Source organism: Mycobacterium intermedium (genome assembly GCF_002086275.1).
GTDB classification, from domain to species: Bacteria; Actinomycetota; Actinomycetes; order Mycobacteriales; family Mycobacteriaceae; genus Mycobacterium; species Mycobacterium intermedium.
Genome location: NZ_MVHT01000026.1, coordinates 1 through 57,671, shown reverse-complemented (window position 1 = coordinate 57,671; position 57,671 = coordinate 1). Strand labels below are relative to the sequence as shown.

The window sequence follows — 57,671 nt, the reverse complement described above, 5'->3', positions numbered from 1 at the left end:
TTTGGTCTTGGGTGCCACGGCGCTGATCTGCTCGACGATCCAGCGGTCCCCCGGCCCGATCGCCTCATCGGCAGGGATGCACAGCCCGATGATGTCGACCTCGGTGTAGGTGTCGCGGACCAAGTCGTTGAGGCGCTTACCGAGCAGTGTGCGAGGACGATGCAGCCCAGGCGTGTCGACGAGAATGATCTGAAAATCCTTGCGGTGCACGATGCCTCGAATGGTGTGCCGGGTGGTCTGCGGCCGCATCGAGGTGATCGCGACCTTCGCGCCCACCAGCGCGTTGGTCAGGGTGGACTTGCCGGTGTTCGGTCGGCCCACCAAACAGACGAACCCGGAACGAAATTCGGTCATGCCGCGTGCCCCGAAGCGCGCCCCGACGAGCGTGCGTGTTTGTACAGCGACACGCCGTGTGGAGTGTCAGTTTGCGCACTCTCGCGCCAGTGGGCGCCGCCGGTCTCAGTCATCGTCCTCACCCTCACCTTCGGTCTCCACCCGGCTGAGCAGCACGGTGCCCACGCGTACCCGGCCCCGATGATCGCGGCCACCCTCGGCGTACAACCGCAAGCCGTGGGAAACCACTTCCGACCCGGGCAGCGGAACCCGGCCCAGTTCCAGTGCGAGCAGGCCACCCACCGTGTCGACGTCGAGATCCTCGTCGAATTCCACGCCGTACAACTCCCCCACGTCTTCGATCGGCAGTCGTGCGGATACCCGGAAGCGGTTGTCCCCCAAGTCTTCTATCGGCGCGGTCTCCGCCTGGTCATATTCGTCGGCGATCTCGCCGACGATTTCCTCCAGCACGTCTTCAATGCTGACCAGCCCGGCGATGGCACCGTATTCGTCGACCAGCAACGCCATGTGGTTGCGATCGCGCTGCATTTCGCGCAGCAGCGCATCGAGCGGCTTGGAGTCCGGCACGAATACGGCGGGACGCATCACCTTCGTCACAGGGGTGTCGCGCCCACCGTCCGACGCACCCATGGTCTGCTGCACAAGGTCTTTCAGGTAGACCACTCCGATGATGTCGTCGACGTTTTCGCCGATCACCGGGATGCGGGAGTGTCCGCTGCGTACCGCCAGAGTCATCGCTTGATCGGCCGTTTTGTCACCCTCGATCCACACCATCTCGGTACGCGGCACCATCACCTCGCGCGCGGGGGTGTCGCCGAGTTCGAAGACGGACTCGATCATGCGGCGCTCGTCCGCGGCGACGACGCCGCGCTGCTGCGCCAGGTCGACCACCTCGCGCAGCTCGATCTCGGAGGCGAACGGCCCGTTGCGGAAGCCGCGGCCGGGCGTGAGCGCGTTTCCCAACACCACCAATAGTCGGCTGATCGGCGTCAACAACCAGGAAATCACCTGCAGCGGAAGGGCTGTCGCGAGAGCGATGGAATAGGCGTGCTGCCGGCCGAGGGTGCGTGGACCGACACCGATCACCACGAAGCTGATCACCACCATGACGGCCGACGCCACGACCAAGCCCAGGTTCGCACTCAAGTGGTGACGACAGAAGACCACCAGCAGCGCGGTCGCGGTGATCTCACAAGTGATGCGCAGCAGCACCACGAGGTTGATGTGGCGCGGCCGGTCCTCCATGACCTTGAGCAGCGCCCTGGCACCGGGCCGCTCGTCGCGCACCATCTCCTGCACCCGAGCCAACGAAACCGTACTGATGGCAGCGTCCAGCGCGGCGAAAATTCCGCCCAAACCGATCAATAGGATCGCGCCGAGCAGCTGCGAAAGGCCGGTCACGGTTGGTCGAAATACCTTGACTTGTCCAGGAGCCGACGGTCTCGCTCGTTCTGCCGGTCCTGATGGTAGGCCTCGACCTGGTCGGCAACCCATTCCTCCAGCAGCCGATCCTGCAGGGCGAACATCTCCTTTTCCTCCTGCGGGTCGCCGTGGTCATACCCGAGCAAATGCAGCACGCCGTGAACGGTGAGCAGCGCCAGCTCGTGACCGAGACTGTGTCCCGCGGCCGCGGCCTGCTTGGCCGCGAATTCCGGGCAGAGCACGATGTCGCCGAGCATGGCGGGCCCCGGCTCGGGTGCGTCGGGACGGCCACCCGGCTCCAGCTCGTCCATCGGGAAGCTCATGACGTCGGTGGGACCGGGCAGATCCATCCAGCGCATGTGCAGGTCGGCCATCGCGGCGGTGTCCAGCAGCACCATCGACAGCTCGGCGCCCGGGTTGACATCCATCTTGTTGATGACGAATCGCGCGACGCTGACCAGCTCGGCTTCGGAGACGTCGATGCCCGACTCGTTGGATACTTCGATGCTCATTGAACGATCACCGCACCATCATCGACGACTGCGGGCAGCCGATGCGCGCCGCGCCGCCCGGTTCACGCCAGATCCGTTTTCCTCGTACCGCGCGTAGGCGTCGACGATCTCGCCGACAAGGCGGTGGCGCACCACATCGGCGCTGGTCAGCTGGGCGATATGGATGTCGTCGATGTCGTCGAGGATGTCGACCGCCGCCCGCAGACCCGATTGGGCGCCACCGGGCAGGTCGATCTGGGTGACATCGCCGGTGACGACGACCTTGGACCCGAAGCCCAGCCGGGTCAGGAACATCTTCATCTGCTCGGCCGTGGTGTTCTGCGCCTCGTCCAAGACGATGAACGCGTCGTTCAGCGTGTTGTGAGTGAGCAGGAAATCCTCGGTGACATACAGCGAGTCCGCAGCCGCCACCTGAATGCACACGGCCTCTTCGGTGCCCGCGGATTCGATCCGATCGACGAAGCGCCTCGGGCGCCCGCCTGCGGTCGCGTCGTAGGCCGCAACCTTGCCGACGTGCCGGAACGGGACAATTCCTTCGGGCAGACGGATGTCTAGGGTGCCGGCGTCCGAACGACGGTGTTCGTGGGCGACACCACCGAGCGATTGCACCAAGAACATCACGTCGGCGCGCAACCGGTCGGATGTCGTCGTGAACTCAATGCGCGTTGCATCCCCGCGGGAAAGCGCACCGCCGTGCGAATCGAGCAGGCCCTGCAGCACGGCCAGCCGCACGTCAGGCGAATTGAAGAGATAGTCCTCCGGGACGAACTCCGTAGCGGACCCGCCCGCCGCCGACCCGAGCTCGTAGGGGTCGACAGACACCGGCCGTGGGTCGAAGCTCACCGGTGCACTCAACAGCGGCAGTTCGTAACGGTGTCCGTGCGCGGCTTGGAGGTTGCCGATCATCTCCTTCGTCTGCAACACCCGCAACCGGCGCGTCCCGCCCTGACCGTCGGCTCGGTCGGATAGCGGGTAGACCGACCAAAGATGGTCACCGGACGCAAGGGTCGACGAACCGTCTTGGGTGAAGACCCGATAGATCTCCTTGTAGCCCTGCGGGTAGACGCCCAACACCGCCGTGGGGCGCCCGTCGGAACCGATCACCGAATCGCCGACGCGCAGGTCGCCGATGGGGCGGAAACCATTGGGGGTCAACACCTTCGCATGCAGCGGCTGGGCTCTGCCCCGCATGTAGGCCAGGGGCGCGACCTCAATGACCCCGGCGGCCATCAGTTTTGGTATCACCTCGGGATCCATCATGTCGTAAAGCGCGTCATACAACGGCCGCAGGTACGGGTCGATCTTCTCGCTCAACGTGCCCGGCAGAAAGCCAAGGCGCTCACCGGCTTCCACGGCCGGGCGGGTCAAGATGATGCGGGTGACCTTCTTCGTCTGCAACGCGTGCACCGCTTTGGCCATGGCGAGATAGGTCTTTCCGGTGCCCGCTGGGCCGATCCCGAACACGATGGTGTTGGCGTCGATCGCGTCGACGTAGTGCTTCTGGTTGAGCGTCTTCGGCCGGATCGTCTTCCCCCGCCGCGACAGGATGTCGAGGGTTAGCACCTCGGCCGGTGACGCGTTGCCGGCGCCGACCAGCATGGCGACGCTGTGGCGCACCGCCTCCGGGGTCAACTGTTGGCCGCTGCTGACGATCGCGACCAGTTCGGATACCGCCCGTTCGGCCAGTGCCGCATCGGCCGGCTCACCCGACATGGTGACGGTGTTGCCGCGCACGTGCAGTTTGGCATTCAAGAGACTTTCCAGGGCCCGCAGATTCTCATCGGCCGAACCCAGGAAACCCACGACGAGGTCGGGCGGAACATCGATGCTGCTGCGAACCTGAGTAGGGGACGATCCCTCAACAGCGCGGGTTTCGCGTGGCGTCACGTGGCTTCTAATGCCTGCTTTCTGGCTCTTTCGGATTGGGCCGGGTTGGAAGCCTCAGTCTACCGCCGGTCACCGGCGGCTTCCCAACATTTCGATGCCGGTGACCAGGATGTGCGGCCCGCGCTCGAAGTCGGCCCGGGCCGTGGATCGCTGGCTGGTCTCGGCCAAAGCGGCGATATGCGGTGTTGGGCGTCGGCCGGCCGGCCGATTCGGGCCGTGACCGCGACCTGCTGCCGCTCCCGATCGGATCCGGCGAGCGGGCCGCCGCGTCGGGGGCCCACCGTGGTCGGCGGTGCCGCGCAGTTGGCTCACCGGTGACGGCGTCCCCGAGTTACGGGCGCGCCTACGGATCCAGGCCGGAACCGGTGTCCCACCGCGGCGTGAGGACTCCTAGCGCTCCCAACGCAACCGCAGCCGCGGTCGACGTGCGTAACACGGTGGGCCCCAGCCGAACCGCCACGGCACCGGCCGCGGTCAAGCCGGTGAGCTCGTCCGGCGCGATGCCGCCCTCGGGACCAACCAGCAGCGTCAGCGAGTTCGGTTGCCTCTCAGCGATATCCGCGATGCGTGCCGTCGCCGATTCATGCAAGGTCAGCACCGTCCCGCCCGCGGCCACCGTCTCCCGGACCCGCTCGATCAGCGCCGCGGTGGAAAGCACGCCATCGACCGGCGGAATGTGCGCGCGGCGCGACTGCCGGGCTGCCGAACGGGCGACAGCTCGCCATCGACGCAACCCCTTGTCCACCCGGGCGCCCGCCCAGTTGGCCACGCAGCGTGCTGATTGCCAAGCCACGAAGGCGTCCGCGCCGGCCTCGGTGGCCAATTCGATTGCCAGCTCGGAGCGTTCGGATTTGGGCAACGCCTGCACCACCGTCACCGGCGGCTGTGCCGGCGGGACACTCCAGCGCTGCCCCACACGTGCCCGCAGCCCGTCACGGTCCGCCTGTTCGACCACACAGTGGGCCAGACCGCCGACGCCGTCGCCCAGGACCAGCTCTTCGCCCACGCGGATCCGGCGAACCGTGGCGGCGTGAAAACCTTCGTCGCCGTCGACAGAGGCCAGGGCGCCGGTGTCGGGCAATGCGTCGACGTAGAACAGCGTCGCCACCATGGGGAGCTCCGGTCCGGGAACGGCTGCGTCAGCGTCCGGTGAAGGTCTCGCGCAGCCGGCTGAACAGCCCACCGCCGCCGGCGTGCGTCGAGCGCACCTCGGCCACATCGCGACTGCGCTTGTTCTTGAGCTCGCGCAGCAACTCGGTGTCGCGGTGGTCCAGCCGGGTCGGGACGACCACCTCGACGTGGACGTGCAGGTCGCCGCGGACGGTGGAGCGCAGTTGCGGCATCCCGTGCCCGCGCAGGGTGATCGTCGCACCGGGTTGAGTGCCGGGCGGGATGACGATCTCGCTGGGGCCGTCGATGATCGCGTCCAGGGTGATCGTCGTACCGAGGGCCGCGTCGACCATCGGGACCGAGACGGTGCAGTGCAGGTCGTCGCCTTGACGCACGAAGATGTCGTGGGCTTGCTCGTGAACCTCGACGTACAGGTCGCCGGCCGGCCCGCCGCCGGGGCCGACCTCACCCTGCGCGGCGAGCCGCACTCGCATCCCCTCGCCGACGCCGGCGGGAATCTTGACGCTGATGTCCCGGCGGGCTCGGACGCGCCCGTCACCCATGCACTGGTGGCACGGGTCGGGAATGACGACGCCGACACCGCGGCAGGTGGGACACGGCCGGGTGGTCACCATCTGGCCCAGCAGCGAACGCTGAACGGTCTGCACCTCCCCGCGACCCGCGCAGGTGTCGCACGGTACCGGCGCGGAATCGCCGTGGGTGCCTTTGCCCTGGCATTGGGTGCACAGCACCGCGGTGTCGACGGTGACCTGCTTGGTGACGCCGGTTGCGCACTCCTCGAGATCCAGCCGCATGCGCAGCAACGAGTCTGAACCGGGACGGACCCGCCCGATCGGACCGCGCGATGTCGCCCCCGCGCTGAAGCCTCCGCCGAAGAACGCTTCGAAGACGTCGCCCAAACCACCGAACCCGCCGAAGCCACCCGCCGACGCCCCGCCCGATGCGAGCGGATCCCCGCCCATATCGACAATGCGCCGCTTCTCCGGGTCGCTCAGCACCTCGTAGGCGGCGCTGATGTCCTTGAACCTGGCCTGTGCGGCCTCGTCGGGATTGACATCGGGGTGCAACTCACGCGCCAGTTTTCGATAGGCGCGTTTGATTTCCGCATCGCTGGCGCCCTTGCTTACACCGAGCAGCCCGTAGTAATCGCGTGCCACGATTTACCTTTCCTGTACGGAGACCGTGCCGCCGCTAGGCGGCTGCCCCCAAGACCTCTAGCGGGTGCCCGCTCATCGGGCACCCAGCACTTCGCCGATATACATGGCAACCGCGGCCACACTAGCCATAGTTCCCGGGTAGTCCATCCGGGTGGGCCCCAGCACACCCATGCCTCCGTAGACGGTGTCGTTCGTGCCGTAGGCGGTCGTGACCACTGAGGTGCCGGCCATCTGCTCGGCCTCGGTTTCATGCCCGATGCGCACCGTGATCTTGCCGGCTTCCTGTTGGGCCGCCAACAAACGCAGCACCACGACCTGTTCCTCGAGGGCTTCGAGGACTGAGCGCAGCGATCCACCGAAGTCCGCGGCATTGCGGGTCAGATTGGCGGTGCCGCCCAGCAGCAAGCGCTCCTCGGTGTGCTCCACCAGTGATTCCAGCAACACGGTGGCCGAGCGGCCGACCGCGTCGCCCAGACCATCGCCGGCTCGCAGTTGGGCCGCGAGATCTGCCACGGCGACCGAGGCCGCCGAGAGCTTCTTACCCACCAGCGCCTGGCCCAGCATTTCGCGCAGTTGGGAGAGCTGGTGGTCGTCGATGACGTCACCAAGTTCGACGATGCGTTGATCAACCCGGCCGGAGTCGGTGATGACCACCATCAACAGCCGAGCCGGGGTCAGCGCGATCACTTCCAGATGGCGCACGGTTGACGTGGACAGCGTCGGATACTGCACCACGGCAACCTGACGGGTCAGTTGCGCCAACAGTCGCACGGCACGGCGCAACACGTCATCGAGGTCGACACCGGATTCCAGGAATTGTTGGATCGCCCGCCGTTCGGCCGTGGACAAGGGCTTGACGTCGTCGAGGCGATCGACAAACTCCCGGTAGCCCTTTTCCGTCGGCACCCGCCCAGAACTGGTGTGCGGCTGGGTGATGTACCCCTCGGCCTCCAACACGGCCATGTCGTTTCGGACGGTTGCTGAGGAAACCCCGAGGTTATGCCGCTCTACCAGTGATTTTGAGCCGATCGGCTCCTTGGTGGAGACGAAGTCGGCAACGATGGCACGCAGCACCTGGAAACGTCGTTCGTCGGCGCTTCCCATCGGCTATCCCCTCCTCCACTCTGGACTGATTCATTTTACGGTCTAAACAGGCCGTCAACGTCCACGAACGCCGCGCTCGGCGCCCGCCACAGAATTGACTCACGGGTCAGTGAGCCATTCGCGGCGTAATCGGTCTAGCCTTTTTCTCCAACGGTCCTGTCGAGTCTGGACGAATGGGCGAAAGCGACGGCGGATGATTTTCAAGGGCGTGCGCGAGGGCAAGCCATACCCCGAGCACGGGTTGTCCTACCGGGATTGGGCGCAAATTCCGCCTCAACAAATCCGGCTCGACGAATTGGTCACGACGACGACGGTCCTCGCCCTGGATCGCCTCCTTTCGGAGGATTCGACCTTCTACGGCGACCTCTTCCCACACGCCGTGAAATGGCGGGGGATCACCTATCTCGAAGACGGTCTGCACCGGGCGGTGCGCGCCGCGCTGCGTAACCGCACCGTACTGCATGCGCGGGTGTTCGACATGGACGCGGCGTCAGGCGAGCCCCGATAGTCGCTGCCGGTCACATTTGGGTGCCGCCACGTGTCGAGTTGGTAGGAGCGTCAACTCAACGGACACCTAGGAGGGCACCATGTCCCGACTCGCTGGAGTATCGGACCGCGACGCCGGATTGGGCGCCAAGATCGCCTTTTTCTTCACCCGGCGCAAGCTGGCGAAAATGGCCGGACTGCAGACCTTGGGCCGCGCCGAGATGCTCGAACCGCTGCGCATGTACGCCCACATCCCCAAGGTGCTCAATGCATACGGTCGGCTGGAACAGGCGGAGGCGAGCCTGACCATTCTCAGCCAACGGCATCGGGTGCTGGCCGAGCTGAAATCGGCGACCACGGTCAACTGTGAATACTGCATCGATCTCGGTTCCCAGATCGCCCGCGGGATGGGCCTGACCGACGAGGAGTTGCTGGCCATGGCCGACTTCGAGAACGCCCCGTGCTTCTCCGAAGTCGACAAGCTGGTCCTGCGGTATGCCACCGCGGTCAGCCGCACCCCGGTCGAGGTCAGCGACGAGTTGTTCGACGCCTTGCGTGCCCATTTCGATACGGCTCAGCTGGTTGCACTGACGCACATCATCACGCTGGGCAATCTCCGGGCCCGGTTCAACATTGCTCTGGGCATCGGGGCTGCGGGCTTCTCGCAGGGTCGGGTGTGCGCGCTGCCGTCGGGCGGGCCGGCGAAGGCACCATGACCTTCGGCCAGGATCTCACCGCACGCTTCGAGGCGGCTCGGCCGCAACTGGGAGCGGTGGCCTACCGGATGCTGGGCTCGATCGATGACGCCGAGGACGCCGTTCAGGAAGCGTGGTTGCGGCTCAGTAACAGCGCGACCGACGAGATCGCCAATCTCGACGCTTGGCTGACCACCGTGGTGGCGCGAATCTGCTTGAACACGCTGCGCGCCCGCCGCGCCGGGGGCGCCGAGGAGCCGGTCGAACAACTCCCCGATCCGATCATCGATGCGACCAAAGACTCCGACCCGGAACACCGCGCGATGCTGGCGGATGCGGTCGGCATGGCCTTGTTCGTGGTGCTGGACACGTTGCCGCCCGCGGAGCGGCTGGCATTCGTGTTGCACGACGCGTTTTCCGTCCCGTTCGCCCAGATCGCACCGATCGTGGACCGGTCGCCGGATGCAACCCGCAAGCTGGCCAGCCGCGCCCGGCGACGCATCGAGGAAGCCCACCCGGTGCCCGATGGCGAACTGGCCGCCCAGCGCGCGGTCGTCGACGCGTTCTTCGCGGCCGGGCGCAGCGGAGACTTCGACCGACTGGTGTCCGTGTTGCACCCGGACGCGGTGCTGCGCGGCGACTTCGGCCCCGGCGCCGGATACCGCACCGAAGGCGCAGCCTCGGTGGCAAAGCTGGCCCAGAGTTACGCGGGACCAGAGCGCAAGGTGAGCGCCGCAACCGTCAACGGCGCCGCCGGCGCGGTCATCTTCGTGTCCGGCCGACCATCCGCGGTCATGGGGTTCGTGGTACGGGACGGCAGGATCACCTCGATCGACGTACTGGCCGATCCGATGCGCATCGCCAAGCTGGACCTGAGCGCGCTGGGCCCTGCAGGCGATTGACGTTGTGCTCTCGCGCTACTGGCGCGCGGCCTGCAGCAACTCCATCGCCGAGTCACGCGACAGCACCCAGCCGCCTTGGTTGACGAAGGTGACGTTCTTGATGACGGGCGGCGACAGCTTGGGGCCCGATACCGCGACATCGGCCGTGGCCGCCCCACCCGCGGCGGGTTGGATGTTGGTGATTCCGAACGACAACGGCAGCGACCCGTTCTTCTCGGCCTTCTTCAGCGCGTGATCGGCAAGGCGCGCCTCGGTGCCGCCGAGGCCTCCCTCCACCAAATTGCCCTTGTTGGCGAACGAAACTGCCGGGTCGGCAAGGCTGTTCAGAATGCCCGTCAGCTGCGCGGCGGACGGTAGGCCGACGGCCGGAGCCGGGGTGGGAATGGGCGCCGGGTCGAGCGGCAACGGCGCACCTACGGATTGCGGCGGCGCCTGATACGTGGCGGGCGACGCGGATGCGACGGCGGTTGCGCCGGCGCCGGCTACACCGATTGCGGCTACTGCGGCCCCGGCCACGGCCACAGCCACGACTAGCGATTTCATCAGTTGGTTCCCCTTCGATTGGCACGTAACGCGACACAGCAGCGGTGAGTGGTCGCGTCCCCCGTGTTGCAGATGTGCATCTTGTGACAGATGTGTCGTAGTTCGGTGGGGTTACGTTACGCCGACGGTATGTGTACCGCCTAAGCCGGACCTGTCGGAAAACTGTGCGCCGGCCATGAACGCACCCATGAACGCACCCACAGCCGCCGCGGCTTGAGTTCGCCAGACCTAGGCTAACCAAGCTGAACGATGAACCGCGTATACCGACGAAGGACGTGCGAGTGCCCCGCCTCACTCACCCCGACCAGACCCCCGACCAGACCCGGTATGCGTTCCGTCCCGGCGTCACCTGCTTGACCACGCGCGCGGGCGCCGTTTTGCTGAACCCGCCGCGCAGCGACAAGCTGACCGGTCTCACCGCCGGCCAGCTGCGGGCGCTGAAGGCTCTCAATGTGGGGCCGGGAACGATTGCGGATCTCACGGGACCAGGCGAAGCAAATCCGGTGGCCGCTCTGGTCGACCGCCTCGCCGGCGGCGGCTGGTTGAACGTCACGGTGCGCGACGGCGGAAAGGACTTCTATTCGATTTTGCCGATCAAGCCGGCCCCGCCCCGCCCGGCAGCTCCGACCTCCGCGGTGCTGTCCAAATTCGCTGTACTGCATCGGGATTCGGGTGGATTCGTGCTGGAAAATCCACTTTCCTGGTGCGACGTGCGGGTGCACGACCCACGTCTGCTGGTCCTGCTCGACGGATCCGGACCGGTGCCATCGGACCTGCCGGCGCCGGTCGCGGCGCAGTTCGTCGCGGACCTGACCTGGTGCGGCATGCTCGTCCCCGCCGGTGACGAGGACACTCGGTTCGAGGCGCTGAGTTGGAGCGCGCCGGATCTGTGGTTTCACCGGCGCAGCACACTCGGTGAGCGCAATGTCACCTGGGAGCATTTCGGTCCGACGAAGTGGGCGAAAGGCCGCTTCCCGCAACCTCCCGCCCGACGAGCGGACTACCCGGGCGCACCGATCGCGTTACCCGTTCCGGACCTGGATGCCAAACGGACGGAAGACCCGACACTGACCGCCGTGCTCGAAGACCGCGTCTCCATCCGAACATTCGACGACGCCCACCCGATCACCGTCGCACAGTTGGCCGAATTGCTTTATCGCACTGCGCGAACCCGGGACACGCAGCGGATCGGCGAGGGTGAAGAACTGGTCTCCCGGCCCTACCCGTCCGGCGGCGGGCTGTACGAACTCGAGGTCTACCCGGTGGTGCGCAACGTCACCGGACTCGACGCGGGCATGTATCACTACGACTCGTTCGACCACACGCTGCGACCGGTTGCCGCCGTGGACTCGAAACCCGTTGCCCAACTGCTGAAGCCAACGTCGGCGACCCTGACCGGAGGTGCCGAGCCGCAGGTGCTGCTGATCATGGCGGCGCGGTTCGGTCGCATGATGTGGACATACGAGCAGATCGCCTACTCCGCGATCCTGAAGAATGTCGGTGTCCTCATGCAGACCATCTACCTGGCCGCGACCGCGATGGGATTGGGTGCGTGCGCACAGGGTTTCAGTGACACCGCCGCATTCATCGCCGCCACGGGTGTCGACGAACGTCAGGAGTGCAGCGTCGGCAGCATCATCGTCGGATCCGTCGAGGCGAAATAGCGTCAACCCTCGGCGAGAACCTCTTCGTCGGTGAGCGCGGCCACCTCGAGGTAGTGGCGCGCGATCACCGACAGCCGGTCCGGGGTTCCGCGGAGTGCCTCGCGGCCGTTGAGTCGCTCGGCGAACCCGGCGACTGTGCGGCCGGCGAACAGATCGGCGACCACCGCGTGATCGGTGTCGAGCCAATCCCTTACCCGGGCGATGAATGTGGTGGCCAACACCGAGTCTCCGCCGAGCGCAAAAAAATCCCGATGCACGCCCACCGAATCCACACCCAGCACTTCGGCGGCGATGTGCGCGAGCGCTTCTTCCAGGTCATTGCGCGGCGCCTCGTCCTGCACGTCCGAATCTTCGGTGCCCCGCTGTTCGAGCAGGGCGGCCACGGCCCGGCGGTCGAGCTTGCCGTTCGAGGTCAGCGGGAACCGTTCGAAGCGCACGATGCGGGTGGGAACCATGTAGCCCGGCAGGAGTTTCGCCACCGCCTCGGTGATGCCCGCGATGTCATCGGCCTCACCCGCTATGGCGGCTACCAGCTTCGGCGCGCTGTCACCTACCACGAGCGCTACCGCATGACGCACCCCCGGAACGCTGCGCAGGGCGGTCTCCACCTCGCCGAGTTCGACCCGGTAGCCACGGATCTGCACCTGATGATCGGCGCGGCCCAGGAATTCGATGGTCCCGTCGGGCCAGTACCTGGCCATGTCGCCGGTCTTGTACCAGCGGATTCCCTGATGCTCGACGAACCGCTCGGCGGTGCGTTGCGGATCATTGCGGTAGCCCGCGGCGACGTTCGCGCCGCCGACCCAAAACTCGCCCGGGACCCAGTCGGGGCAGTCGCGCCCCGAGGGTGAGACGACCCGGCACCGAACATTGCGCAACGGAACACCGAACGGCACCGTTGCCCAATGCGCCGGCGGCTCGCCGACGACCTCACAGATGGTGTTGTGGATCGCGGTCTCGGTGGCACCGCCGAGACCGGAGAACCGGCAGCCCGGAACCTGTCTGGCCAGCCTGCGCGCTAAGTCGGCGCCCACCCAGTCACCGCCGAGCGTGACGGCCCGCAGCGAATCCCCGAGCCGATCGCCGCCAAGCTCCAGAATCATGTCAAGCATGCTCGGCACGCAGTTGAGGATCGAAACTCGATGGGCGCGCAGCAGTTCCACCCACGACGTGCTGGCCGCCTTCTCCGCGGCGTCCACCGCGACCAGTGATCCACCCACGGAGAACATCCCGAAGATGTCGTAGACCGAGGCATCGAACTCCAGTTCCGACAGGGCGAGGACTCGATCGGAACTGTTGACGTCGAACCAGTCGTTCACCGCGTCGATGGTGTTCATGGCGGCGCTGTGCGGGACGTCGACACCCTTGGGCACGCCGGTCGAACCGGATGTGAAGATCACATAGGCGATGTCGCTGGTGTCCGGAAAGACCGCCGCCTGCAACGGCTTCGGATGGCTTTGGGCGGCGTTGACGGCGAGGGAGGCAACCGGGACCCCAATGTCGGCGCCGTCCACCGTGAGGGCCGCGACGATGCCGGCCGATTCAAGGATTTTGGCCCGCCGGGCATCTGGTTGGTCGAAGCCGATCGGCACATACGTTGCCCCGGCGGCCAGCACGCCCAACGCCGCCGCGATCTGGTCGCGGCCCTTGGGCAATTGGATCGCCACGGCGTCGCCCGGACGGACGCCACGGTCGCGCAGCGCGCCCGCGATGGCGAGCGAGCGGTCGGCCAGTGCGCGGTAAGTCCATGCGCCCGCCTCGTCGCCCAGTCCCCACACGACCGCTACCGCATCCGGATTCGACACCGCGTGCTCGAAGAACTCTTGATGCAGGCAGCGTCCGCTGACCGGGCCGTCGGTCGCGTTGATCGCCGCCCGCACCTCCGCCTGAGCACTCGGTAGGCGTACCGCCGCCTCGGCATCCCAGCCCGCGTCGCCTTCGGAGAGGCGCGCGACGTTCTCGGTGAAGGCGTCGAACATGACATCGATCAAGCCCGGCGGGAATGCGGATTCCCGCACATCCCAGTTGAGCAGCAGGCCACCGCGAAGTTCGGTCACCTGCGCGTCCAGCAACACCTGCGGACCCTGCGAGATGATCCACACCGGGTCGCCGAATGTCTGGATGACGTTGTCGGCAAACAGTTCGCCGAGATCCAGTGCGCTGGTGAACACCACCGGCGCGAGCACCGGTTCACCGCGGTACCGGCCCAGATCCCGCAACACCTCGAGGCCGGAATAGGCCGCGTGTGCGCCGCTTTCGTACATGCTGCGCTGGACGGCTCGAGCCCGGTCGGTGACCGACACGTTTTCGCTGACGTCCACCTCGAGCATGATCGACGACGTGAAATCTCCGACCACCCGATCGATGTCGGGATGTACCGGCTGCCGGTGAAACAGCGGCACGTTCAGCAGAAACCGGTCCTGCGCCGACCACGCGCCGACCGTGTCGGCAAAAACCGCCGCCAACGCCATTGCCGGCGTCACCCCGCGCGCGTGGGCCGCCGCCACAAGTCTTTCTTTGGCCTCGGGCGCCAGCCAGTAGTCATAGCGCACGGTCCGATGCGCCGCGCCGCTTTTCCCCACCGAGACGGTGGGCAGCTCGGGCGCACCCGGTAGTTCGGGCAACCGCTGCCGCCACCAGTTCTGGTCTCGGTCGTGCTCACCGCCGTTGTCACGTCGCTCGGTGCGATAGCGCCGATAGGTGTAGCCCGGCACGGGCAACGTCGTGCCCTGATACAGCTCGGCCAGATCCGATACCAGCACCCGGTAGCTCATCGCGTCGCCCGCCAGCATGTCGACGTCCAGGTGCAGCCGGCTGCGCTCGTCGTCAAGAAGTGTCAGCGTGACGTCGATGACCTGCCCCTGCTCGATGTCCAAGCGTTGGTGGGTCTTTCGCTCCCGTAACTCGGTCAGTGCGGATTCGGCGTGGGCGGGGCTCTGCCCGCGGAGGTCGACGACGCCGAATACCGGCCGCCCCGGGGCGGGCATCGTCTGCTGGGTGCCATCGGGTAGGAACCGGGTGCGAAGCATCGGATGCATCGTCACCAGGTCGGCCACTGCACGCTGAAGTCGAACCGGATCGATGGCGCCACAGTCGAATTCGACGTAGATGTGTGCCGCAACGCCACCGAGCTGCTGTTCGTCCGACCGTCCGATCCAATAGGCGTGCTGCATGGTGGCCAGCGGGAACGGGGCTTCTTCGGCTACCGCGTCGGTCTCACCGGTCGCTTCGGTTGCCTCGGTTGCCTGGGTTGCCTGGGTTGCCTCGACTCTTGCGCCGGCGCTGAGTAAGCCGTGCCAGGATTCCACCGTGGGGTTGGCCGCAAGTTCGGCAAACGTGATGGCCGCGCCGCGTTTCCTCCAGCCGCCGGCCAGCGCCATCATGCGGATGGAATTCAGGCCCAGTTGGATAAGGTCATCGTGGTCAGCGACATCCACTTCCGCACAACCTATTTCGGCGGCGACGGTAGCCCTGATCTGGTCCTTGCTGATCTGGCCGTCGCCCGCACCCTGCAGCGGCTCCATTACGTTCCCCTCTATGCCTCACCGGCCAGGGCAGCCGCGAGCACAGCCGTGCCGCGCTGCCACAATTGCGTCAGGCGCTCAATGTCGGATCGCTCGAACAACGCGTCGCTCCACAGCCAGTTGGTCGTCAGTCGCGGTCCCTGCGGCGTACCGCGTATCGCCGCGGCGATGTACAGGGCGAACCGCAGCGGCAGGTCCGGTTCGGGGTCCACGGGCAGCGCGTCCAGCTGGTCGCCGGCCACCAACGACCACGGCTGATCCGTTGTGCCGGTGAGGTCCAGGCGACCCAGATAGCTGAACGTGATCTGCGGCTCGGCGGCGTCCTGCAACTCGGGAATACCGTCCACGTAGCGGAGCAGTCCGTAGTCCAGACCATCGTTCGGGATGGCGCTCAAATGGCTTGCCACGGAATCGAACAGGCCGCGGACGGCATCGGGATCGCTCTCGCTGCGCGCTACGTCGACGGCCGGGCTGCCGACGCCCAGCCGAACCGGAAATGCGGTGGTGAACCATCCGACGGTGTTGGTGGTGTCGGCATCCAACAGGGCGTCGGCGCGCCCGTGACCCTCCAGGGCGACGAGGGTGCCCGATGACGGATCCTGGTCATGGAAACGCCGCCAACTGGCAACGGTCATGGTCAGCACGGAAAGCAGAAATTCGTCCATGCCTTCATTTCTGGTGAAGGTGGCCAGCACGCGCTCGGTGACGTCAACGGGTGCGAGCACCTGAGTGACCTGCAGCGTGGACCAGGTGTCTCGGGTCGGGTCAACGAGCCGGCTACCCAGCGCCGGATCGGGACCGCGAACCTGGTCGGTCCAATACTGCCGCTGAGCCTGCACTTCGCGCTCGCCGGCTCGACCCCACATCAGCTCTGACCACCGCCGGTAGGAAGTGAACTCCGGCAGCGTCTTTGGTGTCGTGCCGGATTGCATCGCGCGCCACGCCTCCGTGATATCGCCCAGCATGATGTGCCAGGAGACCACGTCCACCGTCAAGTGGTGGGCGGCGATCAGCAGCATCTCCCCCGTCGCGGGCCCGGAGATCCACACCGCGTGCACCATCGCACCCGCGTGCGGGTCGATGTGGTCGTTGCCGGTGCGCGCGGCGGCGGTGATGGCGGCGTGCACATCCGAGTCGGCCGGCACCTCCATCCGGGTGATCAGGTCAGCCGCGCGGACGGCGCCTGGTTCGCGGGTCACCAGACGCGGGCCGTCGGCGGTGTCGACCAGGATCGAGCGCAGCATGTCGTGCCCGTCGAGCAGCAACTGCAGCATCACTTCGATTGTCGGGCGGTCGATCTCAGCGGGTAGCCGCAGCAGGATCATGTGGGTGAAGCGACGATAGTTTCCGTACTCGTACAGCCAGGACACGATGGGCAGCGGCAGGGCTTCGCCGTATTCGCTGTCATCGGCATCCACCCCGTCCCCCGCGGCACCCCCGTCTATCGCCGCCGCGAGCTGGCGAATTGTGGGGGCGGTCAGCACCATCCGTGGGCTTACCGCGATGCCGAGCCGTCGGGCCTTGTGTACCAACGAGATCGCCACGATGCTGTCGATGCCGAGTGAGAAGAAGTCGTCGTCGATGTGCGGTACGACTCCGTTGAACTGGTCGGCGAAGATCTCGCACAGCGCTCGCTCGGTGTCGGTCGACGCCGACTCCGGTCCGTGGGCGCCGGCCGAGAGCGCCTGCTCGGCCAGCCTGTCCAGGGCGTGGCCGTCGAGCTTGCCGTTGGAATTCACCGGCAGGCGAGGCAGTGTCACGATGCGGGCCGGGATCATGTACAGGGGCAGGCGCTCGGCCAGTCCGGCCCGCAGGTTGAGCTCGTCACCCGCACTGTCTTGCCACACAACGAAACCCACCAACGTGGCAGCCCCATCCCGGCGCAGCACCGAGACCGCGGCATCGTGCACCCCCGGTTGGCCGCGGAGAGCGGCTTCGATCTCACCGATCTCGACGCGGTAGCCGCGAATCTTGACCTGGTTGTCGTCGCGTCCCAGGTAGGCGAACCCTCCGTGCGGCAAGCGGCGCACCAAGTCCCCGGTCCGGTACATGCGCTGGCCCGGGCGCAGCGGATCGGCCACGAAGCGACTCGCGGTCAGTCCCGGCCTGCCGACGTAGCCTCGGGCCAGCTGCCGGCCCGACAGGTACAGCTCTCCCACCGCACCGTGCGGCACCGTTCGTAGTTGTGAGTCCAGGACGTAGCCGAAGGTTCCCGCGTTCGGCGTGCCGATCGTCGGTGTCGGATACTCCTGGACGGGAGCGACCACCGCCTCGACGGTCGCCTCGGTGGGCCCGTAGCAGTTGTAGACGGCGGTCGGCGTCAGCGCGCGCAACTGCTCCCACAACGCCGTGTTGATCGATTCGCCGCCCAAGGCCAGCACGGACAGCGAATGATCGAGCAGGCCAGCGGCTTTGAGTTGTACGAGCATCGACGGGGTGGTGTCGATCATGTCGATCCGGTGGGCAGCCATCCCACTGACCAACCGATCCGCGTCGCGCATCTCCTCGGCATCGAACAGGTGCAGCCGATGGCCGTCGAGCAGGCCGACCATCGGTTGCCAGGAGGCGTCGAAGCTGAGCGACCAGGCGTGCGCGATGCGCAGTCGGCGGCCGAGGCGGGCCGTGGCCGGCTGATAGACGCGCCGGCGATGGTCGGCAAAGTAGCTCAGCAGGGCGGCGTTGGTGTTCACCACCCCCTTGGGTTCGCCGGTGGAACCCGAGGTGAAGATGATGTACGCGGCGTGTTCGGGATGACGGCGAACCGACGGGGCGGCTGCGGGGCGGGCGGAGATGCGCTCGGCGACAGCGGGATCGTCGAGCACCAAAGTGCGCGTTGCCGCGGCCCCGACCAGTTCGTTGTGGTCGGCATCGGTGAGCGCCAGCGCTGGGTTGGCTTGACGCACAATGGATCCGATGCGCACTGGCGGTAATGTGATGTCGACGGGCAGGTAGGCGGCACCGGCGGCGAGCACGGCCAGAATCGCGACGATCGAGCGGGTCGAGCGCGGCAGCCCCAAGGCCACAACGGTTTCCGGGCCGATACCGTGATCGGCGAGCTCGCCGGCCAACCGGCACGCTTGGGCGTGCAGGTCGGCGTAGGTGAAGCTTTCACCGCTTTCGCCGACGCCGCCGGCGCTGAGCGCAAGGGCCTCCGGGGTGGCCCGGGCTTGTCGTTCGAAAAGCTCCCACACCGTGGCTTGCTGCGGTTCGGGCGCCGATACGGTTGCCAGGACGGCGATTTCGGCGCGCTCGGCCGGTGTGAGGACATCGAGTGCGTCCGGTGTCCGGTCGCCGATATCGGGTAACTGCCGCAGCACGGCGAGCAGCCGCTCGCCGATGTCGGCCGGACTCAGATGCGGCAGCGCCTCGCGAATCGCCTCGACGAGCACCAGCAGCGCGTCTCCCGACAGGTGGGAGACCACGGTCAACGGGTAGTGCGTCAGGCTTTCCATCTCGATCGGGGTGAACCGCACGCCGTCGGGTTCGGTCACCGGACGGATCACGTCGGAAATCGGCGCATTCTCGAAGACGAACATCGAGTCGAACAACGCGCCCCGGCCGTGTTCGCGTTGAATCTCGGACAGACTGAGATAGCCGATGTCGCGCATGGCCGATGACTCCCGTTGCAGCCGTGCACATTGCTCGACCACCGAAGTGGCGCCGTCGAGTCGGTGCACTACCGGCACGGCGTTGATGAACAACCCGACCATGCTTTCCACGCCGGGCAGGTTTTCCGGACGCCCGGAGACGATGGTGCCGAACACCACATCGCGGCGGTCGGTGAGCCGGCTGAGTACCACGGCCCACGCGAACAGCACCGCGGTGTTGAGCGTGAGGCCGTTGCGGCTAGCCCATTGCCGCAGCCGGGTCGTATCTGCCTCGGGCAGCAGCAGTTCGGTCTTGTCAGGGGTGCCGTCCCCGGCGGCGACGGTGGCATCGGCGACCATGAGCGGCCCGGATACGCCACCGAGATACCGGTCCCACTTGGCAAGCGCGGCCGCCCGGTCCTGCTGGGCGAGCCAGACGATGTAGTCGCGGTAGAGGCGCGGGGGCGCAAGTCCGTCGGCGGATCCCCCGGCCCGGTAGATGGCGAGCAGCTCGGTGAAGAACACCGCGAGCGCCCAGCCGTCCACCAAGATGTGGTGTGCGGTGAAGATCATCCGGCGCCTACTCGCACCGGGCACGGTCAACAGCACAACGCGCATTGCGGGACCGCGACTCAAGTCAAACGGGCGACGTCGTTCCGACCGGGCTATGGACTCGAATTCCGTTGGCTGCGCAGGTCGTTCTGACCAGGGCAGCTCGGCATGGCTGGGCACGATCTGCACCGGCTTGGGCACGTCACGATCCCAGAAGGCCGCGCGCAAGTTGGGGTGTCGGGCCAGCATCGCCTGAGCGCTGCGGCGCAGCCGCTCGACGTCGACCGGTCCGTCGATGTCGATGATGAACTGCATGCTGTACAGGTCGATGCCGTCCTCGGCCATCCGGTACAGCGCAAACAGCCCCTCCTGCAGGGGACTTAGCGCTAGGACGTCCTCGATCTGTGGTGCGGTGGAAGTCACGACCTGGGTCACGACTCCTTGAGCCACGACGCGGTGAGTTTGGCCAACGCGTCCGGGTCCAAGCCCGACGTGCTCATCGGCTGGTAGTCCGGTTCGGGTGCCGGCCCCGTCGGGGTCGTTGGTGCGTCGGAGGTTTCATCGGCTGCCGCGTCGACAGCCGCGGCCAGTTCGGCGATGGTCATGTGCTCGAACACCATTGGCGGCGTCAACGCCAGCCCCCGCGCGTTGGCCTGGGCGGACCACTTGATGGAGATGATGCTGTCGCCGCCGAGTGCGAAGAAGTTGTCCTCGGGGTCGACGTCGGTGATTTCGAGGAGCTCCTCCAGCAGCGTGATGAGGATCCGCTGGGTCTCTGTGGAACCCTCGGTGGCCGGTTGCGGTCGTTCCGATGCGGCCACGCGCGGGGTGGGTGGGGCCAACAACCGTTCCATGTCGGTCGCGGGCAGCAACTCCAGCCGGGAGACCGGGAGGTCCGGTGTCTTCGGGAAGGCATCGAGCGCGTTGTGCAGAGCGTCGGCGACGAGCGCGACCGTCTCTGGCTCGTAGAGATCGGCGTTGGCGACCACGCGCACCTCGAGTACGCCATCGGGTGTCACCTTCATGCTCAGGTCCAAGTCGAGCAGGGAGATGTCGAAGTCCAGCGCAAGTGGAACGAGGACCGTTTCCCCCGTAGTCGTGAGGTCACGTGGCACCAGCGCCCAGTCCTCGCCGTGGAAGTGGAGCATGTTTTGGAACAACGTGTTCCGTGACAGCGTCCGCGGCGGGTTGAGCGCTTCCACGACGCGTTCGTAGGGGACTTCCTGGTGGGCGAAGCCGTCGAGCACCAGGCTACGGCTGCGTTCGACGACGGTGCGCAGTGTTGGATCACCGGATAAGTCGTTGCGCAGCAACACCATGTTCGCGAACAGACCGATCAGTTGCGTCGCGCCCGGTTCGACGCGGCAAGCGACCGGACAACCCAGGGCGATGTCGGTGCCGCCGCCGAGCTTGTGCAGCCACACGGCGAGAACCGCTTGGTAGAGCATGAATTCGGTGACGCCGTTCTGCTCGGCGAACTGGGTGAGGGTGGCCCGACGCGCCGCGGGAACCGTGAACGTCGCTACCCTGCCGGTCTTCTTCGCCAGCACTGGGGGCCGCGCGTGGTCATGGGCCACCGCGATCTCGTCGGGGAGTCCGGTCAAAGTGTCGCGCCAGTAGGCCAACTCGGCCTGCCCCCAGTCGCTGTCGAACGCATTGTGTTGCCACACCGCGTAATCCGCGAACTGGAACGGGAGCGGGGCCCACTGTGGCGCGCTGCCGTCGATACGCGCGCGGTAGGCGACGACGAGGTCGTCCAGCAGGATGCCCAACGAGGCGTGGTCGGACATGATGTGGTGCACGATGATGAACAGCACGTGGGTGTGCGGGGCGATTCTCAACAGGGTCGCCCGGATCAGCGGTCCCGTTTCGGGAGTGAGCACGTAGCTCCGCAGCTCCGCTATCTTCCGATCGACGTCGTCCGCGGACACGTCGATGATCGGCAGCTCCAACTTCAACGTCGGGTGCACGATTTGGTATGGAACACCTTCGTGCTCGGCGTAATTCGTGCGCAGCGACTCGTGCCGGGCGGTCACGTCGTTGAGCGCCGCGCCGAGCGCATCGGCGTCCAGCGGACCCTCGATACGGCGCGCAAAGGCAATGTTGAATTCCGCCCGCGGGCCTTCCAACCGATACTGAAACCAGGCGGCGAGCTGGGAATAGGACAGCGGAATCCGTTCCGGCCGAATGGCGCCGGCGATCCCAGGTCGGTTCGAGGACGTCACCAGTGCCGAGTCGGCAAAGCTGTCAAAGTCTTCCAGCTCATCCGGCGCGTCCAGCTCGTCGAGTTCGATGTCGAACTCGACGCGGAATTGCTCGACCAGTCGAGCCGCCAGACCGGCCGGTGTCGGGGTGTCGAACACGGCGCGAACGGTCAACTCCACCCCGAACTCGGCCCGGATCTGTGCCACCAGGCGGGCAGCCAGCAGGGAATGACCACCCAGGCCAAAGAAGGAGCTATCGGCGCCCACTCGCTCGAGGTCGAACAGCCGGGCGAAAATCGCGCACACCCGGCGTTCGGTGACGGTGGCCGGTTCGCGGTAACGACGGACCGCGATAGGGGTGGGGGCGGGCAGGGCCCGTTTGTCGAGTTTGCCGCTGACCGTCAGCGGGATCTCGGGGATCACCGCAAAAGCGCTGGGCACCATGTACTCCGGCAGCACCGCGGCCGCGTGGGCACGAACCTCGTCCAGGTCCAGCTCGGCGCCGCTGTCGCCGGTCACCGGCACCAGGTAGGCGGCGAGCATCGGGCCCACCTCGGTGTCCTCCGCGACTACCAGGCAGTGCCGCACCGCCGGGTGTCTGGCCACCACCGCCTCCACCTCGCCGAGTTCGATGCGGAAGCCGCGGACCTTGACCTGCTCGTCGGCACGGCCGACGAACTCCAGCTCGCCAGCAATGTTGCGGCGGACCAGATCCCCAGTTCGATACATCCGCTCGCCCGGGCGGAACGGGTCGGCGATGAACCGCTGGGCGGTCAAGCCCGGACGACCGAGGTAGCCCCGCGCCAACTGATTGCCGCCGAGGTACAACTCCCCGATCACTTCGGCGGGCACCGGCTGCAGCTCTTCGTCGAGGACGTATGCGTAGACGTTGCGGTTCGGCACACCAATGGGCACCACCCGTGCACCGTGTGATCCCTCCACCGGCATGTGCGTCGAACAGACCACGGCCTCGGTCGGGCCGTAGTGATTACGCAACTCGGCGTCGAAGTAATTGGCGAACCTGTCCGCCACGTCACCCGGCAGCGCCTCGCCACCCACCGGCACGTAACGCAGCGCACGCCATTCGCTGACCTGCGGCAGCATCAGCACGGTGCTCAGCATGGAGGGAACCATGTGCAGCACGGTCACCTGATGCCGGCTGATCAGATCGGCGATGTAGCCGATGTCGCCCAAGGCTGTGCCGTCCGGCGGATTCGGCACAATAATCCGCGCCCCGAGCGCCAGCGTGACGAAGATGTCCAACAGTGACGCGTCGAAGCTCACCGAAGATGACTGCAGCAACCGATCTTCGGCGGTCATGCTCCACTCGGCGATGAACCCATCCACGTGCTCGGCGATCGCGTGATGCGGCACCGCGACGCCCTTGGGCTGTCCCGTGGAGCCGGAGGTGTAGATGACGTAGGCCAGGTGATCGGGAAGCAACGGACGCAACCGGTCCGCGTCGGTGACCGCGGTATCCGACAGCTGCGCGGCGGCTTGCTCGGCGGCGTCGAGTTCGGCCCGGCCGATGACCGTCTTCGGACGGGCGTCCGCGACGAGGTACTCGATGCGGTCGTCGGGGTATGCCGGGTCGATCGGCAGGTACGCCGCACCGGCTTTCAGCACGCCCAGCACGGCGACGATGAACTCAATCGACGTGGCCAAGCGCAGACCGATGACGTCGTCGGCAGCCACGCCCTGCCCGATCAACCAGCGCGCCAACCGATTCGCCCGTCCATGCAATTCGGTGTAGGTCAGCTGCGCGTCATCGGACACCACGGCCAGCGCGTCGGGGTTGACCGTCGCGGCCTTCTCGAGCAGCGCGACCATCGTGGTCGCGGGCGTGGGTACCAGTTCCCCGTGTGACTGCGCCAACACGGCTTCCCGGTCGCCGGGGCCGAGCATGTCCAGACTGGTGAGGCGGTGCTGCGGTTCGGCTAGCGCGTGGTCCAACAGCTGTATGTAGTGGACCAGCATCTGCTCGACGAGCGCGCTGCTGAGCACGTCGGTCTGGTACTCGAATTCGACGACGGCGCCGTCCGGTTCGAGCACGATCGCCAGCGCCAGCGGAAGGTGGGCGACGACGGCACCCAATTCCAGCTGGCGCACTTCGACGCCCGCCAGCGTCAGACCGGTCGTGCTCTTGCGCATGCTGAAACCGAGCCGGACCAGTTCCTCCATGCCGTCGTGCCCCATGGTGCGATCCGGATTCGCCTCCCGCACAACACGATCGATGCCAACCGACTGATGGGCGAAACCGGCCAGGCAGGTTTCGCGCACCGCATCGACGAACGATGCGAAGGTGTCCTGCGGCCCCGCAACCATCCGCAGCAACAGGGTGTTGCCGAAGTACCCGATCGCCCCTTCGGCCGCTGCCCGCCGGTCGGTGACGGGCACCGAGATCACAAAGTCCGGGGCTCCGGTGTAGCGGCGCACCAGCACAGCGAAGGCGGCGAGCAACACCATGAACGGTGAGGCGGAGCGCTCGCGGGCGAACTCCTCGACGCGGGCATGCAGCTCGGCGGGCAGCGGCCGCGTCCGACGGGTCGCCCAGCGGGACGGTTGCGCGTTCGCCAAACCGGGAAGCTGCAGCGGTTCGGGCGCCGGCCGCAGGGTGTCGGCCCAGTAGCCGACGTCGGCGATCGAGGGCTCGGTCGCGTTCCCGGAAACCTCGATCGCGATGAACTGCGGCGCCTCGGCGAGTGGTCGACCGCTATAGGCAGCGCTGAGGTCATTGAAGAAAACGGCCCAGGAGTCGTCATCCCAACTGATGTGATGCACGACCAGCAGCAGCACGAATTCGTCTGTGCCAGTGCGTATCAGCGTCACCCGCAGCGGCAACTCTTGGGTCAGGTCGAACGGCTTGCCGAACTCCGCTCGGGCCATTGCCTCGACCTGCCGCTGCCGCTCCTGCTCGGGGCGCGCGGTGACGTCTTCGACGCGCCAGCTGACCTCGCCGTCGTCGGAAAAGACCTGATACGGCTCACCTTCGGTGTCGACGCCGTAGGTGGTACGCAAGATGGCATGGCGCGCAACGACGTTATTGAACGCGGCACGTAGCCGATCCGGGTCGACGGCACCGGTCAGTTGGTATGCGACACAGATATTGAGTGTGACGTCGGTGCCATCCATGGTCTGCAGGAACCACATCCGACGCTGTCCCGCAGACAGACCGTACCGCTCCCCCGCATAGATCGGCCGACGTTCGACCGATGGTGCCGCCGCCAAGCCGCTTTCGGCGATACGCCGACGCAGCAACTCCCGTCGGCGTTGCTGGACGGTCTTGGCGTCGTCCGACATTGCTCAGCTCACTCCTGAAGTCGAGGTCGTGGGTGCGCCGGGGCCGCACGGTACGACGCGCATCACACCAGCCTCTCAGCCCTTGCCGCCAGCGGCGACGCTGTCCTCCCCTGGCGTGCATCTCTATGACTACCGGCTTATGTTAGCCTTCGCTAAGTTGCGTGGCTCTTGCGGCCGTTGCGAGACTGCATCGACATTTCGGATGCCGCTGGTGGGCGACCTGACGACCTGCGGCCACCAACCCAGTGCGGGAGGCCGGGCTTGGACGTGCTGGACCTAGGGCACCGCCAGGCGACGTTGCACCACGACACCTTCGGCGGGACGTTCTCGCTGCGCCGGATGGACCTGAGCCGCGACCTCGACCAGTTGCACTCCTGGATGAACGACCCCGAGGTGGCGCGGTTCTGGAAGAAGGCGTGGCCGCGCGCTCAAGTGGCGTCCTACCTGCGGCTACAGAACGACTTGGCGCACTCCGTTCCCCACCTGGGCGAGCTGGACGGCGTCGCGATGAGCTACTGGGAGCTCTACCGCGCCGACCTCGACCCGCTGGCCGAGTTCTACGCCGCCCGCGGGCACGACGCCGGCATCCACGTGTTGCTCGGCCCGGCCGAATACCGCGGGCGTGGGTTGGCCTCGAGCCTGCTGCGGATCGTGTCCGACTGGCAATTAGAAGCCGATCCACTTGCCGAGCGGGTGGTCGCCGAGCCCGACGTGAGTAACGCGCGGTCAATACGGGCGTTCGAGCGCGCTGGGTTCCGGCGGACGACCGAACTCGACCTGCCGGACAAACGGGCGGTCCTCATGGTCCGCGATCGGGCGGGGCGCTAGTTCTCGATGGCCCAAACGGTGAGGTCAACGAGTCGGCGGCCATCCCACCGCCAAGCCGGATTATGTTAGCCTTCGCTAAGTTGAGGGGGACCCGGCGGGCCGGAGAGCGGAGCGGGCCTGGAAAGTGAGCGAAAGGTAGTACCGCATGCCGCGCACATTGGGGTGGATCAGGCAGTTCCACCAACCGGTCTCGCCCGACAACGTTCCCTTGCTTGTCTTCCCGCATGCCGGATCCGGCGCCAGCGCCTACCGTGACTTCTCCAAGATCCTGAGTTCGCAGTTCAAGGTCCTCATCTTCCAATACCCGGGCCGCCAGGACCGGGCCGCCGAAGCCGCGCTGGGGTCGCTGCCCGAGATCGCGGCGGGGGCGTTCGGCGAATTCGCGGCATCGGATCACAATCGCGGCGTCCCGATCGTCACCTTCGGTCACAGCATGGGAGCGCTGGTCGCGTTCGAGTTCGTCCGGATCGCCGAGGCCACCGGCGTAGCGGTCCGCCACCTCCACGCCTCCGCCGCCGTCGCCCCCAGCAACGTGGCGAACAAGCCGGCGCATCCCAAGAACGACGAAGAGATCCTCAACCACCTCGCCGCGCTCGAGGGCACGGACGGCGACGTGATGGCGAACCGCGACCTCATGCGACTCGCGCTGCCGGTCATCAAGGCGGACTACAACGCCTTTGACGCCTACAGCTGCGCCGAGGACATCAAGATCGCGGCCCCCATTCACGCCATGGGCGGCGATCAGGATCCCTACATCACATTGGGCGACCTGTACGGGTGGGGCAAACACACCGACACCGTCAAGGTCACCATGTTCGATGGCGGGCACTTCTACCTCAAGACGCACGCCGACGCCGTCGCCGAATTGCTGGCGGCCGACGCTCACTACGGGCAAACGGCGTGAGCCACAACGACACTGCCGACCCGGTCGTCATTTCCGGAATGGCGGTCGAAGCACCCGGAGGCATCACGACTCCCGCCGCGCTCTGGTCGGCGCTGACCGAGTCAAGGGAGCTGCTGCGTCCCTTTCCCCGCGACCGCGGCTGGCCCGTCGACGACCTGCTGTCGCCGCGCGACGGTTGGGTCCGGGTCTGCGATTCGGGCGGGTTCCTCGACAACGCAGGCGATTTCGATCCGGGGCTGTTCGGCCTCACCCCGCTGGAAGCAACCGCGATGCATCCCCAGCAACGGGTGGCGATGCGCACGGCGTGGAAGGCGCTGGAAAACGCCGGAATCAACCCCTCCGGCGTAGCAGATGAAGAGGCCGGGGTGTTTGTCGGCATGTCGATGACCGAGTACGCCGTACCCACCTGCCTACCTGACGAGTACACCGGATTCCGGACGGTCGGCATTGGACAACTCGGCGGCGCCGGCCGAATCTCACACAGTTTGGGATTGACCGGTCCCTCAATATCTCTCGACACGGCCTGCGCGTCCTCACTGACCGCGTTGCAGCTGGCCACCACGTCGGTGCGGGAGGGTGAATGCGAGTGGGCGCTCGCCGGCGGTGTGTGCGTGTTGGGGGCGCCGACCGCCTTCTACGAGTTCGCCCGACTCAACGCCCTGTCCAATGACGGGCATTGCCGGGTCTACGCCGACGACGCCAGCGGCACGGTGTGGGGCGAAGGCGCGGGCATGGTGGTGGTCGAGCACGAGTCACGCGCCCGCCGACTGGGACACCGGATCTACGGACGGATCCTGGCCATCCGCAACAACCACAACGGCAAGGGCAAGCCGATCCTCGTCCCGCGGGTGGGCGCGCAGCAGCAGCTGATGACCAAGACAATCGACGCGGCGGGCATCGATCCGGTCGATATCGGAATGATCGAGGGGCACGGCACCGGGACCCTGGCGGGTGATCCGGTGGAACTGATCGCGTTGTTCAAGAGCTACGGCGCCGCGGGATGCGAAGCGCTGGTCGGCTCGATCAAGTCGAACGCCGGACACGCGCAGGCGGCCTCGGGAATGCTGGGACTGGTCAAGCTGCTGCTCGCCGGTCAGCACGGCCACATTCCGCCAACCCTGTTCTCGGACAACCCAACCAAGACGGTGGACTGGGACTCGGTAGGCCTGCGCCTGGCCACCAAGGTGCACCCGTGGGAGCCCAAAGACGGTGTCCGTTACGGGGCGGTGTCCTCCTTCGGGGCTGGGGGCGCCAATGCACACGCCATCATCGCCATGCCCGACGGTGGGCGGGAGTGAGTCCGTAGCAGATGACAAATGGGATTCCGCTTACCTACCGGCTGCCCAATGGCGCCATTCCCGTGCTGCTGTCGGCGGATAACCCGCGGCTGCTGAGCCGCGAGGCCGGCGCGCTGCTGGCGTACGCGACGGATCACCCGGAGGCGACGCCGCAAGCAATCGCCGACATGCTTTTTCGCACCCGGCTCGCCCGAGGACACCGCGCCCTGGCCATCGTGACCGACCGTGCCGAGCTACTCACCGCCTTGCGGGCCGTTGCCGATGCCCGCGAACATCTTTCGGTAATCCGCGCCGACGCCACCACCCGGCGGCTTGCATCTGTGTTTCCCGGGCAGGGTGGCCAACGGCCCGGGATGGGCAAGCTGTTCTACGAAGCGAGCCCGGCATTCCGGGACGAGGCGGATCGGTGCGCCGCGGCATTCGCGGCCGAGTTTGATGAGTCCCCGTTGAATTACCTTCTCGACGACGACTTCCCGGCACAGGACGACGCCGCCACGGTCCAGCCCGCGTTGTTCACCCAAATGGCTGCCCTGGCGGCGATGTGGCGGTCGTTCGGAATCGAGCCGCGCGCGGTGATCGGGCACAGCCAGGGTGAGATCGCGGCGGCCTATGTGGCCGGCCTGGTTTCGCTGCCCGATGCGGTCAGCATTGTCGGAATTCGCGCTCGCGCCGCCGACGAGTTCGCCGCCGACGACTACGCCATGGCGGTGATCGCCGCCGACCGTGACACCTGCGAGGACCTGCTGGCCCGCAGTTCGGGATGGGCACAGCTGTCGGTGATCAATTCACCTAACATGATCGGGATTTCGGGCGATCGCGAGTCCGTGCAAGGCATCGTGGATGCGCTCGCCGAGCGAGGCAGCTTCGCCAGGGTCATCCGGGTGCAGTATCCCGCGCACACCGGCTTGATCAACGAGTTCGGTGACAAGGTACGCGCGTCGGCTCAGCGCAAGCTGCAGAACACACGATTCCTCGACACCGAAATCGAATGTCTGGGTGCCACCCTCGGCGGCCCCGTCACCGCGGAGATCCCGACCGACCAGTACTGGTTCTGGAACCTGCGCAACACCGTTCGATTCGACAAGGCGATTTCCGCTGCGGCGCAACGGGGTATCGACACATTTTTGGAACTGGCCGAGCATCCCACCCTGCAACTGGCGATTCAGGAGAATCTTGCCGCCTCGGCCGACGGGGCCGATACGCGCGGGGGCCTGGTGGTCGGTACGTCCCAGCGAACCGCGACGAATCTCGACGAGTTCACCCGCAATCTTGCGCACCTCGCCGTGCATGACTTGAACTACCGGTGGGAGTGTCTGGGCACCGAATACGGCGGCGGCAACGGCCCGATACCGTTGCCGTTGGTCGATTTTCCCAACACCCAGATGAATGAGTCGTACCTGTGGATGCCATACGATCTCAACTGGCGTTCTCCGGCGGCCGGCGCGGCGGTACATGGTGGCCGGAAAGACGAACCCGCCGACGGGTCGAAGCGTGAGGTCAGCCCGCGCCTGTTTGTCGAGGAGTGGGTCCGGCTGTCGCGGCGCTCGCTCGTCCCGCCGCGCGCCATCGGCATCGTTGACTACACGGGAAGATGCGCCACGCTGGCCGACAATATCTGCGCTGCGGCCGCGGAGGTCGGGGCCTCGGCACGGGTTCTCGACGGCGAAAGCGGCGGCGCTGGAGCCGATCTCAACACACTGGTCATCTTGGTGCCGCCGCCGTCGCACCTGGAGGTCGACGCCGCCGCGAACGAAGTCGCGGCATTCTTTGGAAACCGTGCGTGGTGGCCCGCGCTTCCCGAGTCGGTTACCGACTGCTGGTTGGTGACCGTTGGCGGCGAAGCGGTGGTCGCCGAGGACCCACCGCCAGATCTGGTGCACGCCGCGGCCGCGGCCGGATTCCGCAGCGTCGGCGCTGAGTATCCGGGCGTGGGATTTCGTCACCTCGATCTTCCTGCCGCAGCGCCGGACTCAGCCTCGCCGCAGGCGATCCTGTCGGCGGTGCACACCGGCGAGGAGCCGGAATTGGCATTCCGCGACGGCGGTCTGTACGCGAAGCGCATTGTCGACGGTCAGGGTGCACTAAACGATGCTGTCCCCGACTCAAGCCCCGACTCGAGCCACGAACACGTCCTCATCATCGGCGGGACCGGAAACCTCGGGCTGGAATTCTGCGATCACTTCGCACGCCGGGGTGCCCGGCGCATCACGCTGGTGAGCAGGTCGGGCGAGACCGCGGCCGTGACGGAGCGGCTGCGCCAGACCCGTTCGGCGACGTCCGCCCACATCCAGGTGGCCAGCTGTGACGTGGGCGATGATGCCGCCGTCGCGCGGCTGGCGGCGGAACACCAAGATTGCCCGGCGGACCTGATAATCCATGCGGCCGTGAACTATTCGGCCGTCGAGTTTCACGACATCACCCCCGATGCGGTCAACCAGGCGTTGCGCGCCAAGGTCGTCGGCATCTGGCGGGTGCTGAACGCGTTCCCCCGCACCCCGAACTGCCGTGTCGTTTTGTGCTCGTCGGCCCGGGCGACGATCGGGGGCCGGGGTCAGGTTGTCTACGCGGCGGCCAACCGCATGCTCGACGCCATGGCGCACCAGTTGCGCGCCGCGGGCCTGGATTGTGCCGCGGTGCAGTGGGGCCAGTGGACGGTGCATTTCGATCTCGATGCCGCCAATACCGCGGCGCTCGAGGCCATCGGCGTCATCCCCATGACCCCCGCCGCAGCCCTGGCGGTGGGCATGCGCCCGCTGCGCAGCAACGCCATCGTGTTGGCTTTCAACTTCGCGCGGGCCCGGCCGATCCTCGAAGCATTCGGCTACGGCCCGTTGATCTCTCGGCTTGACTTCGATGACGTCGACGAGCCGGCCACCGGGTCCGACGACAAGGATGTGCCGGGGCGGTTGCTGGACCTGTTGGCACGAGCCCTCGGCACCGATCGGGCCGAGACGATCGACACCACCGCGCCGATGGTAGCGCTCGGTCTGGATTCATTGCAGGCGTTGGAGTTACGCCGTCGGGTCAAGATCGAGTTCGATCACGACCTGGAGGTCGCTGACCTCCTCGGCGGTGCCTCCCTCGCCGACGTGTTGGCCAAACTGGGCGGTCAGACGGTCTGAAACAGTTGCGCTAGCAGGGCGGCAATCGGTGGTGTCGGCGTGGCGAGTTCCGTGACGGTTGCGACCCCGAGCGGGAGGGTGGGGTAGTCCGCGAGATATTCGGTGTAGGAGCGGGCGCCCATCCGCATGCCCAAGCTCACCCAGCCATCCACCACCGACCATCTGCGCGGGTTCGACTTGGCCCAGTCGCTGTCGTCGAGCCGCCGCTTCCATTGCGTCACATCGAGTTCGTCGGGCCCGAACTTGCTGAGCAGACCGGCGTAATCCACCGCCTCACCCCGGGCCACGGTGATCCCGCGTCCCAACTCGCTCGCGCCTGACACTTCCGGCACCAGACCGAGGATCGCGGCCGCGACGGCACGGCCGGTGGTGACCTCTTCGGTCAACGTCAACGCCGGGTATGCCCCCAGCGCCGTACAAGCGTCGGCGACCGAGACCAGGATGTCCGCGGAGTCACACAGCTGATAGTCCTCGCCGAGCACGCGGGGCAACCGGACGATGGTGAAGTCCAGCGCCTCCGCCGCACCGGCGACCACCAGTTCCGCCAGCGACTTGGAGGCGGCGTAGGGATAGGGAGCGTTGCGCGGATCGGTGACCTGTGGCGCGGTGACATCGGCACCAACGACGAAGGTGGACAGATGCACCAGCCGGACACCGCGGTTGGCACACACGTCGACGAGGGCGGAGACCAGTTCCACGTTGGCCGGGCGAAGGTCGCGATACGGAACCAGCACGTTGGTGTTGCCGATGCAGTTGATGACCGTCCCGGCGTTGCAGTCGCTTAGCAGAGTGTCGACGTCCGCGGCGCCGAAGTCGACGGGGAGCCGTTGCACCCGCACCCCGTCGACGTCGCGGAGCGCCGCCCACGGGTCGCGCTCGGAGGGTGCTGACCTCGCGGCCAAAACCACGTCGGGACAACGCACTCCGGACCGTTTCAGGTCCAGGATGGCGCCGGCGAACCCGGTGCCGAGGATTCCGGAGGCGCCCAGCACGAGGACCGCCCCCGCCGATCCGCGGCCGGGTTCGACGCGCGCGGCGGGTGCCCGCACCCCGTCGAGGTCGCGGGCGATTTGGGTTGCGGTATCACTGTCCATCCACGCGTCCGCCGTTGTGGCAGCGGCCATGTCGGCGACCAGATTGGCGGCGGTGTCGGCACTGATCAGATCGAGGATCGAAACTGGTTGCCCGAGAATCCTCCTGGTGTCGGGAAGGATTCTGATCAGGTCCAGCGAACCGATGCCCGCACCGAGCAGCGATGAGCCCGGTTGGATGACGGTCCCGAGATGCCGGCTCCAGAGCTGTGCGAGACCGACCGCCTTCTCATCAGTTTCGGAATCTGCACGAACCGCGTCGGCAAGCTGAGGCATCGTCCGCAGTTGGTCGCTGTCGACTTTTCCGTTGGGCTTGCGCGGGATGTTCGGCACACCCACCACGAAGAACGAGGACACCCCCGAGCTCAGCAGAATCTGTCGAATCCGTGCGGCTGTCTCGGCATCCTCGGTGGCTTCGCGGGTTCGCGCGGTTTCGAACCACACCCCCAGCCTGGCGTTGTGCAGCTCGACGGCGACATCGGATACCGCGGGGGCCGCGGAAATGCGCTTGGCGATCTCCGCGATGTCGACCCGCTTGCCGGAGACCTTGACCACGTCATCCTTGCGGCCGGCGAAGAGCGGGAACCCGTCGTCGTCGAGGATCACGCGGTCGGCGGTGGCGAACGCACGGAGGCGCGAACCGTCGCTGGTGGTCACGGTGCCGAAGTTGCTGTCGTCGATGCCCAGGTAGCCCTCGGAGACCAAGTCACCGACGATCACGACTTCACCGAATGCCAGGAACACCGTGTCGGGCACGATCGGGCGCCCCAACCGCAACCGGGCGGCGGGGGTCACGGTCACGCCGTCACCGGTGATCGGCAGATACGTGACCACCACGGTGGTCTCGGTGGGACCGTAGCTTGACATCAGCGAGACTCCTGGTGCCGCAGCGGAATCCAGCCATTTGTCGACGGCCGCGGAGCGGATGGCTTCACCGCCGATGACGATCTGGCGCAGCCGCGACTGCCCGATCGCGTCCATTGCGTTGTGGTCCTCGCACAACAGGTGCCAGACGGCGGTCGGCAGGTCGACGACGGTGGCGTCCGCATCGACCAAATCCCTTGCCAGCCAGTCGAAGTCGCCCGCTTTCATCGCGGTGGTTCGGACCAGTTCCGCGCCGCAGAACGCGGCACCGAAGATCTCCTCGACGCTGATGTCCGAGGTCAGCGGCGCGCACTGCAGAACGGTGTCGTGCGGTCCCCATCCGTAGGCTTCGGTGACCGCGGCGCAGAACAGCGCGAGCGAGCCGTGCGGGACTCGTACCAGCTTGGGCTGCCCCGTCGAGCCCGACGTCGGCATGACGTAGGCAGTCTTCGCGCCGAGCGAGGGGTCCTGTGCCACTTGCCGAATGCGCTCGTTGGCCAGCGCGCTCAAGTCGTCATCCAGGGCTTCCGGCAGCCGGACGGCGGCGACGTCGACCACCCGCGCCGTCACATCCCCGACGTGCTCGGCAATGGCGTTAGCGCGCAACGGAAGCTGGTCGCTGGTGTCGCAGATGCTGTATCCGCAGCCGGCGAGGTGGCACGCGATCAGGCAGTCGACGGTCTTGTCGGTGTTGTCGTCGGTGAGCACGATGACGTCACCGGGCGTGCTCCCGTTCTGCACCAACCAGGCAACCCACCGGTGGATGGCGGGGCGCCGCGTCAGCATCTGGTCGACGCGCGACGCGGCGTCGACGAACCAGGCCGGCGCGGGCGGCGTGGCCGTCTCAAACGCATCGGTCCGGTCGACGGCCCCGTCGGAGCCGACCCGGATCCAGTCGTTGACCGCCATGGCAATTGGCTGGTCCCACAGCCTGACGATCGCCTCGAGGGCCGCGGCGATCCGGTCGGCGACTCGCGGCGCGGTCGTCGGCTCGGGCAGGTCGGCCCGGTCCCAGATGGCCAGGTTCAGGGCGCGCTGCTCTTCGTCCAGCACGGTCGCCACGGTCATGCCCTCGACCGGGCCGATGTCCGTCGCCAGCGGTGCTTCGATCAGGAACGGGCGCAGGGCCGGCGCGCATGTCTCGCGGATGAAGTTGAGCGTCAACGCCTCGACGTGCGCGGTCCGGTTGATCGCCAGATACATGCGGCGGTAGTGCTCTTCGCGCAGCCACCGGCGCCGCACGGCCTTGACGTAGCCGCGATCAACCGTACGGACGACGTCGCGCACCGAGGCGAAGGGCGCGAACCTGACCGGGTGCGCAACCGAATTGACCAGGCAGGTAGCCACATTCAGCGCGGGGTCGGCGAATCTGTTGTCCACCGCGTGCACGAGCAGGGTTTCGGTGCTCTGCCGCATGCTTGCGTCCACCGCCAACGCCGCCGTGGCCACCAGCACATTGAGCGGGACCTGCTCGGACTCCGACAGGCGGAGGATGGCGTCGAAGGCGTCGCCGGAAACGGTCACGGTTTCCCGAAGGACCCCCTTGGCCGCGGCACCCGAAGCGCCGGACGCGCCTTGCCCGGGTGCGCCGAGGCGCGCGTCTTCGGTGAGCTCACGCTGCACGGCGTCGGCGACCCGGCCCAGCGACTCTTCGACCTTCGCCCGCTCCCTGCGGTGAGCTTCCGCCAGCTTCACCAAACCTGCTGTCGGAGTGAGCGATTGGTAGGTTTCGCCAGCGGCGAGGTGATAGGCGAGGTGACGGGCGAGATCGGCTTCGATGATCCCGGTGGCGCCCCCGTCGACGACGATGTGGTGCGCGTGCACATCGAGGCCGGACACGTCGCCGCGCTCGTCGGTCCAAACGGTGTACCGCACCAACGCCGTATCGAGGATGCCGGACGCCCAGGTGCGCTGCAGCTCGAAATCGCCGTCTGCCGCGTGGACCTGATCGCCGGCCCGTACCCGGACGATGTCGCCGAACTGTAGGCGGGCAACCAGATCCGGATAGTCTTCTCCGCTCGTCGGCGCCTCGAGAACGCATAGCTGCACCGGATTTTCACAGACCGTGGCTTCCAGGGCCGCCAGGAATCCGGGCAGCGGCAGCGGGTGGAAGCGATACTTCTTGCCGATCAGGTACAGCGACGGATCGCCGTCCTGCAGCACCCCGTTGTACAGGTTCTGCTGCGACCTGCTCAGCGGGATCCGGTCCGCCCAGGCCTCAGCCGTGCTCATGCACCGCCTCCAGCTCTTGGACCCATCCCGCGATCGACAGGTTCTCTGCCAGTCGGGACGGTACTTCGGACTCTCGGTTGACGCCCAGCTTCTTCATCAGCAGAACGAATCGAACCGAGTCCAGCCCGAGGTCGCGAAGATCGGTTGCGTCGCCATCGGTGAGATCGGCCTCGTCGATGTACAGGACATCGCAGACGGCGGCGAGAACTTTCGCCCTGATCGTCTCAGCCATGCGCCGCCACCTCGGCCACCTCGGCCACCTCGGCGGCTTTGCCGCGGCAGACGGACGCGGCCAACGAAGCGCGCATGACCTTGCCGGACTGTGTGCGCGGGATTTCGGCGACGATCGCGATGGTTGACGGCCGCGCAATCGACTCCGATTGTTGCCGGAAGCGCGCCGCGATCACTTGCTTGAGCTTACGGGCCGCCGACTCGTCCAGATCCTGAGCCGACGCGGTAGGGACCACTGCAAGGCCGACCAGAGCCCCGAACTCCGGGTCCGGAATCTCGTAGCAGGCGGCTTCGCGCACCCCCGTGGCGCCTTCGGCGATCCGATCGACCTCGTCGGGCGCGATGTTCACCCCACCGGAGATGAACATCTCCGCTGACCTGCCCTTGATGTAGAAGAACCCGTCCTCGCGCCGCTCCAGCAGGTCGCCGGTGTTGACCCAGCCGTCGACCAGGACCTCTCGGGTGCGCTCGGGACTGTTCCAATACCCCAGCATGTTCGCCGGCGACTTGATCCAGAGCGTGCCGAAGGCGGCGGACGGCGCGGCGTTCGGCGCGGTGGGTCCCGAGTTTTCCGGCGCGTCCGGACTGGCCAGATACACCTCGACGCCCGGGTAGGGTCGGCCCACCGCACCGGCCTCGATCTTGGCGATGGATCCTCGGCCGGTGGGCAAGCACAGGGCGGTGCAGCCGGTTTCGCTCAGCCCGTAGACCTGTGCGGTCCGAACACCCGTGGCTTCGATGTACGCCACGTCGGACGCGACCGCGCGCGAACCCCCGTATCCCACCAGTCGCAGCGACGGAACCTGGCCCGCACCGGACTTCAGCTCGGAGACCAGTTTCGAAAGAAGCGTCGGAACCACGCAGGTGGTCGCCACCTCGTTGCTGTTGAGGATCGCCAGCAGGGATGTGGTGGTCTCACCGCCGGTGATGCACACCCCTCCGTGCATCAAACAGGTGAGTATCCACCACAGCCCGCCGATATGGGTCGCCGGCAGCGGCGAGTAGGTGGTTTCCCCGTCAACCCAGGTGATCCAGTCAAGGCCCGCGTCGCGCAGGATGTCCGGGACGGCCAGGAAGGTGCGGTTGGCCAAGAGTACGGCCTTCGGCTCGCCCGTGGTTCCGCTGGTGAAGATCATCGCCAACGGGTCGTCGGCCCCGAAAGGCGCGCCAGCGGGGAGATCGACGACATCCATGGCCGCGGCGCGGTCCCTCGCCTCGACGTTCACGTCGACGGTGAGAGCCGGGACCGAGCGCAGGGTTTCGGGCAGCGCCGACGCGTCGGTTCGGCTGCCGGGCGCGATGAGAACCGCGCTCGGCGTGGCGAGTTGAGCGAAGCGGTCGATGGTGGCCGGCGGCAGATTGGCGTCGGCCATCACCGCGATCGCCCCGATCTTGGCGCAGGCAAGCACCGACAGGTATGTCTCGGGTCCATTGTCCGAGAGGACGAGTATCCGAGATCCCGGTGAAACCGATTGCGCCCGAAGGGTTGCGGCAAGCGCGTTGACTTCGGTGACGAGTTCGGCGTAGCGCAGCGCGCTTCGTCCGTCGCAGCGGCGCAAGGCAATCGCCTGCGGCCGCTGCCGCGCCTGATCAAAGATCCGTTCCAAGACGGTAGCCGGCAAGTGAGACATAGCTGTCGGGTGCTTTCTAGATGCGTTACGGGGATGCGTTACGGGACTGGTTACGGGATGTTGAGGACCGCCAGTTCGACCTCGCCGGAGGCCGACCCGCCGTACTCGTCCCAGAACTCGATGCCGCACTGGATCTGTAGGTAGCGCAGCCTGCGCTCGATCACTTCGAAGTTGTGGCACAGCATGCGTGCGGAGAACCTCTGAGCGTGAATCATCTGCTTGAAGCGCGAGGCGGTGTTCTTGATCAACATGCTCGGCAGTTGGAAGTCGAAGTAGTCCGAAATCGACCAGCCGCGCAACTCCGGGATCTCCTCGTTGAGGACCGCCGGCGCGAACGCGCTGTAGGCGAGTTGGTTGAAGCACATGATGAGTTCCACCGCGTTGAAATGCCCGGTGGCGCGTATGTAGGCGGGCTCATTGATGCTGAAATTGCCGTAGGCGAGGACCGAGTCGGGCGTCGCTTTGTAATTGGCGTCAATGAGATAGCGGCAGCCCTTGTAGGCGTAAGGCTCGAGAACCTTGACGAGCAAGTGCTCCTCGATCGGGGCGGTTTCGCTGATGTCAGCGAATTTCTCCTGTGCCTGTAGAGGTGACAAAGTGATGCTACTCATGCTGCATATCCTGGTGTAGCGAGGCCGTCCAACATTGTCAGACGGTGGGTGGTTAAATGGCCTGCGGCGGTGCCGTGCTTTGCGCGGTGCATTAAAGCGCGGTTGTCCCACAGAATGATGTCGCCAACCTCGTAGTGTTGGGTGTGAATAAATGGCGATTTGTACTCGGTGTCGAGTTGGCCCGTCGCCGCCAAGAGTTCTTGCAAGATCGCCGGGTCGAGTACGTTTCCGTCCCTGTCCTCGATCTTGGTGGTGCCGGTCGCGCAAATGTAGAGAATCTCTTGCGCGGTGTACGGGTGCTTGATCACCGTGGGCCACTTGATCGGGGGCGTGGTCTTGTTGATCTCGTTCCAGATCTCGCCGATGGGCCGGTACACGTCACTCGGGCGAATCTTGATGTGGCGCCGCGGATCGTGGGTGCTGAACGTACCGCGGACCGGGTCTTGCTCAGCGGCCGGCAGCGACTCCCAGACCTGGGTGAGGTCGATGAAGTACGTTCCACGGTCCGTCCCGGGCACCGTCAACGGCAGCACCATGGAGAATGCGAACGGTTCCGGCATGAACATGTAGTCGATGTGCCAGAACGCTCCCGTCTTCGGAACTCCCTGGCCCTGTTCCGTGGAGGAAACGAAGATCTCCGGGTGGTTCTTGTGGTGGTAGACGGGCTCGTAGTACGGAACAATTTCGCCCACTATCCGACCGAGCTGTATGAATTGCTCCGGCGTCGGATGGACGTCCTTGAGCACAACCAACTTGTGGGTGTAAACGATCTCGCGGATCTCCTTGGTGGACAAATGGTCCAGGTTTGCGGGGTCCAATCCGGTGACCTGCGCACCGAGGCCCTCGCCTTTTACATTGAGTGTCATTAACTGTCTTTCCTGCTTGGTCAATTGATGAATGTGTTTAAACGTCGTCGGCATGCATGGCCGTGATGGTCGAACCCCCTGAGTTGAATTTCGGATTTTGTAGCCGTATGCCACCCTGCCCGGCTTTGGATGTTCAGAGGGTGTCAGCGGCGGCTTGCGCGTTTCTTGCGCGATCCTTGGAGGCGCCCAAGCTGCCCGATACTGTCGGAGCTATGCCAGTCGTCGATGGCCGCCATCTCAGCGGGGTATCCGAGACCGCGCTGCTCACGCTGCATCAGCGGGCGACGGAGGCCGCCCGACCCGATGGCGTCATCGACGACCCGATGGCCATCGCGTTACGGGACAGCATCGATTACGACTACCACCACTTCGGTCGTACCCATCAGGCCACGGCCCTGCGGGCGCTGGCGTTCGACAACGCAGCGCGCGAGTTTCTCACCGCGCATCCGCGCGCCACCGTGGTAGCGCTGGCCGAAGGGCTGCAAACCAGCTTCTGGCGTCTGGACAATGGCGAACTCAATTGGCTGTCTGTGGATCTCGAGCCGATAGTGCAGTTGCGCCGACAACTACTGCCGCCGTCGGAAAGGCTGCGGTACTGCGCCCAGTCCGCGCTCGACTACTCGTGGATGGACCAGGTCGACGACACCAACGGCGTGCTGATCACCGCGGAAGGTCTGCTGCAGTATTTCGAGCGGGAGACGGTGTTCGATCTGATCGGGGCGTGCGCCAACCGATTCCCCGGCGGGCAGTTCGTGTTCGACAGCATCCCCTGGCTGCTGAGCGTGTATTCGCGCCGACGCGGGTTTCGACTCAGCGAGTTCTACACGGCACCGCCGATGCCGTTCTGGTTCACCGCAAATCACTACGACCAACTAATGGCCCTTCCGGGCGTCCGTGCGGTACACGAACTTCCGGCCCCACCGGGCCGCGGCAAGATACTGCCGAAGGTCATCGCGTTGACCTACCGGGTTCCCGCTCTCGCCTCGCTGCGGGCGCCCACCAACGTGGTCGATTTCGCGGGCAGTCGTCAAAGCCCCTGAAATGACATGCTTTTCGGCGCTTTTGCGTCTGATGACGCAAGGGCGGTGCCGCCCAGCACCCGGTCGGACAACAAGCCCAGACAGCTCAGGTTGGGGAATCCCGGGCCCACGTTCACCCCGGACAGATTGGGCAGGATCAGCTTCGGCGTGACGCCGGCAACGGACAGGTCGTCGTCGATGGACTCCTCGAACCGCTCGCACGTCAGCGGTCCGCCCAGACCGAGCTCAAGCAGGTCCACGGCGTCCGGTCGTAACAACGGCACAAACCACGTCGGGTCGGCACCGGATCCGTCGATGACGAGGTCGAAGCGGTGCAGGGTCTCCAACGGCTCACCACGGTTCTCGGTGGAAAGCGTGATCCAGATCCGGTTGTCGCGATCGGTCACGCGCGCCACCCGACCACGCAGATGCTTGATCCTCTCGTCGGCCAGGAGTGACTCCTGAACTCGCGCGGAAAAGACCCCGCGGTCGGTGCGGGCGATGCAGTCGCGGCGTTCGGCCAGGTTGAGGTCGCGCCAGCCGGTGGGATCGGAGAACAACGAGTTCTCGAAGAATCCTTCACCGCGGGTGAACAGGGTCGCTTGTGGCGAGATCGCCGTGATCGACGAAACACGGTGGTGGAAAAGCTCATTGAGCATCGACGCGGCCGTCTCGCCGCCGCCGATGACCGCCACATTCTCGGCGACGATCCGGTCGTGCCGCATGGCACGTTCCCAGAATTGCGCGATCGACCACACCCGTGGGTCGCCGGAAAGCATGGACCGTTCCGCCTGGCCCGGGCCGGTGATCATCACCGCATCCGCTGACAGGGTGGACCCGGGCAGGTGCACTGCCCATCGCGAACCGTCGACCGACAGCCCAAGCACTTCGCCGCGAACGACCTCGAGGCCCACCACGTCGGCGACCCAGCGCAGATAGGCGGCCCACGTGTCGTGCGTGGGGGCCGGTCTGCCTCGGTCGATCCAGCCCACGAATTGGTCGGTGGCAACCAGATACGACTGCCAACTGAACCGCATCATCCGCTCGTCGACCTCGTCGTTGCGCCCCGGCGCAAGGGTCGAGCGGTACGGGAAACCGACGTCCTTCTCCGGGCTGGTACCCAGCCGCTGACGACCGTCGGTCCAGCCCCCGCCGGCCTGCCAGTTGGCCGCCACACCGGTGCGTTCGACGGCAACGACGTCGACCACGTCGACGCCCATTTCCCGCAGCACCGCCGCCTTCGCGGCCACGGCCACTGCCTTGGCACCCGCGCCGACGATCGCAAGTGTCCTGGTCATGGCGCTCCCGCCAGCGCGCTGACGAACGATGCGGCGCCCACGACCCACCCCTCCGTCTTAGCTCAGGCTGTCCTAACTTCTGTACGCTACCTTATTGGCCTCGCGGCCAGGACACGCGCCCAAGGAGCCACAGTGCCAGTCACGCCCGGGGTACCCGGATTCGTACCCTTTCCGCCGCAACGTGCGGCGGAGTACCGCGCTGCCGGTTTGTGGGCCGGTCGCACGGTCGACTCGCTGCTGCGCCAAACCGCGGCGACCTGGCCAGACCGGACGGCCGTGGTGGATCCGCTGGGCAGCCATACCTACTCCCAGCTCGACGAACTCGCCGACCGAGCCGCCGCCGGCTTCGCGCGCCTGGGCATCGCACCCGGCGAGCGAGTACTCCTGCAACTGCCGAATTCCTGCCGGTTCGCCATCGCACTGTTCGGCCTGCTCCGCGCCGGGGCGATCCCCGTCATGTGTCTGCCCGGGCATCGGCTGGCCGAGCTGACGCACTTCGCGAAGGTCAGCGACGCCGTGGGGTTGGTCATCGCCGACAAGGCGGGCGGCTTCGACTACCGGTCGATGGCCGAACGGTTGGTCGCCGCGAATCCACGGCTGCGCCACGTCGTCGTCGACGGTGACGCCGGTCCGTTCACCCCGTGGTCCGAACTGCCCGAAGGCGACCCGCCTCAGGTCGTCGTTGACAGCCAGTCCCCCGCATTGCTGCTGGTGTCGGGAGGCACCACCGGCACCCCGAAACTGATCCCCCGCACCCACGACGACTACGTCTACAACGCCACCGCGAGCGCGGAGCTGTGCCGGATGACCGAGGACGATGTCTACCTGGTCTCGCTGCCGGCCGCGCACAACTTCCCGCTGGCGTGCCCCGGGATCCTGGGCGCGATCAGCGCCGGCGCACAGATCGTGTTCAGCGCGGATCCCAGCCCGGAGGCCGCGTTCGCCACCATCGACCGGCATCAGGTCACCGTCACCGCGCTGGTACCGGCCCTGGCCAAACTGTGGGCCCAGGCCTGCGAATGGGAGCCGGTCACGCCAAAGACCTTGCGGCTCTTGCAAGTTGGCGGGTCGAAGTTGGAGCCGGAGGAAGCTCGCCAGGTCCGCAGTGCGCTCACCCCCGGTCTGCAACAGGTGTTCGGCATGGCCGAGGGGCTGCTGAACTTCACCCGCCTCGACGACGCGGCGGAGCTAGTCGAACACACCCAGGGCCGGCCGCTGTCCCCCGCCGACGAACTGCGCATCGTGGACGCGGCGGGCGAACCGGTGGCGTCCGGCGACGAGGGCGAACTGCTGGTTCGCGGACCGTACACGTTCAACGGCTACTTCTGCGCCGAGCGCGACAACGAGCGGTGCTTCGACCCCGACGGCTTCTACCGCAGCGGTGACCTGGTGCGCCAGCGCGACGACGGCTACCTGGTCGTCACCGGTCGGGTCAAAGACGTCATCTGCCGGTGCGGTGAAACCATTTCCGCGGGCGATCTCGAAGAGCAACTGCTGAGCCACCCGGCCATCTGGTCCGCCGCGGCGGTACCCCTGCCCGATCCTCGTCTGGGTGAGAAGATCTGCGCCGCCGTCGTTTTCGCCGGACCTCCGGTGACCCTCGCGGACCTCAACGGCTACCTCGACCGACGCGGTGTCGCCACCCACGCTCGTCCGGACGTGCTGGTCGCGATGCCTAGCCTGCCCACCACCCCGATCGGCAAGGTCGACAAGAAGGCGATCGTCCGCCAACTCAGCGAAGACGCGCGAGCGTAGGTCGCGGGTCCCGGGACGCTTCGACTAGTACGAGACCAGTGCCATTGACTAATGCCGTCGTTTGAGATGGACTGCGCATCCATGAGTGACGGCGTGCCGGAGCCGCGGTGCTGCCGCGGCCGGTCAGCGGGCTGGTGCCGCCGGCCCCGGAAAGGGTGGGTTGAGCATGTTCGGGCCATTCGACAGGCTGCTGGGTAAGTCAGCGGTCACCTCTCGCGGGGCGTATGCGGTGGTGACCGGGGCCGGCAGCGGCATCGGCGCCGCTTTCGCCGTGGAACTGGCCAGACGCGGTGGTGCGGTGGTGTGCAGCGACATCAACGAAATCGCCGCTCAGCAGACAGTCGACGCGGTCAGAAAACTCGGCGGTAAGGCTGTCGCGATCCGTTGCGACGTCTCCCAATTCGACGACGTCACCGCCCTCGCCGCGCAATCCCAGGACTGGTTCGGGGCGCCGCCGACACTCGTGATCAACAACGCCGGCGTCGGCGCCGGTGGCGAGGGCATCGGCGACATGCCGCTGGACGACTGGAAGTGGACCCTGGGGATCAACCTTTGGGGTCCCATTCACGGCTGCCACGTGTTCACTCCGATCCTGCGGGAGGCGGGGCCCTCGCACGCGCAGCGCGGCATCATCAACGTGGCCTCGGCGGCGGCCTTCGGCGCGGCTCCCGGGATGGCCGCCTACAACGTCAGCAAGGCCGGCGTGCTCTCGCTTTCGGAAACGCTGGCCGCCGAGTTGTCCGGCAGCGGAGTCAAGGTCACCGTGCTCTGCCCCACCTTCGTCAAGACCAATATCGTCGAATCCGGCCGTATCACGGAGGAATCGGGCGAACAGGCTGCAAGACTGATGCGCTGGATCGGGTTTTCGGCGGAGCGGGTCGCCCGAATCTGCCTCGACACTCATGACCGCGGCGCGCTGTACTGCATGCCGCAGATCGACGCCAAGATCGCCTGGAACATCAAACGCTTCACGCCGCAGGCATATACGCGCGCGGTTGGCCTGGCTTCGCGGGCCGGCGGCATCCGGTAACCGAACTCGCCAACGGAGCTGTTGACTCTGCGGCCATGGCGACGAAGTTCGAGAAGGCGTCGCCCTGAGCGCAGAGTGAGCGTACGGGATTTCCCCGATGTATGCCGCCGCCGCCGGGGAAATGCTGGCTACCATGACCGGAACTGATGCGCGCGCGGATGTTGCGCCGGTGAACTGGAGCGAATTGGTCGTGGGCGAGCTGCCGACCGGGACGGTGACGCTGCTGCTGGCCGACATCGAGGGCTCGACCCGGCTGTGGGAGACCCAGCCGGAGGAGATGACGACCGCCGTCGCGCGCTTGGACCACATGCTGACCGAACTGCTCGCCCGGTCCGGCGGGGTGCGGCCGGTGGAGCAGGGCGAGGGCGACAGCTTCGTGGTCGCGTTCACCAGGGCCACTCAGGCGGTCGCCTGCGCCTTGGAGTTGCAGCGGGCCCCACTGGCGCCCATCAGGCTGCGCATCGGCGTGCACACCGGCGAGGTGCAGTTACGCGATGAGAGTAACTACGTCGGCCCGACGATCAACCGGACGGCGCGGTTGCGCGATCTCGCCCATGGCGGGCAGACGGTGCTGTCGGGAACCACCGAGGACATCGTCGGCGACGGGCTTCCTGAGGGTGCCTGGTTGACCGACCTCGGCCGGTACGAACTGCGGGGAATCACCCGCGCCGAGCGAGTGGTGCAGCTCTGCCACCCGGACGTCAACAACGACTTTCCGCCGCTGCGGACCGCGAAACCCACTGCCGCCGAACACTTGCCGGTGCAGCTCACCAGCTTCGTCGGCCGCGGCGTCGAAATCGACGGCGTGCGGCGAAGTCTCGCCGACGACCGGCTGGTCACCCTGACCGGCGCCGGCGGGGTTGGCAAGACCCGGCTCGCTGTTCAGGTGGCGAGCCAACTGGTCCCCGATTTCGCCGACGGTGCGTGGTATGTCGACCTTGCGACCATTACCGACCCCGGTCTGGTGCCGGTCGCGGCGGCCAAGGCGCTTGGCCTGGCGGATCAGCCGAACCGCTCGACCACCGACACGCTGACCCGGTTCATCGGAGACCGCCATCTGCTGGTGGTGCTGGACAATTGCGAGCACCTGCTCGATGCGGTGGCCGCGCTGACGGCCGCGCTGTTGACGAGTTGCCCCAGGTTGACGTTGTTGGCGACCAGTCGCGAACCGATCGACGTTCCCGGCGAGGTGACCTGGCGCGTGCCATCCCTTTCGCTGGACGACGATGCCGTGGCCCTGTTTGTGGACCGGGCCCGGCGAGCGCGATCCGACCTTGGACTGACCGACGACGACATCGGGACGGTCAAAGAAATCTGCCGTCGTCTTGACGGGATGCCGCTGGCCATCGAATTGGCGGCGGCGCGGGTGCGGGCCTTGTCGCTCGACGAGATCGTGGGAAGTCTGCACGACCGCTTCCGATTACTCACCGGTGGTGGGCGCATCGCGGTGCGAAGGCAGCAGACGTTGCGTGCGTCGGTGGACTGGTCGCACGCGCTGCTGACGGATTCCGAGCGGGTGTTGTTCCGCAGGCTTGCGGTTTTCCTGGGCGGCTTCGACCTCGCCGCAGCGCGGGCCGTCGCGGGCGACACCGAGGTCGAGCGCTTCCAGGTCCTCGACCAGCTCACGTTGCTGGTGGACAAGTCACTGGTGGTGGCCGACGGAGGCAACGGCCCGACGCGATATCGCCTGCTGGAAACGGTGCGTCAGTATGCCGGCGAGAAGCTCGACGAATCCGGTGAAGCCGACGCCATTCGAGCGCGACACCGCGACTACTACGCCGCGCTCGCCGCCGGCCTCGACGCCCCGGCGGCCAGCGGGCATCAGCGGCGGGTGGAGCAGGCAGAAGCAGCGATCGACAACCTTCGTGCGGTTTTCATGTGGAGCCGCGAAAACGGCGACGTCGAACTGGCCCTGCAGATCGCGTCGTCACTGCAGCCGCTGTGGCTGACCCGTGGCCGGCTGCGCGAAGGTTTGAGCTGGATCGATACGGCGCTGGCCGACCTGACGACAGCCGACCGGGACGTCGCTACGGCGGTGGTGGCGCGGGCGCTGGCCGATGCCGCTGTGCTAGACGGCTGGGCCGGCGTGCCGGAGCGCAGGGAGCAGGCCGCCGAGGCACTACGCATCGCGCGCCAACTGTCCGACCCGGCTCTATTGGTTCGCGCCCTGACCGCCTGCTGCGGCACGGCCGCCTTCAGCCCCGAACAGGCGGCGGCATTCTTCGCCGAGGCCATCGAGTTGGCCCGCGCGCTTGGTGACAAGTGGCGCCTGAGTCAACTGCTCGGCTTTCAGGCGTATGCCGCCATGATGGCCGGCGACGCGATCGCCGCCCGCGTAGCCGGCGAAGAGGGCCGCGCACTCGCCGACGCGATCGGTGACCGGTTCGCCTCAGGCCAGTGCCGTGTGTGGGGCATCGCGGGAGCGCGAGCGATCCTCGGCGACCTGGCTGACGCCGTCGGAGAGCTGCGCGAGGTGATCGCGGATGCGGATGCGGCCAGCGACGAACTGTCGAGGTTCAACGCCCTGATCTCAGAGAGCATATTCCTCGGGTGGCAGGGCAATCCGCCTGCGGCGCTCGCAACAGCGGAAGCCTCCATCGAGTGTGCCGCCGAGCTCGGCACGATCATCGAAGGGCTAGGCTACCTCGCATTCGGCGTTGCCAATCTGGTTGCCAACGACGTTGCCGCGGCCAGGGATGCTCTGGCGCAGGGCTATAGCCGCATTCCGGACGTCGCATTCACGAGTGCCAACATGCGATGGAGGGCCGAAACGGAGCTTGCCGCAGGCGATGTCGCCGAGGCCCAGCGCTGGGCCGATCGAGCCGTGGCGGCAACGGCGGGATTCCATCGAATGACCGCGTTGACAGCGCGTGCCCGGGTGGCATTTGCCGTTGGCGATGCGGAAGCGTCCGAACGTGACGCGCACGACGCGCTGGCATGGGCGGCCGACCTGAGGGCGCTGCTGGGCCTACCCGACATCTTCGAGCGCCTCGCTTTCGTGGCCGTCCGAGCCGAAAGCTACCGAGAAGCGGCCCGACTCGCCGGTGCGGCCGAGGCCGTCCGGCGGCGGACCGGCGAGGTCCGGTACCGGATTTACGACGCCGACTACCAGAACTTTTCAGCCACACTTCGAGATGCCATGGGCCAGAATGATTTCGACGTCGCCTGGGCAGAAGGCGCCGCCTTGTCCACTGAGGAGGCAATCGCCTACGCCCAGCGCGGCCGCGGCGAACGCAAACGCCCCTCGACCGGGTGGGCCTCACTCACCCCAGCCGAACTGGACGTGGTCCGCCTGGTGAGCGAGGGCCTGGGCAATAAGGACATCGCCACAAGGCTTTTCATCTCGCCGCGCACGGTCGAGACCCACCTCACCCACGTCTATACCAAGCTCGACCTTTCGTCGCGTGTGCAGCTCGCGCAGGAGGCCGCCCGCCATGCCTAGTGGCGTTGCGGGAACTACGGTCGCTCCACGAGATAGGGCGCCAGGGTGGAAAGCTTCTCGCAGGTTTCCTCGAATTCGCGCTCGGGATCGGATGCCTCGATGATTCCCGCCCCCGCCCGCAGCCAGGTCCGTCCACCGCGTTCGTAAGCCGCGCGCAACGTGAGCGCGGCGTCGAGGCCGCCGTCAGCCGAAAACATCACGACCGCACCGGAATACAAACCTCGCGGCCCTTCGTCGAGCCGCATGATCGCTTCGACACCGTCGGCCTTCGGAATGCCCGACGCGGTGACGGCGGGGAACAGCGCTTCCAAGGCGTCCATCCGGTCGCGGGACGGGTCCAGTCGGGCAAAAACCGTCGAGCCGAGATGCTGAACACTGCCGCGCTCGCGCACGGTCATGAAATCGGTGACCGCGGGCGTTCCCGGCTCGGCGATCTCGGTGATCTCCTGAATAGAAGTACGCACCGAAAGGGCATGTTCGACAATCTCTTTGGGGTTCGACTCCAGATCCTCGCGCGCCCGCCGATCATGCGCGGGACCACGCCCCAACGCCCGGGTGCCGGCCAGCGGCTCGGTGACCACCACCCCGTCCGGACGGACGGCTGTGACAAGCTCTGGGCTGTAGCCCAGCGCACGCATTCCGCCGAGCCGCAACAGAAACGACCGCACCGGCGTGTTGTGCCGACGCCCCAATCGATACGTCGCCGGGAAATCGAGCCGGAACGGCACTTCGACACTGCGCGACAGGATCACCTTGTGGTAGTCGCCGGCGACGATCTCTTTTACCGCAACGGCAACCCGGTCGCGGTAGTCGGACGGGTCGGCGGCCAGGTCGACCGGCCGCGGACTCGGGACATCGCGCAACCCCTGCTCAACCAAGCGGTCGACCGCCTCGCGGTGTCGTTCGTCGGCCCCGTACAGGCGAATTTCATTCTCGGACACCACGATCCGAGTTTGCGGCCAAAACACTCGGGCCAGCGGGACGGCGGGGCCGAGCCGTTGCTGCAATCCGTAGCGGTAGACGCCGAATTCGAATGCTATCCAGCCGAAGGCTTGATCGGTCTCCAGCAGCAACCGGTCGACGGCTTCGCCCAGCACCGGCCCCGGCAGCCCGGACCACACTTGACGGCGAGTCACCCCGTCGCGAATGACGCGGAGTTCATCGCTGTCCAGCTCCACCATCGCTTGAACACCACCGGCGAGGATCCATTGCCCGTCACACTCGTAGAGCTGGTACTCCTCGCCAACCGGCTCGAACAGCACAGCCGCCAGTTCGGCGGCAAAGTCGGCGGGGGCGATGCCCGCAGGCAGCTGGACCGATGACCACGCGGTGCTCAAAGAGTCCGCCCCCACACTCGTCTTGGTCACAAAGGGTAAATGTAGCCTAACCTTCCTAGCGACGGCGACCCTTCCCCAGCTTCCTGCGCTCGCTTCCACCCCGCCCCCGCACAGCAGCTGGTTCAACCAAGCTGGTCGGCACGCGGTAGAGGCACATTCGGTTCATATGAACCGCAAATGTTCTCCTCTCGTTCACCACTCGGCAAGACAGCCGCCGGTCCCTATACGGGCTATGCGGCTAGCGTCACACCCAACCGCACGGAAGGAGTCACCCATGTTCGTCATCAAGCTCGTCGATGGGGACGAAATCAAGGGCGATTACGAGGAACTCTCCGTCAACGAACAGACCGGCGTGCTCACCGTTCGCCGACTCGAAGGCTTCGACGAGACCATCACCCATTACTCGCCATCCTCTTGGCGGTCGGTGACGCAGCGTACGCGCGGCTCCGCCGCGCGGCCGTCCCTGGTTTCATCTGCTCGCTGAACGCTCGCTGAACGCTCGCCACGCGCACAGAACCGAATTTCCAGCAAACTCGCAGGAAAGTCACACCTAACCCGATCAAACGTCATAGCCTGCACCGATGCGACCGCCGGACGTTACGCCCAAGTTTCGCGAGTCACTGCTGCCCCAAAAATGGTCTAAATCAGGCACTTCGGCGCAATTCCCGACTGGCGGTTGAGCCAGGTTCTCGTAAAGTTCTCAGCGTTGTCTGGGAGTTCGTAGTCGCCTTACCTGGGGGGTTGGGCGCTTCCTTCTATTGCCGAATGACGCTCGGGAGGTGCCGATGCTGCACGAGTTCTGGGAGAACTTCACCCACAATTTGTTCAAGCCATTGCTGCTGTTCTTCTACTTCGGATTCCTCATTCCGATCCTCAAAGTGCGGTTTGAATTTCCCTACGTGCTCTATCAGGGCCTGACCATGTACCTGTTGCTGGCAATCGGCTGGCACGGCGGCGAAGAGTTGGCAAAGATCCAACCGTCGAGCATCGGCAACATCGTCGGATTCATGGTGCTGGGCTTTGTGTTGAACTTTGTGATCGGCGGCCTCGCCTATCTGTTGCTGAATCGCATGAGCGCGATGCGGCGAGTGGATAAGGCCACGGTCGCCGGCTATTACGCCTCAGACTCGGCCGGGACCTTCGCCACCTGCGTGGCGTTTCTCAGCAGCGTGGGGATCGCATTCAACGCCTACATGCCGGTGATGTTGGCGATCATGGAGATTCCCGGCTGCCTGGTGGCCCTGTACCTGGTGGCACGGCTACGGCACCGTGGCTTGAACGAGGCAGGGTTGATGCCGGGAGAGCCGGGCTACACCCCGCCCGCGACGGTGGGTGTCGGACCCGGCACCGCCGCGCGACCCGCGCCGGGACAAACCCTGGAGAGTGAGCACGAGCGGGAGTCGGAGCTTGCGCTGGAGGAGCGCGACCGTTCCGATCTGGAGCAGATTGCGGTATCGGGCGGCACCAAGCAGCGCCTGTTTTCGCGGGAATTGCTGCAGGAGGTGTTCCTCAACCCCGGTCTGGTCCTCTTGCTCGGCGGCATCCTGATCGGTCTCGTCAGCGGACTGCAGGGCGAGAAGGTCGTCCACGATGACGACACCTTCTTCGTCACCGCATTCCAGGGCGTGCTTGCCCTGTTCCTGCTTGAAATGGGCATGACCGCGTCGCGCAAGTTGAAGGACCTGAGAACGGCCGGCCGCGGCTTCATCTTCTTCGGCCTGCTCGCGCCGAATCTCTTTGCGACACTGGGGATCATCGTGGCCCACTGCTACTCTGCGGCGACCGGGACGGACTTCAAGCCGGGCACCTATGTGTTGTTCGCGGTGCTGTGCGGTGCGGCGTCCTACATCGCGGTCCCGGCCGTACAACGGCTTGCGATACCCGAGGCCAGTCCGACCCTGCCGCTGGCCGCGTCGTTGGGCTTGACGTTCTCCTACAACGTGACCGTTGGGATCCCGCTCTACATCGAGATCAGTCGCCTCGTCGCGCAGTGGTTCCACACCGCCTGACGCCACGGTAGTCCCCGCGAGCGTGCGCAGAATGCCGCGGGATACGGCGTGGCGCTGCACAACCACGCACGCTCGCCGCAAAACGGGGCGGGGCGGGGCTAGTCGAGCAGGGTCCGCACGACCCCGTCGGCCAGCAGTCGACCGCGGTCGGTGAGAACCAGCCGGTCGCCTTCGGCGACCAGCAGGCCGTCGGCTATCACGTCGGCGGCCCGCGCACGTTCTGCGTCGCTCAGACGCTCCAACGAAAGACCTTGCCGCAACCGGATTTTCAGCAATACGTCCTCGGTGTGCAGCGCATCGGTGCCGAGTTCCTCGAAGCCCGCCACCGGAAGCTTCGCATCGGCCAGCAGCTGCGCATAAGTGTTGGGATGCTTGACGTTCCACCAACGCGTCGAGCCGACGTAGCCATGCGCGCCCGGACCGGCACCCCACCAATGGCCGCCATCCCAGTAGCCGAGGTTGTGCCGGCATTCCCCACCCGGCCGTGACCAATTGGACACCTCGTACCACGTCATCCCGGCCGCGGAGAGTTGTGCGTCGACCAACTCGTAGCGGCGCGCCAGCACGTCATCGTCGGGCGGCGTCAGCTCTCCTTGACGCACCCGGCGGGCCAGGGCCGTGCCGTCCTCGACCACCAGCGCGTAGGCGGACACGTGATCGACGCCGGTTTCGATCGCCGTGTCCACCGAGCGGAGCAGGTCATCGTCGGACTCTCCAGGGGTGCCGTAGATGAGGTCCAAGCTGACGTGCTCGAAGCCGATCTCGAGTGCCTCGCGGGCCGCAGCCGCCGACCGGTTCGGTGTGTGCACCCGGTCGAGCACGCCCAGCACGTGCGGGACCACCGATTGCATGCCGAGCGACACCCGCGTGTATCCGGCGTCGCGAATGGCCTCGAAGAACTCCGGCCACGTCGACTCGGGATTGGCCTCGGTGGTGATCTCGGCGTCCGGCGCCAGGGTGAAGTGCTGACGCACGGTGTCCAGCAAAGCGGTCAGGCGGGCCCCGCCCAACAGGGACGGCGTCCCCCCGCCGACGAAGACGGTGTCGACGGTCGGGCCCTGCAGCCGTGCGGCCGCGAGCTCGAGCTCTTTGGCCAGTGCGTCCAGCCAGGCGTCGGGGTTGACTCCGCCCAGTTCGGCCGGTGTGTAGGTGTTGAAGTCGCAGTAGCCGCATCGCGTGATGCAGAACGGGACGTGCACGTAGAGCCCGAACGGTCGCCCGGGACTCCCAGTGAGCGCAGGGAGCTCACCGGGTTGCTGACCAAAAGTCATGCCAAATCTTTACACGGCTCGACGGCGCGGCATGCGCGTTCTCCCAGCATATTCCTTGGGTTTGTTGGCCAAATCAGCCAGAATTGCCAACTAGTTTTAATCATCGTGAGAAGAAATTTGACCTGGTCGCATGGCTAGCTGAGATTCATGGCAGAATGGCACGCGTGATCGCCGCCTATCCGAATCAGCGCATTGCGCTAGTGGTGCGGCGGCATATCGACCTCAAGCGCGTATGCAGCTGTTGCTGTCTGCCTTGACGTCGTAGACCCAGCCCACCTGTACTTCCAGGCCCTCGGATCTGCGCTGCCGGGAGCACCGGTGTTCTGCGCGGGTTGACGGCCGACGACGTTCGCGAAGGAGAACCGTCGAATGACCACCGCACGACCCGCCAAGGCTCCCCGTAATGAGGGCCAGTGGGCGCTGGGCAATCGCGAGCCGCTCAATGCCAACGAGGAGATGAAGCAGGCCGGCCCCCCGCTCGAGGTACGAGAGCGCATCGAGAACATCTACGCCAAGAACGGGTTCGACAGCATCGACAAGAGCGACCTGCGCGGCCGGTTCCGTTGGTGGGGCCTGTACACCCAGCGAGAGCAGGGCTACGACGGCTCATGGACCGGCGACGAGAACACCGACAAGATCGAAGCCAAGTACTTCATGATGCGCGTGCGCTGCGACGGTGGCGCACTTTCGGCGGCAGCCCTGCGCACGCTGGGACAGATCTCCACGGAGTTCGCGCGCGACACCGCCGACATTTCCGACCGGCAGAACATCCAGTACCACTGGATCGAGGTGGAGAACGTTCCGGAGATCTGGCGGCGACTCGACGAGGTCGGGCTGCGGACCACCGAAGCGTGTGGCGACTGCCCGCGTGTGGTGCTGGGCTCGCCGTTGGCCGGCGAGTCGCTGGACGAGGTGCTGGACCCAACCTGGGCGATCGACGAGATCGTGCGCCGCTACATCGGCAAACCGGAGTTCGCCGACCTGCCCCGCAAGTACAAGACCGCGATCTCCGGTCTGCAGGATGTCGTGCACGAGGTCAACGACATCGCGTTCATCGGCGTCAACCACCCCGAGCACGGACCGGGCCTGGACCTGTGGGTCGGCGGCGGGCTGTCGACCAACCCGATGCTGGGCCAGCGGGTCGGCGCCTGGGTGCCGCTGGAAGAGGTGCCTGAGGTGTGGGCCGCGGTGACCTCGGTCTTCCGCGATTACGGCTACCGGCGGCTGCGCGCCAAGGCGCGGTTGAAGTTCCTGATCAAGGACTGGGGTATCGAAAAGTTCCGCGAGGTTCTCGAAACCGAGTACCTCAAGCGCCCGCTGATCGACGGTCCGGCGCCCGAGCCACCCAAGCATCCGATCGACCACGTGGGCGTGCAGCGGACCAAGAACGGGCTCAACGCCGTGGGCGCCTCCCCGATCGCCGGACGGGTTTCGGGGACCATCCTCACGGCCGTGGCCGATCTGGCCGAGCGGGCCGGTTCGGACCGGATTCGCTTCACCCCTTATCAGAAGCTGGTCATCCTCGACATCCCCGACGACAAGCTCGACGAGACGATCGCCGGCCTGGAAAAGCTCGACCTGCAGACGCGTCCGTCGCATTGGCGACGAAACCTGATGGCGTGCACCGGGATTGAGTACTGCAAGCTATCCTTCGCCGAAACCCGGGTGCGGGCACAGTCGTTGGCGCCGGAGCTGGAAAAGCGACTGGAAGACATCAACTCTGAACTGGACGTCCCGATCACCATAAACATCAACGGCTGCCCCAACTCGTGTGCCCGAATTCAGGTGGCCGACATCGGGTTCAAGGGGCAGATGGTCGACGACGGCGATGGCAACTCGGTCGAGGGCTTCCAGGTCCATCTGGGCGGCAGCCTCGGTCTGGACAGTGGTTTCGGCCGCAAACTGCGTCAGCACAAGGTCACCAGCGACGAACTCGGCGATTACATCGACCGGGTGACCCGCAACTTCCTCAAGCATCGCAATGAGGGTGAACGCTTTGCGCAGTGGGCACTTCGGGCCGAGGAGGACGACCTGCGATGAGCCAGGCGACGAAGCCCACTGAAACGGAGTTGCGCGAACTGGCGGCCCGAGGCGCGGCCGAACTCGAGGGAGCGAACGCCACCGACCTGCTGCGGTGGACCGAAGAGAACTTCGGCGGTGTCAACGGGCCGCGCGGTTGGGCGACGTGCAACTACGTCGTGGCATCCAACATGCAAGACGCGGTGCTGGTGGACCTGGCCGCCAAGGTGCGCCCCGGCGTGCCGGTGCTGTTCCTGGACACCGGCTACCACTTCGTCGAGACGATCGGCACCCGCGATGCGATTGAATCCGTTTACGACGTCAGGGTTCTCAACATCACCGCCGACCACACCGTGGCCGAGCAAGACGAGCTGATGGGCAAGGATCTGTTCGCCCGCGATCCCGGCGAATGCTGCCGGCTGCGCAAAGTCGTGCCGCTAGGCAAGGCGCTGCGCAACTACTCCGCCTGGGTGACCGGGCTGCGCCGCGTGGACGCACCGACGCGCGCCAACGCGCCGCTGATCAGCTTCGACGAGGCGTTCAAGCTGGTGAAGGTCAACCCGCTAGCGGCGTGGACGGACGAGGACATGGAGGACTACATCAACAAGCACGATGTCCTGGTGAATCCTCTTGTCCAAGAGGGTTATCCGTCGATCGGTTGCGCACCGTGCACCGCCAAGCCCCTCGACGGCGCCGACCCGCGCAGCGGACGCTGGCAGGGTTTGGCCAAGACCGAGTGCGGGCTGCACGCGTCGTGACGAGCCGGCGACGACGCAGAGCGAAGCGATGAGAAGGAGCGGCGCCCTCGGGCCGACCCTGCTGCTGACCGCGCACGGAAGTGCGGATCCCCGGTCGGCGGCCAATGCCCGGGCCGTCGCGGGGCGGTTGGCGCTCATGCGGCCCAGCCTGGACATCCGCCTTGCCTTCTGCGAGTTGAATGCGCCGAGCCTGGTGGACGTACTGACGGACCTGTCCGGCCCGGCCGTCGTCACACCATTTCTGCTGGCCAACGCCTACCACGCCCGCGTTGACATCCCTCGGCAGATAGCCGGCTGCGGTCTTGCCGGGCGAGGGATGCAGGTGCGCCAGGCCGAGGTGCTCGGTGAGGACGACCGGCTGGTGTCGGTGCTGCGTCAGCGGGTCTCCGAGCTCGGCGTTTCCCGACACGACGAGTCCCTTGGCGTGCTGGTCGCAGCGATCGGTTCGTCGAATCCGGTCGCCAACGCGCACACTGCCGAGGTAGCGCGCAGGGTGCTGACGGGAACCCGCTGGGCGGCCGCCACGACCGCGTTCGTCACTCGACCGGAGCCATCGTTTGCCGACGCCGTCCGACGGTTGCGGCGACGCGGTGCCCGGCGGGTGGTGATTGCGCCATGGTTCCTGGCGCCCGGGCGGCTGCCCGACCGAGTGGAGCGCTTCGCACGCGAGGCCGGCATCGCCATGGCGGCACCGCTGGGGGCGCACCCGTTGGTGGCCGCGACCCTGCTGGATCGCTTCGACCGGACCGCGGCGGAGGGTATGGCGGCCTGAGTTCGCAGCCTGGCGGGTCTGACGCCAAAGTGGCCGATTCGCCCAAGCGCCAAATCGCGTACACCCCAACAACTGTCGCTTGAAAGCCGACAACTTGACATCCCCAGCTGGGACCAAAGTGACAGATGTCAACGCGGCGAGCGATATCCGCTGTCGCATAACACTTCTCATGTCACAGCGGAACTATTTGACCAATCCGGCGTGTGATGTGAGCGCAACGGGGTACCTGCTATCCATGACCGCACTTCCACCAGACCCCGAACCGTCAAGAACGCCGGGCCTTGAGGCGGGCGGAGGCGTCCCGCCGGGTTCTACTCCCCCGGACTCGGCGCAAACCTCCGGCGTCTCTGAACCCCAACCGAATCCGAAACGGCGGGTGACGCCGCTCGCCGTCGTCAGTATTGTCGGGGTCGTCATTTTTGTTTTGCTGTTTGTCGCGGTCGCCGTCGGAATTGTGTTGTCCTGAAATGGCTTCAGCCCGAATTAGGTAGGACGGCTTCGCTTTCCGTCATGCAATAATCTGCGAAAACGCAGCTCCCGCACATTGGAGCGCAGTAATATCAATCACTGCCGATTGGTCGATGGTGACCATGCGGTCCTCCGGGTCGTCATGACTTATTGGTCGGGAACGCCTGGGGGTTCACATGTCCTTCATGATCGCGGCGCCGGAGGCGCTAATAGCGGCGGCCACCGATCTGGCGGCCATCGGTTCGACAGTCAACGCGGCTACCACGGCCGCGGCTGCCCCGACCACCGGATTGCTGGCCGCCGGCGCCGATGAAGTGTCGGCGGCCGTTGCGGCACTGTTCGGAGCACACGGCCAGGCCTATCAGAACCTCAGTGCCCAGGCGGCGGCGTTCCATCAGCGATTCGTGCAGAGCTTGACCGCGGGTGCGGGGGCGTACACCGCCGCCGAGGCCGCGGCCACCTCACCGTTGCAGGCATTCCAGCAAGAAGTGCTCAACGCCATCAACGCACCCACGCTCGCGCTGCTGGGGCGCCCCCTGATCGGCAACGGCGCGAACGGCGCCCCGGGGTCCGGGGCTCCCGGCAGGGACGGCGGCATCCTATTCGGCAACGGCGGGGCCGGCGGAGCAGGCGGGCAACTAGGGGCCGCCGGCGGTCAGGGCGGGGCCGGCGGTGCCGGCGATGCCATCGGCGGCAACGGCGGCGCAGGCGGCGTCGGCGGCGCGCTCTTCGGCTCCGGCGGCAGCGGCGGCGACGGCGGGGGCGCAAACAGCGGCGCGAGCATCGGCGGCAACGGTGGTGCGGGCGGAGCCAGCGGACTGTTCGGCGCCACCGCGGGCGCCGGTGGCGCCGGCGGAAATGCCCAGGCGATTGGCGGTACCGGTGGCGCCGGCGGCAAGGCCAACCTGATGGGCAATGGCGGCACTGGCGGCAACGGCGGCAGCACCACCAGCACCGCGGGGGTAAGCGGGAAAGGCGGCGCCGGCGGCGATGGCGGCATGCTCTTCGGCGACGGCGGCACCGGTGGCTCAGGCGGGGACGCGAACTTCAAAGGCGGTAACGGCGGCGCCGGCGGTAATGCCGGGCTGATCGGCAACGCCGGCAATGGCGGCAACGGTGGTTACAGCTTGAGCGCATTGGTTGGAGCGGCGGGCGGTACCGGCGGTAACGGCGGCAACGTCGTGCTGATCGGTAACGGCGGTAACGGCGGCAACGGCGGGAGTGCCGTGGTGACCCCAGGCAAGGGCGGGGAGGGTGGCGCCGGCGGGCAACTACTCGGACTGAGTGGGCTGGACGGGTCGTCGCCGTAGCGCGGTCCAAGCGTGCCCTAACGGGTCATCGCGCATCACGCCCGCGACAACGTGCTGGCATCCTCCTCCGCGGCACCCGCATCGCCGTCGGACACACCAGGAACAGGGCTGGCGATCGGCGGTACCCGGGTGGCCCGCACGTAGACGGTGTCGCCGTCCTTCAAGGCCAGCGCCTCGGCATCGCCGCGGGTGATCTGCGCCGTGAAGGGACTCCCGTTGACCGCGCTGGTCAACTCCACCCGCACCTCGAAGCCCAGCACCACCACCCGGTCGACGACGGCACGCACCACGCCAATCGAATCCGCGGTGCCGTCACCCCCCGCGACCGCCATGGCGGGATTGCGTCCGACCCGGATGTCGTGCGGGCGGACCAGTGCGCCGTTGAGCGTGGACACCGCACCCAAAAACGACATGACGAACGGATTGACCGGGGTGTCATAAACCTCGGTGGGCGACCCGACCTGCTCGATACGCCCCTTGT

General features: G+C 66.5%; 38 protein-coding genes and 3 pseudogenes (1 of these 41 running past the window's edge). 20 read left to right on the top strand and 21 right to left on the bottom strand.

The window, feature by feature from the left end; genetic code table 11:
* The 8 genes and pseudogenes from era to hrcA form a co-directional block, all read right to left on the bottom strand.
* Nucleotides 1–354, bottom strand: partial view of a GTPase Era gene (era, locus tag BST27_RS11760; protein WP_069420569.1) — the 5' portion only. 546 nt of this gene lie to the left of the window's left edge; only the first 354 of its 900 coding nucleotides appear in the window; the start codon lies at nucleotides 352–354; its stop codon lies off the left edge, out of view.
* A gap of 105 nt (nucleotides 355–459) precedes the next feature.
* Nucleotides 460–1,755 (bottom strand): hemolysin family protein, encoded by a 1,296-nt coding sequence (locus BST27_RS11755; RefSeq protein ID WP_069420568.1) that lies wholly within the window; start codon nucleotides 1,753–1,755, stop codon nucleotides 460–462.
* The gene (ybeY, locus tag BST27_RS11750) at nucleotides 1,752–2,288 is read right to left on the bottom strand and encodes an rRNA maturation RNase YbeY (protein ID WP_069420567.1); all 537 of its coding nucleotides are present in this window, start codon (nucleotides 2,286–2,288) and stop codon (nucleotides 1,752–1,754) included. Before ybeY ends, BST27_RS11755 begins: the two co-directional genes overlap by 4 nt.
* Before the next feature lie 18 nt (nucleotides 2,289–2,306).
* Nucleotides 2,307–2,645: pseudogene (locus BST27_RS33665) on the bottom strand (PhoH family protein); the annotation flags it as partial.
* Between the two features lie 822 nt (nucleotides 2,646–3,467).
* Nucleotides 3,468–4,175, bottom strand: a pseudogene (locus tag BST27_RS33660) (PhoH family protein); the annotation flags it as partial.
* A gap of 343 nt (nucleotides 4,176–4,518) precedes the next feature.
* Entirely contained in the window at nucleotides 4,519–5,286 is a 768-nt protein-coding gene (locus BST27_RS11740; protein ID WP_069420565.1) for a 16S rRNA (uracil(1498)-N(3))-methyltransferase, read from the bottom strand.
* Between the two features lie 28 nt (nucleotides 5,287–5,314).
* A complete protein-coding gene (gene dnaJ, locus BST27_RS11735; RefSeq protein ID WP_069420564.1) occupies nucleotides 5,315–6,463 on the bottom strand; it encodes a molecular chaperone DnaJ in 1,149 nt (382 codons plus the stop codon).
* Between the two features lie 72 nt (nucleotides 6,464–6,535).
* On the bottom strand, nucleotides 6,536–7,567 hold the full coding sequence (gene hrcA, locus BST27_RS11730; RefSeq protein ID WP_069420563.1) for a heat-inducible transcriptional repressor HrcA: 1,032 nt from the start codon (nucleotides 7,565–7,567) through the stop codon (nucleotides 6,536–6,538).
* Nucleotides 7,568–7,760: 193 nt separating this feature from the next.
* On the opposite strand from hrcA, the gene BST27_RS11725 reads away from it, so the two are divergent.
* The 3 genes from BST27_RS11725 to BST27_RS11715 all read left to right on the top strand — a co-directional run bounded on the left by BST27_RS11725 (nucleotide 7,761) and on the right by BST27_RS11715 (nucleotide 9,650).
* A complete protein-coding gene (locus tag BST27_RS11725) occupies nucleotides 7,761–8,075 on the top strand; it encodes a type II toxin-antitoxin system VapB family antitoxin (protein ID WP_069420562.1) in 315 nt (104 codons plus the stop codon).
* A 79-nt stretch (nucleotides 8,076–8,154) separates the two neighbouring features.
* A complete protein-coding gene (locus tag BST27_RS11720) occupies nucleotides 8,155–8,769 on the top strand; it encodes a carboxymuconolactone decarboxylase family protein (RefSeq protein ID WP_069420561.1) in 615 nt (204 codons plus the stop codon).
* Nucleotides 8,766–9,650, top strand: a complete 885-nt coding sequence (locus BST27_RS11715; RefSeq protein WP_069420586.1) for a sigma-70 family RNA polymerase sigma factor — start codon at nucleotides 8,766–8,768, stop codon at nucleotides 9,648–9,650. The genes BST27_RS11720 and BST27_RS11715 overlap by 4 nt, the downstream gene beginning before the upstream one ends.
* Nucleotides 9,651–9,665: 15 nt before the next feature.
* Here the strand turns inward: BST27_RS11715 and BST27_RS11710 are convergent, their stop codons facing one another.
* Complete coding sequence (locus BST27_RS11710) at nucleotides 9,666–10,193, bottom strand: MTB12 family secreted protein (RefSeq protein ID WP_069420560.1); 528 nt, start codon at nucleotides 10,191–10,193, stop codon at nucleotides 9,666–9,668.
* Nucleotides 10,194–10,474: 281 nt separating this feature from the next.
* Here BST27_RS11710 and BST27_RS11705 point away from each other — a divergent pair, with 281 nt between their 5' ends.
* Nucleotides 10,475–11,857 (top strand): SagB family peptide dehydrogenase, encoded by a 1,383-nt coding sequence (locus BST27_RS11705; RefSeq protein ID WP_079220027.1) that lies wholly within the window; start codon nucleotides 10,475–10,477, stop codon nucleotides 11,855–11,857.
* Between the two features lie 2 nt (nucleotides 11,858–11,859).
* Here BST27_RS11705 and BST27_RS11700 read toward each other — a convergent pair whose 3' ends face one another.
* Genes BST27_RS11700 through BST27_RS11690 form a run of 3 tightly spaced genes read right to left on the bottom strand, consistent with a single transcriptional unit; the run spans nucleotide 11,860 to nucleotide 25,024 of the window.
* A complete protein-coding gene (locus BST27_RS11700; protein WP_069420558.1) occupies nucleotides 11,860–15,381 on the bottom strand; it encodes a non-ribosomal peptide synthetase in 3,522 nt (1,173 codons plus the stop codon).
* Nucleotides 15,382–15,392: 11 nt separating this feature from the next.
* Nucleotides 15,393–19,943 (bottom strand): non-ribosomal peptide synthetase, encoded by a 4,551-nt coding sequence (locus BST27_RS11695; RefSeq protein WP_069420585.1) that lies wholly within the window; start codon nucleotides 19,941–19,943, stop codon nucleotides 15,393–15,395.
* A gap of 8 nt (nucleotides 19,944–19,951) precedes the next feature.
* Entirely contained in the window at nucleotides 19,952–25,024 is a 5,073-nt protein-coding gene (locus BST27_RS11690) for a non-ribosomal peptide synthetase (protein ID WP_069420557.1), read from the bottom strand.
* 267 nt (nucleotides 25,025–25,291) lie between these two features.
* Between BST27_RS11690 and BST27_RS11685 the strand changes: the two genes are divergently transcribed.
* The 4 genes from BST27_RS11685 (at nucleotide 25,292) to nbtC (ending at nucleotide 31,176) form a co-directional block, all read left to right on the top strand.
* A complete protein-coding gene (locus BST27_RS11685) occupies nucleotides 25,292–25,852 on the top strand; it encodes a GNAT family N-acetyltransferase (RefSeq protein WP_232007347.1) in 561 nt (186 codons plus the stop codon).
* Between the two features lie 145 nt (nucleotides 25,853–25,997).
* Nucleotides 25,998–26,756: a thioesterase II family protein gene (locus tag BST27_RS11680; protein WP_069420555.1), complete on the top strand. Its 759-nt coding sequence runs from the start codon at nucleotides 25,998–26,000 to the stop codon at nucleotides 26,754–26,756.
* Nucleotides 26,753–28,054 (top strand): beta-ketoacyl [acyl carrier protein] synthase domain-containing protein, encoded by a 1,302-nt coding sequence (locus BST27_RS11675; protein WP_264000821.1) that lies wholly within the window; start codon nucleotides 26,753–26,755, stop codon nucleotides 28,052–28,054. The genes BST27_RS11680 and BST27_RS11675 overlap by 4 nt, the downstream gene beginning before the upstream one ends.
* Nucleotides 28,055–28,143: 89 nt before the next feature.
* Entirely contained in the window at nucleotides 28,144–31,176 is a 3,033-nt protein-coding gene (nbtC, locus tag BST27_RS11670) for a nocobactin polyketide synthase NbtC (RefSeq protein WP_069420583.1), read from the top strand.
* Here the strand turns inward: nbtC and BST27_RS11665 are convergent.
* Genes BST27_RS11665 through scoE form a run of 5 tightly spaced genes read right to left on the bottom strand, consistent with a single transcriptional unit; the run spans nucleotide 31,164 to nucleotide 38,702 of the window.
* Nucleotides 31,164–35,363 (bottom strand): AMP-binding protein, encoded by a 4,200-nt coding sequence (locus BST27_RS11665; protein WP_069420554.1) that lies wholly within the window; start codon nucleotides 35,361–35,363, stop codon nucleotides 31,164–31,166. The genes nbtC and BST27_RS11665 overlap by 13 nt on opposite strands.
* Complete coding sequence (locus tag BST27_RS11660; RefSeq protein WP_139805114.1) at nucleotides 35,350–35,583, bottom strand: acyl carrier protein; 234 nt, start codon at nucleotides 35,581–35,583, stop codon at nucleotides 35,350–35,352. The genes BST27_RS11665 and BST27_RS11660 overlap by 14 nt, the downstream gene beginning before the upstream one ends.
* Before the next feature lie 4 nt (nucleotides 35,584–35,587).
* Nucleotides 35,588–37,225: a fatty acid--CoA ligase FadD10 gene (gene fadD10 / locus BST27_RS11655; RefSeq protein ID WP_069420552.1), complete on the bottom strand. Its 1,638-nt coding sequence runs from the start codon at nucleotides 37,223–37,225 to the stop codon at nucleotides 35,588–35,590.
* Nucleotides 37,226–37,275: 50 nt separating this feature from the next.
* Nucleotides 37,276–37,836, bottom strand: a complete 561-nt coding sequence (locus BST27_RS11650; protein WP_069420551.1) for an FcoT family thioesterase — start codon at nucleotides 37,834–37,836, stop codon at nucleotides 37,276–37,278.
* Entirely contained in the window at nucleotides 37,833–38,702 is an 870-nt protein-coding gene (scoE, locus tag BST27_RS11645) for a (3R)-3-[(carboxymethyl)amino]fatty acid oxygenase/decarboxylase (RefSeq protein ID WP_069420550.1), read from the bottom strand. Before scoE ends, BST27_RS11650 begins: the two co-directional genes overlap by 4 nt.
* A gap of 212 nt (nucleotides 38,703–38,914) precedes the next feature.
* Here scoE and BST27_RS11640 point away from each other — a divergent pair, with 212 nt between their 5' ends.
* Entirely contained in the window at nucleotides 38,915–39,742 is an 828-nt protein-coding gene (locus BST27_RS11640; protein ID WP_069420549.1) for a class I SAM-dependent methyltransferase, read from the top strand.
* Here BST27_RS11640 and mbtG read toward each other — a convergent pair.
* Entirely contained in the window at nucleotides 39,730–41,019 is a 1,290-nt protein-coding gene (mbtG, locus tag BST27_RS11635) for an NADPH-dependent L-lysine N(6)-monooxygenase MbtG (RefSeq protein ID WP_069420548.1), read from the bottom strand. The two genes, BST27_RS11640 and mbtG, sit on opposite strands and share 13 nt — an antisense overlap.
* A gap of 132 nt (nucleotides 41,020–41,151) precedes the next feature.
* Between mbtG and BST27_RS11630 the strand changes: the two genes are divergently transcribed.
* The 3 genes from BST27_RS11630 to BST27_RS11620 all read left to right on the top strand — a co-directional run bounded on the left by BST27_RS11630 (nucleotide 41,152) and on the right by BST27_RS11620 (nucleotide 47,246).
* Nucleotides 41,152–42,774 (top strand): (2,3-dihydroxybenzoyl)adenylate synthase, encoded by a 1,623-nt coding sequence (locus tag BST27_RS11630; protein WP_069420547.1) that lies wholly within the window; start codon nucleotides 41,152–41,154, stop codon nucleotides 42,772–42,774.
* A gap of 166 nt (nucleotides 42,775–42,940) precedes the next feature.
* Nucleotides 42,941–43,804, top strand: a complete 864-nt coding sequence (locus BST27_RS11625; RefSeq protein WP_069420546.1) for an SDR family NAD(P)-dependent oxidoreductase — start codon at nucleotides 42,941–42,943, stop codon at nucleotides 43,802–43,804.
* Nucleotides 43,805–43,925: 121 nt separating this feature from the next.
* Complete coding sequence (locus tag BST27_RS11620; protein WP_069420582.1) at nucleotides 43,926–47,246, top strand: helix-turn-helix transcriptional regulator; 3,321 nt, start codon at nucleotides 43,926–43,928, stop codon at nucleotides 47,244–47,246.
* Nucleotides 47,247–47,260: 14 nt separating this feature from the next.
* Here BST27_RS11620 and BST27_RS11615 read toward each other — a convergent pair whose 3' ends face one another.
* Nucleotides 47,261–48,613: a salicylate synthase gene (locus BST27_RS11615; protein ID WP_069420545.1), complete on the bottom strand. Its 1,353-nt coding sequence runs from the start codon at nucleotides 48,611–48,613 to the stop codon at nucleotides 47,261–47,263.
* Between the two features lie 244 nt (nucleotides 48,614–48,857).
* Here BST27_RS11615 and BST27_RS11610 point away from each other — a divergent pair, with 244 nt between their 5' ends.
* Both BST27_RS11610 and BST27_RS11605 read left to right on the top strand, forming a co-directional pair.
* Nucleotides 48,858–49,067, top strand: a complete 210-nt coding sequence (locus tag BST27_RS11610) for a hypothetical protein (protein ID WP_069420544.1) — start codon at nucleotides 48,858–48,860, stop codon at nucleotides 49,065–49,067.
* A 301-nt stretch (nucleotides 49,068–49,368) separates the two neighbouring features.
* Nucleotides 49,369–50,592 carry a sodium-dependent bicarbonate transport family permease gene (locus BST27_RS11605; RefSeq protein WP_069420543.1) on the top strand — a complete coding sequence of 408 codons (1,224 nt, stop codon included), beginning with the start codon at nucleotides 49,369–49,371 and terminating at the stop codon, nucleotides 50,590–50,592.
* A gap of 98 nt (nucleotides 50,593–50,690) precedes the next feature.
* On the opposite strand, the gene hemW is transcribed toward BST27_RS11605, so the two are convergent.
* Complete coding sequence (hemW, locus tag BST27_RS11600) at nucleotides 50,691–51,863, bottom strand: radical SAM family heme chaperone HemW (protein ID WP_069420542.1); 1,173 nt, start codon at nucleotides 51,861–51,863, stop codon at nucleotides 50,691–50,693.
* Between the two features lie 155 nt (nucleotides 51,864–52,018).
* On the opposite strand from hemW, the gene BST27_RS35040 reads away from it, so the two are divergent.
* From BST27_RS35040 to BST27_RS34485, 6 genes and pseudogenes are all read left to right on the top strand, one after another.
* A complete protein-coding gene (locus BST27_RS35040) occupies nucleotides 52,019–52,120 on the top strand; it encodes an Ms4527A family Cys-rich leader peptide (RefSeq protein WP_372515549.1) in 102 nt (33 codons plus the stop codon).
* A 112-nt stretch (nucleotides 52,121–52,232) separates the two neighbouring features.
* The gene (locus BST27_RS11590) at nucleotides 52,233–53,903 is read left to right on the top strand and encodes a nitrite/sulfite reductase (protein ID WP_069420541.1); all 1,671 of its coding nucleotides are present in this window, start codon (nucleotides 52,233–52,235) and stop codon (nucleotides 53,901–53,903) included.
* Nucleotides 53,900–54,640 carry a phosphoadenylyl-sulfate reductase gene (locus BST27_RS11585; protein ID WP_069420540.1) on the top strand — a complete coding sequence of 247 codons (741 nt, stop codon included), beginning with the start codon at nucleotides 53,900–53,902 and terminating at the stop codon, nucleotides 54,638–54,640. Before BST27_RS11590 ends, BST27_RS11585 begins: the two co-directional genes overlap by 4 nt.
* 28 nt (nucleotides 54,641–54,668) lie before the next feature.
* Nucleotides 54,669–55,412, top strand: a complete 744-nt coding sequence (locus BST27_RS11580) for a sirohydrochlorin chelatase (RefSeq protein WP_069420539.1) — start codon at nucleotides 54,669–54,671, stop codon at nucleotides 55,410–55,412.
* Between the two features lie 169 nt (nucleotides 55,413–55,581).
* The gene (locus tag BST27_RS33655) at nucleotides 55,582–55,878 is read left to right on the top strand and encodes a DUF6480 family protein (protein WP_308205993.1); all 297 of its coding nucleotides are present in this window, start codon (nucleotides 55,582–55,584) and stop codon (nucleotides 55,876–55,878) included.
* Nucleotides 55,879–56,056: 178 nt separating this feature from the next.
* A pseudogene (locus BST27_RS34485) lies at nucleotides 56,057–57,181 on the top strand (PE family protein); the annotation flags it as partial.
* Nucleotides 57,182–57,225: 44 nt separating this feature from the next.
* Here the strand turns inward: BST27_RS34485 and BST27_RS11565 are convergent.
* Nucleotides 57,226–57,671: TOBE-like domain-containing protein (locus BST27_RS11565; RefSeq protein WP_139805113.1), on the bottom strand; the 446-nt coding region annotated here is incomplete at its 5' end.

Bases quoted from the DNA above. Each gene is read 5' to 3' on its own strand.
- ybeY (WP_069420567.1), bottom strand. From the start codon at position 2,288: ATGAGCATCGAAGTATCCAACGAGTCGGGCATCGACGTCTCCGAAGCC.
- BST27_RS11740 (WP_069420565.1), bottom strand. From the start codon at position 5,286: ATGGTGGCGACGCTGTTCTACGTCGACGCATTGCCCGACACCGGCGCC.
- hrcA (WP_069420563.1), bottom strand. From the start codon at position 7,567: ATGGGAAGCGCCGACGAACGACGTTTCCAGGTGCTGCGTGCCATCGTT.
- BST27_RS11725 (WP_069420562.1), top strand. From the start codon at position 7,761: ATGATTTTCAAGGGCGTGCGCGAGGGCAAGCCATACCCCGAGCACGGG.
- BST27_RS11720 (WP_069420561.1), top strand. From the start codon at position 8,155: ATGTCCCGACTCGCTGGAGTATCGGACCGCGACGCCGGATTGGGCGCC.
- BST27_RS11715 (WP_069420586.1), top strand. From the start codon at position 8,766: ATGACCTTCGGCCAGGATCTCACCGCACGCTTCGAGGCGGCTCGGCCG.
- BST27_RS11710 (WP_069420560.1), bottom strand. From the start codon at position 10,193: ATGAAATCGCTAGTCGTGGCTGTGGCCGTGGCCGGGGCCGCAGTAGCC.
- BST27_RS11700 (WP_069420558.1), bottom strand. From the start codon at position 15,381: ATGGAGCCGCTGCAGGGTGCGGGCGACGGCCAGATCAGCAAGGACCAG.
- BST27_RS11690 (WP_069420557.1), bottom strand. From the start codon at position 25,024: ATGTCGGACGACGCCAAGACCGTCCAGCAACGCCGACGGGAGTTGCTG.
- BST27_RS11680 (WP_069420555.1), top strand. From the start codon at position 25,998: ATGCCGCGCACATTGGGGTGGATCAGGCAGTTCCACCAACCGGTCTCG.
- BST27_RS11665 (WP_069420554.1), bottom strand. From the start codon at position 35,363: ATGAGCACGGCTGAGGCCTGGGCGGACCGGATCCCGCTGAGCAGGTCG.
- fadD10 (WP_069420552.1), bottom strand. From the start codon at position 37,225: ATGTCTCACTTGCCGGCTACCGTCTTGGAACGGATCTTTGATCAGGCG.
- BST27_RS11650 (WP_069420551.1), bottom strand. From the start codon at position 37,836: ATGAGTAGCATCACTTTGTCACCTCTACAGGCACAGGAGAAATTCGCT.
- scoE (WP_069420550.1), bottom strand. From the start codon at position 38,702: ATGACACTCAATGTAAAAGGCGAGGGCCTCGGTGCGCAGGTCACCGGA.
- BST27_RS11640 (WP_069420549.1), top strand. From the start codon at position 38,915: ATGCCAGTCGTCGATGGCCGCCATCTCAGCGGGGTATCCGAGACCGCG.
- mbtG (WP_069420548.1), bottom strand. From the start codon at position 41,019: ATGACCAGGACACTTGCGATCGTCGGCGCGGGTGCCAAGGCAGTGGCC.
- BST27_RS11625 (WP_069420546.1), top strand. From the start codon at position 42,941: ATGTTCGGGCCATTCGACAGGCTGCTGGGTAAGTCAGCGGTCACCTCT.
- BST27_RS11620 (WP_069420582.1), top strand. From the start codon at position 43,926: ATGCTGGCTACCATGACCGGAACTGATGCGCGCGCGGATGTTGCGCCG.
- BST27_RS11610 (WP_069420544.1), top strand. From the start codon at position 48,858: ATGTTCGTCATCAAGCTCGTCGATGGGGACGAAATCAAGGGCGATTAC.
- BST27_RS11605 (WP_069420543.1), top strand. From the start codon at position 49,369: ATGCTGCACGAGTTCTGGGAGAACTTCACCCACAATTTGTTCAAGCCA.
- hemW (WP_069420542.1), bottom strand. From the start codon at position 51,863: ATGACTTTTGGTCAGCAACCCGGTGAGCTCCCTGCGCTCACTGGGAGT.
- BST27_RS35040 (WP_372515549.1), top strand. From the start codon at position 52,019: ATGGCACGCGTGATCGCCGCCTATCCGAATCAGCGCATTGCGCTAGTG.
- BST27_RS11590 (WP_069420541.1), top strand. From the start codon at position 52,233: ATGACCACCGCACGACCCGCCAAGGCTCCCCGTAATGAGGGCCAGTGG.
- BST27_RS11585 (WP_069420540.1), top strand. From the start codon at position 53,900: ATGAGCCAGGCGACGAAGCCCACTGAAACGGAGTTGCGCGAACTGGCG.
- BST27_RS11580 (WP_069420539.1), top strand. From the start codon at position 54,669: ATGAGAAGGAGCGGCGCCCTCGGGCCGACCCTGCTGCTGACCGCGCAC.
- BST27_RS33655 (WP_308205993.1), top strand. From the start codon at position 55,582: ATGTCACAGCGGAACTATTTGACCAATCCGGCGTGTGATGTGAGCGCA.